A 45,428-nucleotide genomic window follows, 5' to 3' on the forward strand; every position below is an offset into this window, starting at 1 on the left:
GGTGGGGCGCGCTGACGCTGGTCGTCGCGGTCGTGCCGTTCCTGATCGTCGCCGAACAGGGTCAGAAGACGTGAAGGTCCAGCGTTCAGGTTCGGTCTTGGTCGCGCCGGCCCGCTGGACGCGTGTACGGCGGTCTGAGGGGCCGGGAGGGGCCTCGCTCAGTCTTCGGCGCCGATCGCGAAGGCCTGCTCGGTGTCGGCGCGGGAGTAGGACCGGAACGCGATGTGCGTGACGGTGTCCAGCACCCCCGGCACCTTCCCGATCCGGCCGGGGATCAGGTCGGCCAGCTCCTCGTGCGCGGACACCTGGACGGTGGCGATGAGGTCGACGTCCCCGGCGCACGAGTAGACCTCGCCGACGCCGTCGATGTCGGCGATCGCCTGCGCCGCGTCCGGGATCGCGTCCGCCTCAACCTGGATCAACACGATCGCGGTGATCACCTGGGTCCTCCAAGACTCGTCTGCGGGTGTCGACCGCGATCCTAGGCCGCGGTGTGCGCCAGCCAGTGGTCAGCCAGGGCACGGTCACCGGTGATGGTGACGTCCGCGGCGGGCCGTCGCCGGGTGAGGACGAGCAGCAGGTCCTGGAGGGGGCCGGTCAGCGTGACGTCGGCGGGGCTCGTGCCGCGGGTCCACCGGACGCCGCCGGGGTCGCGGGTGATCAGCCAGCCTTCGTCTTCTCCGGAGCGGAGCTGGAGGGTCTGGCCGGTGCCGCACAGCTCGGCGAAGCCCGGCCGGAGGCTCGCCGTGACCGGTTCGGACAGCACCTCCAGCCACTCGCTGATCGCGTCGGCCGCCAGGTCCGGGGCCACTTCGATGGCGGTTCCGGTCGTGAGCGCCGCGTCGGCGTGGTGGATCGTGGTGTCGTGGAGCATCCGGCGCAACCAGAACTTCGCCGGCTGCTCGCCGAAGAACGTCCAGACCGGCGTTTCGCCCGCGTCCAGGACCGTCTTGGCGAGGTCGTCGGCGCCTTGGCGGAGCCAGTCGGCCCAGGCATCCGGGGCGCCGGGGTCGGCGTCGAGCGGGTCGGGGACCGGCGACGGCCCGGACCGGACGATGTCCGCGGACCAGCGGTGGGCCTGGCCGATGTGGCCGACGAGCACCCGCAGCGGCCAGTCCGGGCAGGTCGGGACGCGGGCGTCCGGGTCGGCGCCGGTGACGGTCTCCGCGAACACGGCGGTCCGGGCGTGCAGTGCCTCGGCGAGTCTGGTGGTGTCCATGGCCGTACCGTAGGAATTCCACCCGGCTGGAGGTTCGACCGAAGGTGACCGAAGACACACTCGGGATCGGCGACCTCGCGCGGCGGACGGGGGTGCCGGTCCGCACGATCCGCTTCTACTGCGACGAGGGGCTGCTGGAGCCCGCGCGCAGCGTCGGCGGCCACCGCCGCTTCGACTTCGGGGCGGTCGACCGGCTGGTCCTGGTCCGGCGGCTGCGTGGCCTCGGGCTGGGCCTGCGCTCGATCACCGGCGTCCTGACCGGCGCCCGGTCCCTGTCCGACGCGGTGGCCTTCGAGCGCGCGGCGCTGGACCGTGAGATGGCGACGCTGGCTTGGCGGCGATCGGTGCTCCGCGCGGTCGAAGAGGCTTCGCCGGCCGACCGCGCGACCCGGCTCGAGCTGCTGTCCGCGGTGGAGGACGGGTTCTCCGCGCACGAGGCGCTGGTCCGCCTCTGGCACCCGATGGCCGCGGGCGGGGTCCCGGCCGACACGGTCCGGATGTTCCTCGACATCAGCGCGCCGCGGCCGCCGGAACAGCCGACGACGGCGCAGGTCGTGGCGTATGCGGAGCTGGTCCTGCTCGCGGCGGACCGGGACCTCGCGACGGGCCTGCGGGAGAGCACGCTGGTGGACCACGACAGCATCCCCGACCTGGCGGCCCTCCACGCGGAGGTAGCGGCGGCGTGCGAGCTGGCGTTCCCCCAGGTGGCGGCCGGGGCGAGGCCCGCGCCGGGGGCGGCGCTGGACCGGTTCGTGGCGGCTCACGCCGCTTCGCTGGGGACCGGGGACTCGCCGGAGTTCCGCCGGGCGTTGAACCACCGGACGGCGGCGGATCGGAACCCGCGGTTGCGGCGGTACTGGCACCTGGCGGGGGAGATCACCGGGGAAGCCGCGCCGATGGGGGTCACGCACACCTGGCTGCTGGACGCTTTGGACTGCTCGGTCGCTTGAGGCCCGCTGGTGGCGGCAGGTCCGGCGAGTGTGCGGTAGCGCCGGCTGCCCGGACCGGCGGTGGTGGGCCGAGCTCGCCGGTCGCGCCGGGTCCGGCGAGCGAGCGTGCCCCGCTTCACCTCAGCTCACGTGCTCCAGGGAATGCGCTGTCGAGACCAGGTCCAGCCATCCCAGCCACCCGGCCACCGCCGCCGGCTCTGCCCAGGGCCTCGTGGTCCTCACCAACCTCACCCCCGGCCGGGCCAGCCAGCGCAGCAGTACCCCCACCTCCTCCGGTGGCGCGCCGTTCAACGGGCCCGGGTCCGGCAGCACCGTCTCCGCCGACGCCACCAGTGCCTCCACCACCGGCATCGGCGGCACCCCGCGGCGGGCCACCCCCGCCGAGGCCAGTCGGCCGTAGCGGATCACCGACAGCTCCCAGCCGCCGTTGCCGTCCGGGGCTGCCGCGATCAGCTCCGCGATCGAGGCCAGCGCCGTCTGCCGGTGGGCGCGGCCCAGCGCGCGGATCAGCCCCGCCAGCTGGTCGCGGTGCCGGGCCGCTTGCTCGAAGTGCCGGCCCTCCGCCAGGCGCTCCACCTGGGCCGCCGCCACGTGCAGCGGGCGGCCGTCGAGGCCCGCGATCAGCCCCGACACCGACTCGACCGCCGGGACGTACGCCTCCACGCTCTGCCGCCCCGCGCACGGCGCTCCGCAGCGCCCCAGCTCCGCCAGCACGCACGGGGTCCCGTTGGCCGTCCGGGGCGAGATCCGCTGGGTGCACGTCCGCAGTCCCGACGCCCCGGCCAGCGTGTCCGCGGTCGCCCGGGCGTCCGCCTGGTTGCGGAACGGGCCCAGCACCCCCGGCCGCGGCAGCCGGACCACCGACAGCCGAGGGAACGCCTCCTCCGTCAGCCCGATCCACCAGCCCTGGTGCCGGTTCTTCGACCGCCGGTTGTAGGCGGGCCGGTGCGCCGCGATCAGCCGCAGCTCGCGCACCTCCGCCTCCAGCGCGTGCGCGCACACCACGTGGTCGACGCGCTCGGCCAGCGCCACCATCTCGCGGATCCGGCTCCGCCCCTCCGAACCGGTGAAGTACGTCCGCACGCGCCGCCGCAGGTCCTTCGCCGTGCCGACGTAGAGGACCTCCTCCTTCGGCCCCTTGAAGAGGTACACGCCCGGCGCCGACGGCAGGTCCGCCGCCAGGTGCCGCTTCGCCCGCTGGGCCACCGTGACCTCGGGCAGGTATCCCATCAGCTCCTCGAGCGAGTGGACGCCCAGGTTGCCGACGCGCTCCAGCAGCCCGTGCAGCACGTCGACCGTCGCGCGCGCGTCGTCGAGCGCCCGGTGCGTCGGGCGGGTCCGCGCCCCGAACAGCAACGCCAGCGCCGTCAGGTTGTACCGGCCCACCTCGTCGCGCGGCACCACCCGCCGCGCCAGCCGCACCGTGCAGACGACCGTCTGCTTCGGCCACACATAACCGTGTCCTTCGCACGCCGCCCGCATGTGGGACGTGTCGAACCCCGAGTTGTGCGCCACCAGCACCGTTCCGCCGATGAACTCCAGGAACGCCGGCAGCACCTCCTCGATCGGCGGTGCGTCGTAGACCATCGCCTGCGTGATGCCCGTCAGCGACACGATCTGCGGCGGGATCGCCATCCCCGGGTTCACCAGCGTCGCGAACTCGCCCAGCACCTCGCCCGCGCGCACCTTCACCGCGCCGATCTCCGTGATCCCCGACGGCCCCGGCGCGGCCCCGGTCGTCTCGAGGTCGAACACCACGAAAGTCGTGTCCCGCAAGGGAGTTCCGAGCTCGTCGAACGCGAGCTGTGCCTGGATCGAACGCATGTGCGGAGAGTAGGGGTGACCACCGACATTTTTCGGGGTCCGGGGTGGCGCCGCTGGTCGTAGCCGGTCCGTGTGGCGCGCGGCGCGCGATACGGGGGTGGGGCCTACCCTGGACCAATGCACCCGCAGCCGCTCGTGCCGGAGCCGCCAGGGGACCACAGTCCCTCGGGCGTGGCTTCGCGCGCCGAGCAGGCGGAAGAGCCCGAGGACGCCGAGGCCGGACGGCCCGAGCCCGCCACCTGGCCCGCGCTTCCCGAGCCCGTCCGCGACCGGATCGCCGAGCTCTCGGCGGCCGCCGTCGCCAAGCTGCCCGCCACGGACGTGCCCCGTCAGCTGCGGCCCGTCGCCAAGTTCGCCCCGGCCAAACGGGCCAAGCTCGGCGGCGCCGCCCTGCTCGCCGCGCTCGGCGAGTCGTCCCAGTTCCGGACGGCCGTCATCGAATGGCTGCGCGAGCACCGCACCGACGCGCTCGACCCCAACGCGGCCGACTCGGTCGCCGCGGCGGCCGCCGCCGTCCTGCTCGGCGAGTCCGGCGCGGCCGGGCGCGTCCGGCTCGTCGCCAAGAACGCCGAGGAAAACGCCCTGCGCGCCGAACGCGACGCCGCGCTGTCCCGCAGCCAGCGCCTCGAAGGCGAGCTCACGCAGCTGCGCGTCGAGCTCGCCGAGGCCAGGAACGCCGCGGAGAACGCGCGGGGCGAGCGCGAGGGCGAAGTCGAGAAGCTCTTGAAGCGCCTTCGCGAGCAAGGCGTCCAGCTCCGCCAGGCCAAGGACGCGGCCGAAGTGGCGTCCGCCGAGACCCGGCGCGGGTCCGCTGCCCGCGCCGAAGAGATCGCCGCGCTCACCGCCCAGCTCGAGCGCGAACGCCAGCGCGTCGCCAACGAGCGCGCCCGTGCCGAACGCGCGGTCTCCGACGCCGAGATCGCCCGCCAGTCCGCCCGTGAGGCCCGCGAGGCCGACGAAGTGCGGCTGGCGCTGCTCATCGACACCATCGACGGCGCGGTCACCGGGCTGCGCCGCGAGCTCGCCCTCGGCGCCCGTGGCGCGCGGCCCGCCGACATGGTCCGCGGCGCGAGCACCGGGAGCGGCCAGGGCGGCAAGATCGCCGACGTGTCCACGTTGGACCGCTACCTGGCGCTGCCGAACGTGCACCTGATCGTCGACGGCTACAACGTCACCAAGACCGGCTACCCCGAGCTGGCGCTGGCCGACCAGCGCGACCGGCTGATCCACCAGCTGTCCGCGCTGGCCGCGCGCACCTCGGCCGAGGTGACCGTCGTCTTCGACGGCGCGGGCGTGCTGTCGGTCCCGGCTTCGGTGCCCCGCGGGGTGCGGGTGCTGTTCTCCGACCGCGGGGTCCTGGCCGACGACGTGATCCGCAACCTCGTCGCGGCCGAGCCCGCGGGCCGGCCCATGGTCGTCGCGACGTCCGACCGCGCGGTGGCGGACTCCGTGCGGGGCGGCGGCGCCCACCCGACGCCGTCCGCGGTGCTGGTCAGTCGCCTCTCCAGGGTCTGACCGACGGAAATTGTCGGTGGTGGCGCCTACCGTCCTCCTCAGTCAGTCCCGGCGTGAGGAGGAGCACATGAACGACACCCCCGAGCTGTCCGAAGTGGACGTCTCGCACATTTCGGTTTCGGACATCGAAGAGGTCGTGGTCGACTGCGACCGCTGCGTCGTCCGCGGCATCTCCTGCCACGACTGCGTCGTGACCGTGCTCCTCGGCGCGCCACCCGCCGTCGTGTGGGACGCCGACGAGCGCCGCGCCCTGGACGCGTTCGCCGACGCGGGGATGGTGCCCCGGCTGCGATTGGTCGAAGGACCCGTCTCGCACACCGCCTGAGGCGCCCGTTTCGTGTCGGCGCGCCGAGTGGTCGATCGGATCCGATGAACGGTAGGTAGCCGAAATGGACCTCGAAGAAACCCCAGCGTGTAACGCCCATCACATGTTTTCTCCGACGCTGGTCCGATGGTGTTTCGCGGCGCTACGGAGAGTTTTTGCCCCCGGGGTGGTGGACGTGGTGGCGGACTTTTCGTAACCTGTCCGAGATCTCGTGGCCCCCGGCCGTCGATGTAGGCGGCGACGCGAGATCGCCGCCGGACGCAGCTTTGTCGGGAAGCTGGGAACCGGAACCACCATCGCGTGCTGAACCTGTTGCAGCAGAACACGGCTCGCACGCGGTGAGGGACAGCGGCGAAGAGGAACCCCCGACCTCTTCGTGGCCCGGTCCCCCTCGGCGGCCGAGACGCAAAGGAGACCCGCGCGACCGTGCAGTCGCATCCAGTAAGGCGCGTGGTTTCAGGTGCCCTCGCCGCGGCTTCGGTGATCACCCTCGTCACCGTCGCCCAGCCGTCGGCCATCGCCGCCCCCATCCCCGTACTCCAGGCTCCGCCCACCGGTTCGGACGCCCTCGCCAAGTACCGCGACCTCGCGGCCCAGGCCGAAAAGCTCAACGAAGACCTGCTCAAGGCCCAGGACGACCTGAAGGCCAAGCAGGGTGAGCTCGACAAGGCCACCGGCGACGTCAACGCGGCGAAGGACCAGGCCGCGTCGGCCTCCGAGAACCAGAAGAAGTACCAGTCCCAGGTCGACAAGTTCGCCGGCGCGTCGTTCACCAGCGGCGTCCAGCTGAACAAGCTGTCGGCGCTGCTGGCCGGGACGTCCACTCAGGACTTCCTCGACCGCTCCTCGGCCCTGGAAGTCATCGCGACCGAGAAGAACGGCGCGATGGGCAACCTCACCGGCGCCGTCCGGCAGGCCACCGATGCCGCGAACAAGGCTTCCGACGCGGCGAAGCGCGCCACTGACGCGCGCGACGCGGCAGCGAAGCTGACCGATGACATCAAGGGCAAGCAGAAGTCGCTGAACGACCAGATCGACCAGCTCAAGGCGGCCAACAAGAGCCTGAGCGCGATCGACAAGGCCGCTCAGAGCGATCGCGGCGGTTCGCCCACCGGTCTCAAGGCGCCCACCGCGGCCGCCCAGACCGCGCTGGACGCGGCGCTGAGCAAGCTCGGCCGGCCGTACGGCTGGGGTGACACCGGGCCGAGCTCGTTCGACTGCTCGGGCCTGATGCTGTGGGCCTACAAGCAGGCCGGCCTCACGCTGCCCCGGTCGAGCCGCGAGCAGTCCACCTTCGGCGCCGCGGTGCCGAGGGACCAGCTCCAGCCGGGCGACCTCGTGTTCTACTACTCGCCCGTTTCGCACGTCGGCATGTACATCGGCGACGGCAAGATGGTCCACGCGCCCGACACCGGTGACGTCGTGAAGATCTCGCCGCTGCAGAGCCAGTACGCGGGAGCGCGACGCCCGACGTCGTGACCCGAAGCAGTTCCTGAAGGGGCGGTACCGCAACGCGGTGCCGCCCCTTCGTTGTCGGTGGCGGCCGCTAGCCTCTGGGGCGTGCTCAAGACCCTGCTCGTGACCAACGACTTCCCGCCGCGGCCCGGGGGGATCCAGAACTACCTGAACTCCCTCGCGACGCGGCTGCCGGCGGACGACCTGGTCGTCTACGCGCCGTCGTGGGAGTCGCGGACGGGGTCGCACGAGGAGTTCGACGCCGAGGCATCGTTCGAGGTCGTCCGGCACCCGACGTCGCTGATGCTGCCGACGCCGGACGTCCTTCGCCGGGCGAAGCAGATCATGCGGGCGCGCGACTGCGAAGCCGTCTGGTTCGGCGCCGCCGCGCCGCTCGCGCTGCTGGGGCACTCGCTGCGCCAGGCCGGCGCGCGCCGGATCGTGGCGTCCACACACGGCCACGAAGTCGGCTGGTCGATGCTGCCGGGCTCGCGGCAGGCGCTGCGGCGCATCGGCGACACCGCCGACGTCGTGACCTACGTCAGCCGCTACACCCGCGGCCGGTTCGCCGCCGCCTTCGGCTCGATGGCCGGGCTGGAGCTGCTGCCGTCCGGAGTGGACACCGAGCTGTACAAACCGGACCCGGCGGGCCGCGCGGAAATCCGCGCCCGGCACGGCTTGTCCGACCGCCCGACGATCGTCTGCGTGTCCCGGCTCGTCCCGCGCAAGGGCCAGGACCAGCTGATCCGCGCGCTGCCGAAGATCCGTGAGCGCGTGCCGGACGCGGCGCTGCTCATCGTCGGCGGCGGCCCGTACCGCAAGCGGCTGACCGAGCTCGTCACCGAGCTGGACCTCGGTCGCGACGTCGTGCTCACCGGGTCCGTGCCGTGGGCCGAGCTGCCGGCGCACTACGCCGCGGGCGACGTCTTCGCCATGCCGGCCCGCACCCGCGGCAAGGGGCTCGACGTCGAAGGGCTCGGCATCGTCTACCTGGAGGCTTCGGCGACCGGCCTGCCGGTGGTCGCGGGCGACTCCGGCGGCGCGCCCGAAGCGGTGCTCGACGAGGTCACCGGGCACGTCGTCGAAGGCCGCGACACCGGCGAGCTCGCCGAGACCCTCGTGAGCCTGCTGGCGGACCCCGTGCGGGCCCGCAGGATGGGCGAGGCGGGCCGGGAGTGGGTCACCGCGAACTGGCGGTGGGACGTCATGGCGGACCGGCTGTCCGGGCTGCTGGACGGCGACCCGGTGGCCGCCGTCCGCTGAGCGTCACGGCGTGTAGAGCGCCGGGTGCCGCGGATCGTCGACGCGCACGACGACGTCGGCGAGCGAGCCGGGGTCGACCTCCTCCTCGTACCGCTCGTAGGCCGGGACCGCCCAGGCGTCCGGCACCCGGCGGCGCAGGGCGGCGGGGGAGAGCCACAGGTGCACGGCCAGGTCGAAGGCCAGGCCGGCGCCCAGCAGCAGCTCGCCGTCGAGGAGCACGACCCCGCCTTCGGGGAGCGGCACCCGCTCGGCGCGGGTCGCGCGGTCGCGCTCGGCGTCCCACAGCGACGGCAGGACCTCGCCGGACCCGTCTTCCCCCAGCGGGTCGAGCACTTCGCGGCGCAGCGCGCCGAGGTCGAGCCAGTCGGTGTAGCGGGCGTCGGGGTTGGTGCGGCCGTGCTCGAAGCGCAGGGACGCAGGCCGCAGGAAGTCGCGCGCCGACACGCGCAGGGCCGCGCGGCCACGCAGGCGCAGCGGATCGACCAGGGCGTCGGCGAGCTCGGTGGTTTCCGTCGCACCCGCCGCGCCGTCGACGGCGACCGCGATCCGGCGCCGCCCGGTGAGCGCGTCGACGCGTTCGGTCAGCTCGTCGGCCAGGACGGCCGGGGAAATGGGGCGGTAGCGCACGAAGAGAGATCCTGCACCCGGGCCGGGGCCGGGTTTCGTCGTACCCCGGTGGGAGGATGGGGACATGACTTCTTCAGTGGGGAAGACGGCCGATGTGGGGTGGAACATCGGGGTTTCGCGGACCTTGCCGTACGCGGCCGGCACGGTCTGGGACTTCCTGGTCAGCCGGGACGGCGTCGCGATCTGGCTGGGGCCGGGCGTCGAGCTGCCGAGGGAGCCGGGCGCGGAGTACGAGACCGAGAACGGCACGGTCGGGGAGATCCGCGGCTTCGTCGAGGGCGACCGGGTGCGGCTGACGTGGCGGCCGAGCGACTGGGACCACGACTCGACGGTCCAGGTGCGGCTGAGCGGCTCGGGCGCGAAGACCACGCTGCGCTTCCACCAGGAATGGCTTTCGGACGCGGAAGAACGCGAGGAACAGCGGGCATACTGGCAGGACGTGACCGAGCGCGTGGTGGCGGCACTCGCCGAGCGCTGAAGCTGACTGCATGGGGGCGGGCATGACGACGTTGGAAGTGGCCGAGGACTTCGCACAGGACGCGCACCTGTTCGCGGCGATGCTCCGCGCGGGCGGGCCGGTGCGGCGGATCCGGATGCCTCGCGGCCTGGACTGCTACGTCGTCACGGACTTCGCGCAGGCGCGGGCCCTGCTGGCGGATTCCCGGCTGCACAAGGACAACCGGCGCGCGTACGAGCTGTTCGAGGCGAAGCTCCCGGCCGGGGAGACGAACCAGGGCGGCTTCGGCGAAGCGCTCGGGCGGCACATGCTCAACACCGACCCGCCGGACCACTCGCGGCTGCGCAAGCTGGTGAACAAGGCGTTCACCGGGCGGACGGTGGCCCGGCTGCGGCCGCGGATCGAGGAGATCACCACCGAGCTGCTCGACGCGCTGGCCGGGCAGGAGCGGGCCGACCTGCTGCCGGCGTTCGCCGCGCCGCTGCCCATCACGGTGATCTGCGAGCTGCTGGGCGTCGCCCCGGAGGACCGGAACGAGTTCTCCGCCTGGTCGAAGACGCTGCTGAGCTCGTCGACGCCGGAGGACGCGCAGCACGCGGCGCAGAGCATGCTCACCTACCTCACCGCCCTGATCACGCAGAAGCGCGCCGAGCCGGCCGAGGACCTGCTGTCGGACCTGGTGCACGCGAGTGACGACGGCGACTCGCTGTCGCAGGACGAGCTGGTCTCGATGGCGTTCCTGCTGCTGGTGGCCGGGCACGAGACCACGGTCAACCTGATCGCCAACAGCGTCCTGGCGCTGCTGCGGGAGCCGGAGCAGCTGGCCCGGCTGCGCGCCGACCCGTCCCTGATGCCGGGTGCGGTGGAGGAGTTCCTCCGCTTCGACGGCCCGATCCACCTGGCCACGCTGCGGTTCACGGCGGAGGCGGTCGAGGCGGGCGAGGTGACGATCCCGGAGGGCGAGTTCGTGCTGATCTCGCTGCTGGGCGCGAACCGGGACGAGGAGCGGTTCCCGGAGCCGGACCGCCTCGACGTCACCCGGGCGGCGGGTGGGCACCTGGCCTTCGGTCACGGCATCCACTACTGCGTCGGCGCGCCCCTGGCCCGGCTGGAGGCCGAGATCGCGCTGGCCGGCCTGCTGGCCCGGTTCCCGGACCTCGCGCTGGACGCCAAGCCGGACGAGCTGGTCTACCGGTCCAGTTCGCTGGTGCACGGGTTGGAGACGCTACCCGTCCGGCTATGACGTGTGTCACTCGATAGCGGCCGAATGGCCCCTTCGCGCGTGAAAGCGACGAAGTTCGCACGGAGGGTGCGGGCTCCGGTGAGGGGGAGTCACCTTGAGAGTTCCACGCGTGTTGATGGTGCTGGCCGCCGTGCTGATGGCGGTCATGGGCTTCGCGGTGCCGGCGACGGCCGCGAGCTACGACTTCCGCGGCACCGCCGTGGTCGAAGGCGGGCCGTACCTGCCCGGTGAGCCGGTCACCGTCAAGTACACGGTCACGAATGCCGGTGCGAGCAGCGTCTACGTGCCCGCGGGCATCGCCGACGAGCGGAGCGGCACGCTCTTCTGGGTGGACTCGGGCTGGGGGGATCTCGGGCCGAACGGAGCCGGCACGACCTTCCAGGCCGGGGAGTCCCGCGAATTCCTGCTGGCCGGCCACCTCATCGGGCCGCTCGCCGGGGACGCCCGATTCCGGCTGTCGGTGTCGCTGCTGGACGCCGTGACCCCGCCGCTGGCCCCGGCCGACGTCGTCGTGCCTGTGGCTGCGGGCACCACCACGATCGGCGGCCTGGCGTACGCCGACGCGGACGAAGACGGCGTGGCCGACCCGGGCGAGGAGCTCGCCGGCGTGCAGGTGCAGCTGAACTGGACCGAAACCCGCACGACCGGCGCCGACGGCCGGTACTCCTTCGCCGACCTGCCCCCGGGGACCTATGACGTCTACCCGGCCGGCGCGCCCGGCGGCTGGATCGTGGGCGGCGGCAAGAGCGTGCGGGCCGACGGCACGGCGCCGGTCGTCGACGTGCCGCTGCGGGCGCTGCGCCCGCTGTCCGAGACGCTGCACGCGGAAGTCGCGCTGGACAAGGACACCTACCGCGTGGGCGACCCGGCGGTGCTGACGGTGCAGCTGGCCAACACGGGCTCACGCGTCATTTCGGGCGTGTACGGCGCTTGCGACCGCGGTGACATCGGCCGCTCCCTCGACATCACCTCGGCCGGCTGGGGCGAGCTGGACTACTTCGGTGCGGGCGCGACGATCCGGCCGGGGGAGACCCGGACGTTCCAGGTGCCGGGCACGGTCACCGAACGCGCCGGCCGCTGGGGTGTCCTCGAGCAGATCTGCGACTTCACCCGGGACGAGGCCTACCACGAGGGAACGCCCGAGGCTCGCGACACGGCGAAGATCCTCGGCACGGAGGGCACCAGCTGGGGCCGGATCGTCAGCGAGACCGGTGAAGGCGTGGCCGGGCAGCTGGTGACGGCCACCGACATCGACAACGGCCAGGTACTCACCGCGACGACCGACGCCGACGGGAACCTCACCATCGCCGGGCCCACCGGCCGCTACCGGCTGTCGGTCGCCGATCCGTGGGTGCTGGTGGGGGAGCAGCAGGTCTACGTCGCGTCGGAGGCCATGAACCAGAACGGCTGGGTGTTCACGAGGCAGCCCGTCTGAGCGAGCTAGGGTCGGCGGATGGACTCCGCCGACCTGCTCGCCCTCGACGCCCAGCACGTCTGGCACCCCTACGCGCCGATGCCGGCGAAGGTGCCTTCGCTGCTGGTGACCGAAGCAAGCGGAGTCCGGCTGAAGCTCGCCGACGGCCGGGAGCTCGTCGACGGGATGTCGTCGTGGTGGTCGGCCGTCCACGGCTACCGGCACCCCGTGCTCGACGCCGCGCTCGCCGAGCAGGCCGGGCGGATGAGCCACGTCATGTTCGGCGGTCTGACCCACGAGCCCGCGATCGCGCTCGCGAAGACCCTGGTCGACCTGACCCCGGAGGGGCTCGAGCACGTCTTCCTCTGCGACTCCGGCTCGGTGTCGGTCGAGGTCGCCGCGAAGATGTGCCTGCAGTACCAGCGTTCCCGTGGGCTGCCCGAGAAGCGCCGGCTGCTGACCTGGCGCGGCGGCTACCACGGCGACACGTTCACGCCGATGAGCGTGTGCGACCCCGACGGCGGCATGCACTCGCTGTGGCGCGGCGTGCTGCCCGAGCAGGTCTTCGTACCGGCCCCGCCGTCCGGCTTCGACACCCCGCCCGATCAGTCCTATGTGGACGTTCTCGCGGATGCGATCGGTTCCCACGCCGGGGAACTGGCCGCGGTGATCGTCGAACCGGTCGTGCAGGGCGCCGGCGGGATGCGGTTCCACCACCCCGCCTACCTGCGCGCGCTGCGCGAACTGACCGAGGCGAACGACGTCCTGCTGATCTTCGACGAGATCGCGACCGGCTTCGGCCGCACCGGCGCGTTCTTCGCCGCCGAGCACGCGGGTGTGACGCCGGACGTGCTGTGCCTCGGCAAGGCGCTGACCGGCGGCTACCTGAGCATGGCGGCGGCGCTGTGCACGCCGGAGGTCGCGGCGGGGATCTCCCGTGGCGCGCTGCCGGTCCTCGCGCACGGGCCGACGTTCATGGGCAACCCCCTGGCCTCGGCGGTGGCGAACGCCTCGCTGGGCCTGTTCGCCGGCGGTGCCTGGAAGCACGACGTCAGCCGGCTCGAAAAGGGCCTGCTGGACGGCCTGGCGCCGGCGCGCGACCTCGGCTCGGTGGCGGACGTCCGGGTGCTCGGCGGCATCGGCGTGCTGCAGCTCGACCACCCGGTGGACATGGCGGTGGCCACCGAAGCCGCCACCGGGCTCGGCGTCTGGCTGCGGCCGTTCCGGGACCTCGTCTACGCGATGCCGCCGTACGTTTCGACTGACGACGACCTGGCCGTGATCACCCGCGCGATGCTCGCGGTGGCCGAAAAGGCGTGAATTCAGCACATCGGGTGTGACCACGCGCACACCGAGACCCGAAGGTCTCTCACCGTCGCACTCCGTGCCGGTGCGCGGTCCACACCACGCGATCGGCGGAGGTTCCCGGGCGCTGTTCGCCTGAAAGATCCGGGAAACCGAACCGGTCCGTACCGGAACAAACGCGAGAAATGCTTGCGTAGCGGACTTTTCGCGCGGTTTCGGCGATCCTGCGTCCATGATCGAGATCGTTCGCGGAGAGCACGACACCGGACCCCCGGCAGCCCCCAAAAACCTGGAGAACCTCAAGCACGATGTCCTCGCTTCGACAGTCGTCTTCCTCGTCGCCGTCCCCCTGTCCCTCGGCGTGGCTTTCGCCGCCGGGGCACCGCTGCTCTCGGGCCTGATCTCCGCCGTCGTCGGCGGGCTGGTCGCGAGCGTCTTCGGGGGATCGCCGCTGCAGGTCAGCGGCCCGTCCGCCGCTCTCACCGTGGTGCTGGCCGACACGATCGCCACCCACGGCTGGCCCGTCACCTGCGCGATCACCGTCGCCGCGGGCCTGCTCCAGATCCTCTTCGGCTTGACCCGCCTCGCCCGCGCCGCGCTCGCCGTGTCGCCGGCCATCGTCCACGGCCTGCTCGCCGGCATCGGCGTCACGCTCGTGCTCGGTCAGCTGCACGTCGTGCTCGGCGGCTCGGCGCAGGGCTCCGCGCTCGCCAACGTCGTCGCGTTGCCGGCGCAGATCGCCGCGCACCACGACGAGGCCGTGCTGATCGGCGTCGTGACGCTCGCGGTGCTGCTGGCGTGGCCGCGGCTGCCGAAGCTCGTCCGCCGGGTGCCCGCGCCGCTGGCCGCGGTCGCGCTGGGCACCGGCCTGTCCCTCGCGACCGGCATGACCCTGCCGCGCGTCGACCTCCCGGCCGGGCTGCCCGCGCTGCACATCGTGCCGCGGCTGCCCGACAGCGGCTGGGGAGGGTTCGCGCTCGCCGCGCTGACCATCGCGCTGATCGCCGGCCTCGAGAGCCTGCTGTCCGCGGTCTCGGTGGACAAGCTCCGCGGCGGCCCGCGTACCGACCTCGACCGCGAGCTGATCGGGCAGGGCGCGGCGAACGTCGCCGCCGGCGCCCTCGGCGGGTTCCCGGTCACCGGCGTCATCGTGCGCAGCATGACCAATCACGAAGCGGGGGCGCGCACCCGGGCGTCGGCGATCCTGCACTGCGTCTGGATCCTCGCCGCGTGCCTGCTGTTCACCGGCGTCCTGCGGCTGATCCCCCTCGCGGCGCTCGCCGCGCTGCTGGTCTACGTCGGGGCGAAGCTCGTGAACCTCCACGGGCTCAAGGAAGTGCGGCGCCACGGCGACCTGCCGGTGTACGCCGTCACGCTCGCCGGCGCGGTCGCCGTCAACCTGCTGACCGGCGTCGCGGCCGGGATACTGCTGGCGCTCGCGATGATGCTGCGCCGGATGATCTTCTCGGGCATTCACGTGGAGAAGGACGGCGACCGCCACCGCGTCGTCATCGAAGGCGCGCTGACGTTCCTGTCCGTGCCGCGGCTGACCCGGGTGCTCGCCGAGGTGCCCCCGCACGCCGAAGTCCGGCTCGAGCTGCTCGTCGACTACCTCGACCACGCCGCGTTCGACTGCCTGCGCGGCTGGCAGCAGGCCCACGCCGGGCCGGTGACGGTCGACGAGATCGGGCACCCGTGGTTCGAACGCGGCAGCTCGGGCGCGCCGACCGTGCGGCGCAGCGTCGCCGCGCGGGTCGTGCCGCGGTGGCTCGCGCCGTGGTCGGAGTGGCAGGCCGAGCACGTCGTGCTGCCGGCCCAGCGCACGGCCAGTTCCCTGTTGTGCCGCGGTGCTTCGGAGTTCCACCGCCGCACGGCGCCGCTGCTGCGCGACACGTGGAGCGGGCTGGCGCACGGCCAGCAGCCGCACACGCTGTTCATCACCTGCGGCGACGCGCGGATCGTGCCGAACCTCATCACCACGAGCGGCCCGGGCGACCTGTTCACCGTGCGGAACATCGGCAACCTCGTGCCGCCGGCGGACGGCGACGACTCGTCGGTCGGCGCGGCGATCGAGTACGCCGTCGGGGTGCTGGGCGTCGCGGAGATCGTGGTGTGCGGGCATTCCGGCTGTGGGGCGATGAAGGCGCTGCTCGGCCGGGCACCGGACGGCCTGGTCCAGCTCGGCAGCTGGCTGCGCCACGGCGAAGCGACGCTGCGCCGCCGCGCCCGCGAAGCGCCGCTGCTGCTCGGCGGCGACCGGCCGGCCGCCGAGGCCGACCAGCTCGCGCTGCAGAACGTGGTGCAGCAGCTGGAAACCCTGCGCGGGTACCCGGTGGTCGCCGACTCGCTGGCGCGCGGCGGGCTCCGGCTGACCGGGATGTACTTCGACGTCGGTGCGGCGCAAGTGTCCCTTTTGGACGATGCGGCGCGCGGGTTCGTCCCGGCGGGCGCGCTGGAGCACTGACGCCGAGCGCCCCAATGTGGCCTTCGATGCGTTGAACGCACCCAAGGCGGCCTTCGGTGCGTCTGACGCACCCAAGGCCACATTGGGGCGCTGGTGCCGGTGAGCGGAAAGCCTTGTGTAGTACGGGATTCAACTGTCGCGTGACAGGTACTTGATCTTGTGAACGGCAGGTGAACAGTCCGCCTGATTTGTGACGTTCGGGCTAAATGTGGCCAGTTGTTCACTCGATCGGGTGGTGCATAGCGGACATTTCACACGATTTCCGGTTGCATGGTGATCATGAGACCCCTCGCCGTGCTCCGCCACGACCTGCCGGCCTCACTGGTCGTCTTCCTCGTCGCTGTCCCCCTGTCCCTCGGCATCGCCCTCGCTTCGGGCGCGCCGGTCGCCGCCGGGCTCGTCGCCGCCGTCGTCGGTGGCGTCGTCGCCGGTGCTCTCGGCGGCTCCGCGCTCCAGGTGAGCGGGCCCGCCGCCGGCCTGACCGTCGTCATGGCCGAAACCATCCAGACCTTCGGCTGGGCCGTCACCTGCGCGATCACCGTCGCCGCCGGCGCGTTGCAGATCCTGCTGGGGCTGAGCCGGATCGCCCGCGCCGCGCTCGCCATCTCGCCGGCCATCGTGCACGGCATGCTGGCCGGCATCGGTGTCACGATCGTGCTCGGCCAGCTGCACGTCATCCTCGGCGGCAAGGCCCAGAGCTCCGCGATCGAGAACATCGCCGAGCTGCCCGGCCAGATCGTCGCCCACCACGACTCCGCCACCCTGATCGGCCTGCTCACCATCGCGATCCTGCTGCTCTGGCCGAAGCTCCCGGCCGCCGTCCGCAAGGTGCCGGGGCCGCTGGCCGCGATCGCCACCGCGACGCTGGTCTCGGTGCTGGCCGGGATGACGCTGCCCCGCGTCGAACTGCCCGGTGACCTGCTCGACGTCCACCTCGTCCCGCGGCTGCCGGGCGGCGGCTGGGGCGGGTTCGCGCTCGCCGTCGTCACCATCGCCCTGATCGCCAGCGTGGAAAGCCTGCTCTCGGCGGTCGCGGTCGACCGCCTGCACACCGGCCCGCGCGCCAACCTGGACCGCGAGCTCATCGGGCAGGGCGCGGCCAACGTGGTTTCCGGGGCGCTGGGCGGGCTGCCGGTCACCGGCGTCATCGTCCGCAGCTCCACGAACGTCGCCGCCGGCGCGAAGACGCGGGCGTCGGCGGTGCTGCACGGCGTCTGGGTGCTCGTGTTCGTCGTCCTGCTCGCCGGGCTGATCCAGAACATCCCGCTGGCCGCGCTGGCCGGGCTGCTCGTCCACGTCGGCGCGAAACTGGTCAACCCCGAGCACCTGAAGACGGTGCTCGCGCACGGCGACCTGCCCATGTACCTGGTCACGCTCGGCGGTGTCGTCGTGTTCGACCTGCTCACCGGCGTCCTCGCCGGGATCGGGCTCGCGCTGGTGCTGATGTTGCGCCGCACGCTGTGGTCGGGCATCTACGTCGAAAGGGAAAGCACAGGGCGGGAAGGCGACACCTGGCGCGTGGTCGTCGAAGGTGTCCTGACGTTCCTGTCGGTGCCGCGGCTGTCGAAGGTGCTCGGCGCCGTCCCGGCCGGGGTGCCGGTGCGGCTGGAGCTGGTCGTCGACTACCTCGACCACGCGGCGTTCGAAAGCCTCACCACGTGGCAGCAGGCGCACGAGCGCGCCGGCGGCACGGTGGACGTCGACGAGGTCGGCCACCCGTGGTTCGGCGAGGGCAAGGCGGGCCGCCCGACGCGGTCCCGGCTGGCCGCGAGCCGGGCGGTGCCGCGCTGGCTCGCGCCGTGGTCGGAATGGCAGGCCGTGGAAGGCATCCCGGCCCAGCAGACCCGCCGCGGCGCGACCGAGTTCCACCGCCGCGCGGCCCCGCTGCTGCGCGACACGCTGTCCGGCCTCGCCGACGGCCAGCGCCCCCGCACGCTGTTCATCACCTGCGGCGACTCCCGGATCGTGCCGAACCTGATCACCACCAGCGGCCCGGGCGACCTGTTCACGATCCGCAACATCGGCAACCTCGTCCCGCCGGGACAGGCGGACCCGTCGATGAACGCGTCGATCGAGTACGCGGTCGGCGTCCTGGGAGTGGAGGAGATCGTGGTGTGCGGTCACTCGGGCTGCGGCGCGATGGCGGCCCTGGCCGACGGCCCACCGCCGGGCCCGCTGGCCGTCTGGCTCCGGCACGCGGAGCCGAGCGCGCACCGGACGGGCGCGGCGACGCTGGACGGAGCGGTCCCCGACCGCGACGGCGACCGGTTGGCGCTGCACAACGTGCTCCAGCAGCTGGAGCACCTGCGCGAGTACCCCTCGGTGGCCGCGGCCGAGACGGCGGGGAAGGTGCAGCTGACCGGGATGTACTTCGCGGTCGGGACCGCGCAGGTGTACTTGTTCGACGCGGCGGAGCGGACGTTCCGCCCGGCCGGGGCGCCGGTGGTGGTGCCGGGGGCCTGAGGTTCGCGCGGGCCGGCACAGCCGCGCCCGGCCCGCGCCCCGGCCCCGGGCCTGGCCCGCGGCCGGGGTCTGGCCCGCGCCTCGGGCTGGCCCCGCACTTCGCGCCCGGCCCGCGTCCCGGGCCTGCCCGCGCCCCAGGCCTGCCCGCGGCCGGCGCCTGGCCCGCGCCTCGGGCTGGCCCCGCGCTTCGCGCCCGGCCCGCGCCTCGCGCCCGGCCCGCGCCCCGGCCTGGCCCGCGTCCGGCCCGGCCCGGTCGGAGATTCGTCGCCCGGGGCCGCACCTGGGCCGCGGCCCACCAGCCCCGACCGCGAACCGGCCTCGACCAGGGAATCTTCCGTCGCCACCCCGCTCCATCCGGTGCCCGCGGTGCGCGCCCGCCGGTGGAGTCACTAAGTTGATGGCCCGTGACCATGCTGGTGATGACGGGGACCGGGACCGGGGTCGGCAAGACGATCACCACGGCGGCCATCGCCGCCTTGGCGGTGGCCGGTGGGCAGCGCGTCGCCGTCCTGAAACCCGCGCAGACCGGTGTCGGACCCGATGAGGCCGGCGATCTGCAGGACGTCGTCCGGCTCGCCGGGGACGGCGTCACCACGCTCGAGCTGCGGCGGTACCCCGACCCCCTGTCGCCCGAGGCCGCCGCGCGGCGCAGTGGCCTTCCCGCGCTCGATCCCGGGGAGATCGCGCGGGCCGCGTCCGACCTCGACAGCGGGCACGACCTCACCCTGATCGAAGGCGCCGGCGGGCTGCTGGTGCGCTTCGACCGCAGTGGCTCCAGCCTCGCCGACGTCGCCTGGTCGCTCGGCTCGCTCGTGATCATCGTCGCCGAGGCGGGCCTCGGCACGCTCAACGCGACCGCGCTCACCGCCGAGGTCGCCACGAAACGCGGGCTGACCGTCGCCGGCGTCATCATCGGCTCGTGGCCCGCCGAACCGGACCTCGCGGCGCTGTCCAACCTCGAAGACCTGCCGGTCGCGGCCGGTGCGCCGCTGCTCGGCGCGCTGCCGGCCGGGCTCGGGGAGGCGTCGCCCGACGAGTTCCTGTCCGCCGCGCGGGCCGGGCTCTCGCCGTGGTTCGGCGGCGAGTTCGACCCCGAGCTTTTCGCGGGATGCGCTTCCGCCGGGAAGTGACCTGCGTCGCTGTCGTCCCGGGGTGCCTTCGTGCACGATGAGGGACGCTTCCACCACGATCAAGGAGACGCCGTGACCGCAGTCCCGGACACCGATGTCCTCGCCTACGCGCGCGAGCACGTCCTCGAAAACGGCGTCGGCCTGGGGGAAGCCGAAGTCCTCGAGGTGCTGCGGCTGCCCGACGACCGGCTGCCCGACCTGCTCGCCCTGGCCCACGACGTCCGGATGCGCTGGTGCGGGCCCGAGGTCGAGGTCGAGGGCATCATCAGCCTCAAGACCGGCGGCTGCCCGGAGGACTGCCACTTCTGCTCGCAGTCCGGCCGCTTCCCGACGCCGGTGCGCTCGGCGTGGCTCGACATCCCGAACCTGGTCAAGGCCGCCCGGCAGACCGCCGAGACCGGCGCGACGGAGTTCTGCATCGTCGCCGCCGTCCGCGGCCCGGACAAGCGGTTGCTCGCGCAGGTCCGCGAGGGCGTGAAGGCGATCCGCGAGGACGGCAACGACATCCAGATCGCCTGCTCGCTCGGCATGCTCACGCAGGAGCAGGTCGACGAGCTCGTCGAGATGGGCGTGCACCGCTACAACCACAACCTCGAGACGGCGCGCTCGCACTTCCCGTCCGTCGTCACGTCGCACACCTGGGAAGAGCGCGCGGACACGCTGCGGATGGTCGCCGAGGCGGGCATGGAGGTCTGCTGCGGCGGCATCATCGGCATGGGGGAGACGGTCGAGCAGCGCGCGGAGTTCGCGGTGCAGCTGGCCGAGCTGAGCCCGCACGAGGTGCCGATGAACTTCCTCATCCCGCAGCCGGGCACGCCTTACGAGCACTACGAAATCGTCGAGGGCAAGGACGCCCTGCGGACGGTCGCGGCGTTCCGGCTCGCGATGCCGCGCACGATGCTGCGCTTCGCCGGCGGCCGTGAGCTGACGCTCGGCGACCTCGGCGCGGAGCAGGGCATGCTCGGCGGCATCAACGCGATCATCGTCGGCAACTACCTGACCAACCTGGGCCGGCCGGCTTCGGCGGACCTGGAGATGCTCGACGAGCTCAAGATGCCCATCAAGGCGCTCAGTGACAGCCTCTGACACTGCCTTTTGCGTCCACTGTGGACAGCCGGCGGACGGCGGCGCGGACCACCCGGCGTGCCACAACCCGAGGACGGCGCTGGAGCCGCCGCGCTACTGCACGTTCTGCGCGCGGCGGCTGGTGGTCCAGGTGAGCCCGCTCGGCTGGACGGCCAAGTGCAGCCGCCACGGCGAGACGGCGAGCGGCTGATGTCGGCCGCCGGAACGTCATGAACGACTCTTTCATGGCGTCCGGCGCGCTGAACGAGTCGTTCATGGCGTCCGGTGCAGTGGGTACGGCCGCGACCGCCCGCCGAACCCGGTTGCGACACGTCGTACGCCTCACCGCGCTCACGCACCGACCGGTTACCCTCGGTCGCAGCACGCTTGCCGGGGCTCCCGGCCCGGGGCAGAGCCCCGGTTGGCACAGTCGCAGGAGGGAGTCCGGGTGAGTGAGTCGTCGGGGCCCGCGCACCGGCCGTCGGCCGTGGCCGGCCCGTGGTCGGTGCCCGTGCTGTTCCGGGAGCGGCGGCCGCGGGTCGTCGTCAAGGCCGACCTGCTGCCCGCCGTGAGCGTGCTCGGCACCCTCAGCCTGCTGAGCTTCCCGCTCGCCTTCGCCTGGTCCCGCCTGGCCCCGCCGGAACGCGTGCGCATCATCGGCACCGACGGCACCCAAGGCGCTCTGGAGCTGGAGAGCTGGCACCGCTTCGACGACCTCGCGGTCTTCGGGCTGATGACCCTCGGGCTCGGGATCGTGGTCGGCATCGTCGTCTGGCTGCTGCGCGAGCGCCGCGGGCCCGTCGTGTTGCTCGCCGCGGTCCTCGGCGTCGCCTTGGCGAGCGCTCTCGCCATGATGCTCGGCGTCGGCTGGGCGAACAGCCACTACGCCATCAGCAGCGCGCCCGCGCTCGGCTCGGTGATCGAACTGGCGCCGCGGCTGGAGTCGTGGTGGGTGCTGCTCACCGGCCCGCTCGGCGTGACCGTGGCCTACAGCCTGCTCGCCACCTGGAACGGCCGCGACGACCTCGGCCGCCGTCTCGGCTGAAGCACGTCCCCGGTCGAGCACTGTCCCCTAAGCTGGTGCCTCGATCACAGGGGGTTCAGTGACTGAAGACATCGAGGTCTCGCGGCACAACGCCGTCCGTTTCCCGGGCATCAGCCCGCGCGCCTACGAGCACCCGGTGGACCGCGGCGCGCTCGCGACGCTGCGTGCGGTGCCCGGGTTCGCTCAGGTCGTCAAGGCCGTTTCAGGGTTCTACAACGAGCGCGGCGAGCGGCTGATGGCGCTCGCGTCGTCGATCCGCGTCGGGCCCAAGCAGTACCCGGAGCTCGACCGGCTGCGCCACGAGTGCGCCGAGACGCTGGACCTGCCCGCCGTGCCGAACGTGTTCGTCTACCAGGACCCGCGTGCCCAGGCGTCGGCGGTCGGGATGGACGAGCCGTTCATCCGGGTCAGCACCGGGCTCGTCGAACTGATGGGCCACGAGTCGCTGCGGTTCGCGATCGGGCACGAGATGGGTCACGTGCTGTCCGGGCACACCGTCTACCGCACGATCATGGTGCGCCTGATCGGCCTGCAGATGTCGCTGTCGTGGACGCCGGTGAGCGCGCTCGGCATCCGGGCGATCATCGCGGCGCTGCGCGAGTGGTACCGCAAGGCCGAGCTGTCGTGCGACCGCGCCGGGCTGCTGTGCGGCCAGGACCCGACGGCCGCGTTGCGCGCCCAGATCCAGATCGCGGGCGGCGTCGACCCTTCCCGCATCGACATCCCGTCGTTCCTGCAGCAGGCGAGCGAGTACGAGTCCGTCGACGACATCCGCGACAGCTTCCTCAAGCTGCGGTTCGTCGAGACCGAGACGCACCCGTTCGCGGTGGTCCGCGCGGCGCAGCTGCAGAAGTGGGCGGCGTCGGAGGAGTACCGCGCGATCCTGGCGGGCGACTACCCGCGCCGCGACGACGACGCGCCGACGTCGGACTGGAAGGACGACCTGAAGTCGGCGGCGAAGTCGTACAAGGACTCCTGGAGCTCGTCGGCCGACCCGCTGACGAAGGTGTTCAGCGACGTCGGCGAGGCGGTTTCCAGCACGGCGGGCAAGGTGTGGAGCAAGTTCGGCAACGGGAACGGCGACAGCGCCTAGTCAGTTGAGGCTGGCGGGCTTGCCGAGGTCCGTCAGCTCGCCGGGCGGCAGCGGCACCGCGCCCAGCGTGTCGAGGAACCCCGCCTCCCGCGTCAGCAGCCGGCACGCGATGCGGAGCCGGCGCAGGGGGTGGCGTTCCTCCAGCAGCCACTGGCGGTCCTCCAGCGGCAGCAGGCAGTCCACGGCCAGCTGGTAGGCCAGCTCGGCCAGTTCGGTGTCCGCGTCCGGGGCGTTCCAGTCGTCGCTGCGCCACGCCGTTTCGCAGTAGCGCCGGTGCGCCGTGCGGGCGACCGCGGCGAGGCGTTCGGCCATGTCGCCGGACGGCGCCACCGGGTCGTCGTCGACCCATTCGACGGAAGCGATCATGTACGGCGCCGACACGCAGTCGAGGTCGGTCAGCCGGAAGCGGCGCCGGGCCTGCGTCACGACGTCGAACCGGCCGTCCGGCAGGCGCTTCGCCTCGCGCAGCACCGTGCTGCAGCCGATCTCGTACACCTGGTCCAGACCACGCACCTCGCGGGTCAGGGACGACCGCAGGGCGACCACGCCGAACTCGCGCCCCGGCACCGTGCCGCCGACGAGGTCCGCCATCAGCTGCCGGTACCGCGGTTCGAAGATGTGCAGCGGCAGCTTGGTCCCCGGGAGCAGGACCGTCTGCAACGGGAACAACGGCAGCAAGGTCGTCGTCGCGTCGCTTTCCGATTCCGGCTCTGTCACGCGTCAACCGTAAGGGGAGAACGCCTCCGCCGCAGGATGGTCACCGGTTCGGCGGCTTGAACACGGCGAACGGGTCGGTGATCTGCATGCCCTTGCCGGTGAAGGAGAACAGTGCCGCGGGGCGCCCGCCCGCGCGGCCCGGCGCGGCGGTGTCCCCGGTGGGAACCAGCAGGCCGCGCCGGGAGAGCACCCGCTGCAGGTTGGTCGCCGAGACGCGGTAGCCCAGGGCCGCCGAGTACAGCCGGCGCAGCGCGGAAATCGTGAACCGGTCGGGCGCGAGCGCGAACCCGACGTTGGTGTAGGAGAGCTTCGAGCGCAGCCGGTCGCGGGCGCGCAGCACGATCGCCTCGTGGTCGAAGGCCGTCCGCGGCAGCTTCGCGACGTCGTGCCACTCGGTGTCCTCGGGCACCTCGGGGTCGACGTCGGAGGGGACCAGGGCGAGGAACGCCGTCGCGACCACGCGCGGGCCGGGGACCCGGTGCGGGTCGCTGAACACCGCGAGCTGCTCGACGTGCTCGATCTGGCGGACGTCGACCTTCTCGGCGAGCTGGCGCCGGATCGACGTTTCGACGTCCTCGTCGGGCCGCAGCCGCCCGCCCGGAAGCGACCAGCGGCCGAGGTGCGGGTCGAGCGCGCGGCGCCACAGCAGCACCCGCAGTGTGTCCGAGCGCACTTGAAGGACCGCTCCCAAAACCTCGTGGGCCAGGGGGGTCTGGGTGTTAAGATGACTTCGCACGGTTTTCGATTATAAGGCGAAAACCGGAGACAGGTCCAGGAGGGCCAGATGACCACCACGTTGGTTCCGGAAGGTCTCACCCCGTTCGGCGGGGTCGAGGCGAACGCGGCCTGGGCGGAGGAGGTGCGGCGCCTGGCGAAGCAGCGCGACGCGGTCCTGCTCGCGCACAACTACCAGGTCCCGGAGATCCAGGACATCGCCGACCACGCCGGCGACTCCCTCGCGCTCAGCCGCATCGCGGCGAGCAGCGACGCGTCCACCATCGTCTTCTGCGGCGTGCACTTCATGGCCGAGACCGCGAAGATCCTGGCCCCGGAGAAGACCGTCCTGATCCCCGACGCGCGGGCCGGCTGCTCGCTCGCGGACTCGATCACCGGCGCCGAGCTGCGGGCCTGGAAGGCCGAGCACCCGGGCGCCGTCGTCGTCTCCTACGTCAACACCACGGCCGAGGTGAAGGCCGAAACGGACATCTGCTGCACGTCCTCGAACGCCGTCGACGTCGTCGCGTCCATCCCCGCTGACCAGGAGGTTCTCTTCCTGCCGGACCAGTTCCTCGGCGCGCACGTCAAGCGCGTGACCGGCCGGGACAACATCCACATCTGGGCCGGGGAGTGCCACGTCCACGCCGGGATCAACGGCGCCGAGCTGGCCGAGCGCGCGGCCGCGAACCCGGACGCGGACCTGTTCATCCACCCCGAGTGCGGGTGCGCGACGTCGGCGCTCTACCTGGCCGGCGAGGGTGCCGTGGCGCCGGAGCGGGTCAAGATCCTCTCGACCGGCGACATGGTCCACGAGGCCCGCGACACCAAGGCCAAGACCGTTCTGGTGGCCACCGAGATCGGCATGATCCACCAGCTCCGCAAGGCCGCGCCGGGCATCGACTTCCGCGCGGTGAACGACCGCGCGTCCTGCCGGTACATGAAGATGATCACGCCCGCCGCCCTGCTGCGGTGCCTGCGTGACGGTCTCGACGAGGTCCACGTCGACCTCGAAACGGCGTCCCGGGCGCGCGCTTCGGTGCAGCGGATGATCGAGATCGGGCAGCCTGGCGGCGGAGAATGACCACGCCGGTTAATGACCCACGGGCGAAAACCCCGGTTTGGGAAGCTCGCGCGGATCTGGTCGTGATCGGCAGCGGCGTCGCGGGGCTGACCGCGGCGCTGCGCGCGCAGGCCCTCGGGCTGCACGTCCTGGTGGTCACCAAGGCGGCGGTCGAGGACGGCAACACGCGCTGGGCCCAGGGCGGCGTCGCGGTGGTCCTGGAAGACCAGCACGACCTCGAGGACTCGGTCGCGAAGCACGCGGAGGACACCTTCACCGCGGGCGCCGGGCTGGTCGACGAGGCCGCCGCCCGCTCGATCCTCGACGGCGGCCCGGCCGCGGTGGCCCGGCTCCGCGCGGACGGTGCGAGGTTCGACTCCACGGGTGACGGCCTGCTGGCCCGGGCCCGCGAGGGAGGGCACAGCGCGTTCCGCGTCATCCACGCGGGCGGCGACGCCACCGGCGCCGAGGTCGAGCGCGCCCTGGTCGCGCAGGCCGGGCAGGCGCGGGTGCCGGTGCTCGAACACCACATCGCCGTCGACGCGCTGCGCACGCCGGACGGGCGGGTCGCGGGCGTCACCGTGCTCGACCGGAACGGTGTTCCGGGTGTCGTCCGGGCGCCGGCCGTGCTGCTGGCCAGCGGCGGGATCGGGCAGCTCTACCAGGCGACGTCGAACCCGGAGATCGCCACCGGCGACGGGCTCGCGCTCGCGCTGCGGGCCGGGGCGACCGTGGCCGACATCGAGTTCGTCCAGTTCCACCCGACGGTGCTCTACACGCCGGGCGCGCGCGGCCGCTGCCCGCTCGTCACCGAGGCGGTGCGCGGCGAAGGGGCGACCCTGGTCGACGGCGCCGGCGCTTCGGTCATGGCGGGTGTGCACCCGCTGGGCGACCTGGCGCCTCGCGACGTCGTGTCGGCGGCCATCACCCGGCGGATGGCTTTGTCGCCCGGCGGGGTCGACGACCACGTCTTCCTCGACGCGACCGGGATCGCCGGGTTCGCCCAGCGGTTCCCGACGGTGTTCGCGGCGTGCGGGGCGCTGGGGCTCGACCCCGCGCACGACCCGATCCCGGTGACCCCGGCGGCGCACTTCTCGTGCGGCGGCGTGGTGACCACTGTGGACGGACGCTCTTCGGTGCCCGGCCTGTACGCCGCCGGTGAGGTGGCGCGGACCGGACTGCACGGCGCGAACCGGTTGGCGTCCAACAGCTTGCTCGAAGGTCTTGTCGTCGGGCAGCGCGTCGCGGAGGCCGTCGCGGCGGACCTGGCCGCGGGTCTCTTGGCGGACCCTTCGCGGGGGCGGCTGTCTTCCTGGACTGTCGCGCCGGCCGCGGACCGGGACGCGCTGCAGCGCGTGATGAGCCGGTACGCGGCGATCGGCCGGGACGCCGACGGGCTCGCCGCGGCGGGCTCGGTGCTCGACTTGTCGACACAGGACAGTCCGCTGTGGACACACGCGGCCGTCGAAGACGCGGCGCTCACCTTGGCGGCGCAGGCGTTGCTCGCCGCGGCCGTCCGGCGCACCGAGTCGCGCGGCTGCCACGTGCGGACCGATTTCCCGGCGCTGGACGACAACTGGCGCCGCAGCCAGCTCATCCGGCTCAGCCCGTCCGGCCAGCCGGTGCTGGCCGACCCGATCCCCCTGGAGGGCGTGGCATGACTTTCCCGATCTCCGAACCGGTCCGCCGCCTGATCGCGGCGTCCGGCCTCGACGTCGACGACGTCACGCGCGTCGTGACGACCGCGCTCGGCGAGGACCTGCGGTACGGCCCGGACGCGACGACGGCGTCGACGGTGCCTCTTGAAGCGACCGCGGTCGCCGAGCTGACCCCGCGCGTGGACGGCGTGGTCGCCGGGCTGCCGGTGGCTCTGGCCGTGTTCGACCTGGTGCTGGGTTCCGGGTACGAGGTGCTGGCCGGGCGTGAGGACGGCGAACGGCTGGTCGCGGGGGAGCCGGCGCTGGTGCTGCGCGGCCCGGTGCGCGGGCTGCTCACGGCCGAGCGCACGGCGCTGAACCTGCTGTGCCACCTCTCCGGCGTCGCGACCGCGACCGCCGCCTGGGTGTCCGAAGTGGACGGTACCGGGTGTGCGATCCGGGACTCCCGCAAGACGTTGCCGGGGCTGCGGCTGCTGCAGAAGTACGCCGTCCGGTGCGGCGGCGGGGTGAACCACCGGCTCGGGCTGGGCGACGCGGTGCTGATCAAGGACAACCACGTCGTCGCCGCGGGTTCGGTGACCGCGGCGCTGGAGGCGGCCCGGGCGCACGCGCCGGAACTGGCCTGCGAGGTGGAGGTCGACACGCTTGCGCAGCTCGAAGAAGCGCTGGCGGCGTCCGCCGATGAGGTGCTGCTGGACAACTTCACGCCGGAGCAGTGCCGTCAGGCGGTGGCGCGCCGCGACGAGGTTTCCCCGAAGACGCGGCTGGAATCCTCTGGTGGGCTCACCCTCGACCGTGGTAAGGCCTACGCCGAGTCCGGTGTGGACTATCTGTCCGTCGGCGGGCTGACCCATTCTTCACCCGCGTTGGATCTGGGCATGGACCTTCGCTGAACGGCTTTTCCCGGGTAAACTGGCGGTGGCGGAAGTTCTTGTCCGCCACCGTCTTTTCGTTCGGGGGTTCGGGTGCGGTTACCGGCGGTGCTCGCGGTCGCGGGTCTCGTGGCGGGCACGGCCGTGTCCGGCGCGCCGGCGGCGTTCGCCCAGGGCCAGTGCGCGAACCCGTCCGGCACCTACACCGGCGAGGTCCCGTGGGGGCAGCGGCTGGTCGACCCGGCGCGGCTCTGGCCGCTGACCCGGGGTGAGGGTCAGCTGGTCGCCGTGATCGGCACCGGCGTCGACGGGCAGAACACCCAGTTCGCGCCCGGGCAGCTCGAAGGCGGCGCCGGCACCGAACGGTCGGACTGCGACGGCCGCGGCACGATCGCGGCCGGGATCGTCGGGGCGCAACCGGACGCGTCGACGACGTTCGCCGGCGTCGCGCCCGGCGCGCACCTGCTGCCGATCCGGTACACGGAAGGCTCGGGCTCGTCGGCGTCCGACGGCGGCGGTGGCGACCCGGGCGCGCTGGCCGGCGCGATCGACACGGCGGTGGACCGGCACGCGAGCGTGATCTTGGTGGCGGTACCCGCGGCGTTCGACAACCCGGCGTTGTCCGGCGCGATCGCGCGGGCGCGTTCGGAAGGCGCGGTGGTGGTCTCGGCGGCGTCGGCGACCCAGCAGGGCGCGCGGTCGTACCCGACGGCGACGCCCGGGGTGCTGTCCGTCGGATCGGTGAACCCCGCGGGCGAGCCGGTGCAGACGGAGGCAGGTGACTACGTCGGCGTCGCCGCTCCGGGAGCGGAGCTGGTCAGCACGTCGGCGGGCGCGGGCGGCGCGGTGGCGCACCGCTGGCCGGTGACCGACCCGGGACTGGCGGCGGCGTACGTCGCCGGCGTCGCGGCGCTGGTCCGGGCGTACCACCCGGACCTGACCGGCGACCAGGTCGTCACGCGGCTCGAACTCACGGCGCACCGCCCGAGTTCGGGCAGCCACGACCCGCGTCTGGGCTGGGGAGTGCTGGACGCGTACGCGGCGGTGTCCTCGACGTTGCCGGCCGACGTCTCACCGCCGGGCGCGGTTCCGGCTTCGGGTTCGGCAGCCGCGGTGATCCCGGCGGCGGCCCCCGCGCGTCCGTCTTCCGACGTCGCGGCGGGCACGATCGCACTGGCCGGCGTGGCTCTCGCGGCCGCGGCGGGAGTGGCGGTGGCGGCGGTCCGCCGGGCCCGCCGACGTGGCTGGCGCCCGTCCCGCTTCACCCCGTAGGTCGTGTCGACTCCCCCATCACGCGAGTCGACCCTTCAATCACAAGTGATGCCCTCCAGACACGAGTGATGCCTGCTCAATCACGCGAGATGCCCCGCTGATCACGCGAGTTACGTGCCCAATCACGCGAGTCCCGGTTCTGAGCACGCGAGTTCGGTGTACCGGAACGGCGAACTCGCGTACCTGGACGGTCGGGTCGCGTACCTGGAGGGTCGGCTCGCGTGATCAGGCGCGGGATTCGTGTGATTGAAGCCGGAACTCGCGTGATTGGGGAGCGATCTCGCGTGATTGGGAGGGCATCTCGTGTGATTGGGGGGTCGACTCGCGTGATTGGGGGGTCGACACCTAAGCCGGGACTGGGCGGGTTGAGCCGATTATCGCCACCGCGTGGCTTGCCCTGGCCACGTGGATCGTGAAGTCCGCGCCTTCGCGGCTGAAGCGGGCGATCAGCTCGCGGGGGGTGCTGCGGTCGTGGGTCTGCCAGCCTCGCTGTTCCAAGGTGGGGATCACTTCGGTCAGGCGGCTTTCCGGGTCTCCCGGGTGTTCCAGGCGGACGCCGTACTGCCAGCAGAGCAGGTTTCCGGGGCGGGTGGGGTCGCAGTCCAGCTCGCCGTTCACCGTCGGGGCCGCCGCGTCGCCGAACACCGCCGCGACGCCGTCGATCACCTCGGTCAGCTCGCCTGCCAAGCGGTCCAGGTCCGAAGACGAAGAAGTCATCGCAGCACACCCCCGTTGTTCAGGAACTCGACGCCGTTCTCGAGGATGCCATTCGGGTCGAAGGTGCCGTTCGCCGTGGTCGGCCCACCGGTGATGACGCGGTACATGTTCGTCCACGACTCCGAACCCGGCTTCAGCACGTCACTGTGCGACGACAGCCCCCACAGCTGCGACCCGTCGGCGCCCCGCCCGGTCTCCAGCTCCGTGACGCCCGGGAACGTGTCCGGGTCCGCGCCGTGCCCGATGCCGGTCCACTCCAGGCCCCACGCGTTGCCCTGGGCGATCTCGATCGGGTCGAGCGGCGCGGTCATCGAGAACCGCTGGACGCCCGCCTGGCTCGCCGGCAGGTCCGACGGCGACCACACGCCGTGGCCCATGCCCGCCGACTCGACGTGCAGGACGCGGTCGACGTCGAGGCCCTGCGTCTCGGCCAGCCCGACCGTCGCGCCGCCGTAGCTGTGCCCGATCGCCGTCAGCGTGACGTCGGAGCCCGCGTGGCTCGCGATCTCGCCGCGCAGGTCGTCAGTGAAGTGCTTGAGGTCGGGCGCCATCGCCTGCGCGTAGCTCGCGTCCGGCCCCTGCACCACCGGGTTCTGCGGGAAGACGCCGTCGGCCCAGACGACCATCGCCGTGCGGCCGGTCGGGTCCGCGGCCACCAGGCTGCGCCCGAGGCCGGCGTAGGCGTCGAAGTTGGACATCTGCGTGTTGACGCCGGGGACGAACAGCCCGACGTCGCGCGTCCCCGGCTCGATGTACCCGACGAGCTCGGCGATCCGGCCGTTGCCGGACGGGTCGAACTTCAGGATCTGCCGGTTGTTCGCGAGGATGTCTTCGTACAGCTTGATCCGTGACTGCGACCGCGCGATCTCGTCGGCGTCGGTCAACGAAGCCAGCCGTGCGCGCTCCGCCGTCAAAGCGTCGGAGACCTTCGCCCGGTTCTGCTCGATCGCCTGCCCCCACGCGCCGGTGTCGGCCGAACCGCCGATCCCGGCGGGGTTTCCGGCGGACGGCAGGGGATCTTCGGGCATCAGCGCCCGGTACATCGCGGCGACCTGCGTGTCGGCCCGCCGGTACCCGGCCGCCGACTCGGTCAGTCCACTTTGGAGCTTCTTGGCGCGCGAGACGCCGTCGCCGAGCTTCTGGCCCAGCTCGGTCATGGTCTTCTCGAACGTCTTGGCGGCGGCCTTGGCCGCGTCGACCTGCCCGAACGCGGCGGCCGGCACCTTCTCGCCCGCGACAGCGGACTGCGCGGTGGAAAGCGTGTCCGCTCTCGTACCGAATTCGGCCGCCGAAGTGTCGAGGCGGGCCGGGGCGACGCGATAGCCGGCAGCCGTCACGGCCCGCCTCCGTTCTCAAAATGAGTGATTCAGTACGCTTCCGGCTCTTCGCCGATCACCGGAGGCGCGACCGGGGCCGACTGACCCCAGACGTTCTCCGTCTCCACCAGCCACGCCGGGATCCGGCGCCCGGACCCCATGTCGCCGCCACCGCCCATGCCCATCGGCATCATGGGCATCATCGGCATCGCGCCCTTGGCGGCCGCCGCACCCGCGGCTCCGGCCGCGCCGCCGGCGAGCCCGCTGAGCGCGTTGCCCGCGCCGCCGTCGCCGGCCAGGCCCGAGTGCGCCGCCGGGCCGTCGGCGCCGCCGCCGATCCCGGCGCCACCGGGCACTCCGCCGCCGATCGACGGCGCGTCACCCCCGCCGATCGGGATGCCGCCACCGGCACCACCCTCGACGCCGGCACCGCCGCCGCCGAGCTTCGTGCCGGACCCGTCTTCCTTGCCGTCCTTGGGATCCTTGCCGGTGGCCCACGACGGCACCTTCGGCATGATCGAGCCGAACCGGCCGAACGCGGCGGCCGAAGCCGCGGCGAGCCCGGCGGTGAACATGTCGCCGAACAGCGGGTTCGACGTCGGCACGGTGCCCGGCTGCTGCGGCGTGCCCGTCGACGGCAGCGGGTGCCCGTCGGTCGGGGTGACGACGACGCCGGGATCGGTGACGCCGTTGCCGACGAGCCCGGGCGAACCCGCGCTCCCGGCACCGCCGCCGGCCGGCGGGGCGGTGGGCGTCTGCACGGCGTTCGGCGACGCCGGGATCGCGTCCTCGGCGGTCGTGTACTCGCCGGCCAGCTGGGTCATCACGACGATCGCCCGGCCGTGCGCCGACCCGGCGGCGTTGGCGGCGGACTGCTGCGCCTCGACGTTCGTGATGGCCTGCTGGCGCTGCTGCGCCGCGGCCTGGACGACGGCGGGCGAAGAGTCCGGCGGCAGCAGCGGCGGGTTCACCGCGAGCGCGACGTCGGCGGGGGAGACGTCCGGCACCGAAACCGGCGGCGGCATCTCCTTCTTGGCCTTGACCAGCGCGTCGGCGGCGTCGTCGAGCATCACGTTCATCGCCTCGGCGGTCTGCGCCACCTTGGAGATGCCGTTCGCGAGGTCGACGATCATGTGCTGGTACTGGTCGGCGGCGCCACCGGTCCACTGGTCCTTGAACTCGGTGAGCTCGGAGTTCAGGTTGTGGGACTGCTCGTGCAGGTGCAGTGCGGCGGACTTCCACTTGTCGGCGGCGTGCCGCGCGCTGTTCGGGTCGCCGGCCTGAAGCATCGCGTACAGCTGCTGGTGGCTGTACGCGGCGAAGTTCGTGTGCGCGGTGTTCGTCATCCCTTGCGGCTCCCGTCCGAGTCGCCCAGGCCGAGCAGGCCGAGCACGGGGTCGAGCAGGCCGGTGACGGCGCCCGAGGTGTGGAGGTCCCCGGCGACCGCCTCATCGGCGTTCTGGTAGCCGTCGGCGACCGTGGTGGTGACGTCCTGCGCGAACCCGATCGCGCTGCGGACCTGGTCGAGCAGGCCCTGCATCTCCGAGACGGCCGCGCGGTGGGCGTCGGCCAGCGACCCGGCCTCGCCGAACTCGCCGAACAACAGCGGCTCTTCGCCGAGGGTGAGCAGGAAGTCGTTCGGTTTGGCCATCGCGTGGATCTGGGTCTCCAGCTCCCGCACGAAGTCCTTCAGCGATTCCAGGTGGACGTAGTACGACTGGTCGTGCATCGGGTCCCGGCTCTCTCGCACGTGGGATATGAGGGAAAGCCGGTCGGCCGGTGCGAGCGGGGGGTTTCCCGCACCGGCCGACCGACGTCTGGGCGCGGATCAGCCCGCGAACAGCCCCTGGTTGCGGTTCTCCAGCGACTGCTGGAGGTCGTGGGCCTCGCCGACCTTGCCGCCGAACTGCGCGATGATGGCGACGATGTCCGCGGTGGCCTGGCGCAGCCGGGTCTCCGACTGGCGGGCGGCGTCACCGGCGGAGCTGCCGGAGGCGTACCAGGTCGCCGTGATGGGCTGGAGGTTCTGGTGCAGCTGCTCCAGCTGCGAGGTGAGGGCCTTGGCCTTGGCGGCCAGGGACGCCGAGCTGTGCTGCAGCGCGGCGAAGTTGATTTCGACGACGTCGGCCATCGATCTGTCCTCTCAGGTCAGGGGTTGAGGCGGGGGATCACGCCCGAGCCCTCGAGGGAGTTCCCGACCCCCTGGAAGCTCTGGTGGACGTCGGCGTCGCCGCGGCCGTAGTTCTGGTGGCTGGTGTGGACGAGCTGCGACATGGTGTCGAGCTCCTTCACGGCCACCGTCATCTTCTCCTGGAGCCGGCGCTGCAGGTCCCAGAACGCCACGGCCTGGTCACCCTTGTAGTTGCGGAGCGCCTCGGTCAGCTCGGACTCCAAGCTGGCCATCGTGGACTTGGCGTTCGTCGCGGTTTCCTCGAAACCCTGGACGGCGCGCGTCATGGCAGCGGAATCTGCCTGGAATCCCGGACTGGACATGGACGGGCCACCTCCTTCCTGAAGCGAATACCCCTGGCGCGGTGGTCCGCGCGGTGTGAATGTCACGCTAGGAAAGAGGAAGGTGTGGTCAAACGGCACAACTGCCGGTCGTACTGACGGCACTTATACCCACAGGGCCACGGTAGGGGCCGCCCCACCCCCGGACGGGGGCGCGCTCCAGTGCCCGTGACCGCCGCTCCGGCCAGGCTGTATGCCATGGCAGACAAGGGAAATCCGCTGGTCACGCTCCGGTCGTGGCACCGCCCGCTGGTGGTGCTCGCCGGGGTGATGGGGGTGCTGTGCGCGGCGTCGGTGCTCGGGGTGCTGGTCGATGATCGCACACTGGTCAACGCCCCGATCTGGCTCAAGCCGTTCAAGTTTTCGGTCTCGATCGGTGCGTACGCCCTGACGCTGGCCTGGCTGCTGACGCACGTGCGCCGCGGCCGGCGGGCCGGCTGGTGGTTCGGCACGGTCTTCGCGGTGGGCATCGGCCTCGACGTCGGGCTGATCGTGGTGCAGATGATCTTCCGCGGCACCACGCTCCACTTCAACAAGGCGACGCCGGCCGACGTCGCGATCAACAACGTCGTCGCCGGGGGTGCGTACGCGGCCTGGCTGATGACGGCGGCCGTGGTTGTCCTGCTGCTGTTCCAGCGCCTCCCGGACAGCGCGCTGAATTCCGCGCTGCGCTGGGGGACGGGCCTGGCCCTGGCCGGGATGGGCGTCGCGATGCTGATGTTCTCGCCGAGCCCGGCCCAGCAGGCGGTGCTGGACGCGGGTGGCAAGCCGTCGACGTTCGGCGCGCATTCGGTCGGCGTCGAGGACGGCGGCCCCGGGCTGCCGGTGCTCGGCTGGAGCACCGTCGGCGGAGACATGCGGATCCCGCACTTCGTCGGCATCCACGGCCTGCAGGTGCTCCCGCTGGTCGCGTTCGGGCTCCTGCTGCTGGCCCGCCGGTACCCGCTGCTCGGCTCCGAGGTCGTCCGCCGCCGGCTGGTCCGGACCGCGGGCCTCGGGTACGCGGGGCTGCTCGTGCTGCTCACCTGGCAGGCCCAGCGCGGCCAGTCGATCGTCCACCCCGACTTCTGGACCCTCACCGCGGCGGGCGGGCTGATCGCCGTGGTCACGGTGTCCGCGGCCCTGTCGCTGCGGGTCCGGCCCGCGCGGGCGGACTTCTCTGCCGAAATTCTGAGATCCGCTCGGTAGACCGGGAGCCCCCGGACGTAAGGCGGTCGAGATGGTCCACCCGCAGGCACTGCTGGACGAGCTGGGGCGCGCCCCGGAGGTTCCCGCGTTCGAACACGGCTCGCGCGTCACGTCGCGTCGCGAGCTGCGGGAGCTGATCGGCCGGTTCACCGCGGGCCTGCGGGCGGCCGGGCTGGGGCCGGGTGACGGCGTCGGCATCGCCACCGCCGTCACCGCGGAGGGGTTCGCCGCGATCATCGCCGCCCAGGTGCTCGGCTGCCGGGTCGTCGGGGTGCGGCCCGGCCTGCCCGTGCCGCAGCTGCGGCACGTCGTCGGGGACGTCCGGGCGCTGGTCGTCGACGAGGCTTCGGAGTCGCCGGAGCTGCTCGGCACCGTCGCCGGGGCGCTGATCCTGCGGGTCGGGCCGGAGCTGCTGGGGACCTACGAAGAACCCGAGCCGTGCGGGCGGCCGGACGACATCGCGACGGTCGTGTTCACCAGCGGCAGCACCGGTGTCCCCAAGGGGGTCGCCTTCAGCTACCGCGCCCTGAGCGAAGCGCGGGTGTGGCGGGCCCCGGTGCCCGGCTCGGCGCACGAACGGCTCGGCGCGGGGTTCGGGCGGTTCCTGTTGTTCGGCACGCTCACCAGCGCGGTGATGCTCGAACAGCTCGCGTTGTGCCTGTTCGCCGGCGGGACGGCGGTGATCCCGGCGGAGCTCCCGGACTTCCCGTGGGTACTACCCCGGCTGAAGGTCACCGCGGCGCTGATGACCGTGCCGCGGCTGCACCAGGTCCTGGACGTGCTGCGCGCCGAGGACGTCGACCTGAGTGACCTGCGGACGCTGATCGTGGCCGGCTCGCCGGTGCCGCCGCACAAGCTGGCCGAGGCGGCCGAGCTGATCGGCCCGGCGATGCACCACGCCTACGGCCAGACCGAGACCGGCATGCTGACGGTCTGCCGGGCCGGTGATGGCCCCGGTTCCGTCGGGACGGCCTGCGACACGGTCGAGATCGAGGTCCGCGACCCCGAAGGCGCGCCGGTGCCGGCCGGGACGGAAGGCGAAATCCGGGTCCGGACGCCATCGGCGTTCGCGGGCTACTGGCGTGACGAGGCGACGACGGCCGAGGTGCTGGAGGACGGCTGGGTGCGCACCCAGGACCTCGGGCACCTCGACGCCGAGGGGTACCTGCACCTGTCCGGCCGCGCGCGGGACGTCGTGATCGTCAACGCCATCATCCACTACACCGGCCCGATCGAGCAGGCGATCGCCGCGCACCCGGACGTCGACCAGGCCTACGTCGTGGCGGTGCCGGACGCGGACACCGGCGAGGCCGCGGTCGCCTTCGTGGTGCCGGTCCCGGGGCGCTCGCCCGACCTGGACAAGGTCCGCAAGGGTGTGGCGGCCGAGCTGGGGGAGGCCGCGGTGCCGGCGCGGTTCAGCGTCGTTTCGTCGGTTCCGGTGGCGCCGTCGGGGAAGCCGGACAAGGCGGCGCTGCGGGCGTCCGTAGTGGACTAGAAGTGGGTAGTGGCCCCGAAGGCCTCGCGGAGGTGGCGCATGTCCGCGAGGTCGTGCGGTTGCGGGGCGTACCCCTGGTGGAAGAAGACCTGCTGGGCGACCGACACGCACGGCACCTCGACGCCGCCGACCTGCCCGGTGACGAAACAGTCGGCGGGGTAAGGAAAAGTGCCGTCGGGGGCGGCTTGGACGGCCGAGCCGTCTTCGGCGAAGACCAGCGGGTGCAGGTCCAGCTCGGTGCGGCCGTCGGAGAGCACGAACCGGACCGGGCGCAGGTCGAGCGTCTCGCGGTAGCCGAGCGCGGCCAGCGCCGTGAGCACGGTGGGTTCCTGCTCCCGGCGGTGCAGCAGGTCGAGGTCGCGGTGTTCGCGGGTCTGGCGGCCCAGGAGGGCATCGATGCCCCAGCCGCCCGCGAGCCAGACTTCGGCCGGGGCCAGGGTTTCGAGCACCCGCAGGACGGTGCGGGCGTCCATCACTTCCCGGCGCGCAGGTCCGTGATCACCTTGGCGACGCGCCGCTGCCGAGTCTCCTCGGCCTTGGCTTGGCCGATCGGCAGCACGAACCGCTGTTTCGCGCTGTAGGACAGGCTTTCGAACCTTTCCTTGGCGGCCGGGTCGGCGGCGAGCGCTTCCGCCAGGTCGGGCGGGATCTCCAGCTCGCGCGGCGCCGTGTCGAGGGTGATCTCGGCCTCGACGTCGTCCCCGGCGGCGACCCCGGCCCGCTCCCGGTTCTCGGCGCTCAGCGGCACGAGGAACCGGCCGCCGCGGCTGGCGACCGTGGTGCGGTAGGAGTGGCCGCCGAGCGTGACGGTGACCGCGGGCTTCTTGCCGGACCCGAGCGCCTCGACGACGTCGGCGGGCACCGGCAGGCCGGTCGCCGTCTTGCCGCCGAGCAGTACCTGCGTGCGGAACTTCATGGAGCGAGTATGCCGCGAGAAGGCCGCACCGGCCGGGTAACCGCGGGTCAGCGGCAGGACTGGGCGACGGCCGGGTCGTGGTCGTACCGCAGGCCGGTGCGGCCGACGGAGTGGACGAGGTTCTGCCAGAACCGGTCGAAGGTCAGCGGCGCCCGGACCGAGTCGAGCATCTCCTGGTTGTGCGGGCAGGCCAGGGTGCGCCGGATCGAGTCGAGGCGTTCCGGCGCGAAGTCGCCCTGCGCGCCCGGCTCGGTGGGCACCGTCCCCTGGCCGAACTGGGCCGCCTCCCAGTCGATGCCCGCGTACTTGTTGTGGCCGATCCGCCGGCCCGCGTACGGCGTGGTGTGCGCGGCGACCGGGTTGGACAGGCCGATCGGGTCGTGGACCCACATGTCCAGCGGGAGGAGCTGGCCGGGCCCGCCGATGTTGAAGAAGGTGACGATGCCGTGGCCGTTCGACGACGGGTAGCGGTGCCAGCTGCCGTCCTTGGCCGGCACGAAGACCGAGGGGCTCGGATCGGTCGCCAGGAGGGCGTCGATCGGGCGGGTGATCACCGTGAACTGGTCGAAGTCCTCGGCGAGGATCGGGTGGACGTGGTGGCTGCCGGCGACGTAGCTGGCCCGCTCGTCGGCGATGCCGAGCGTCTCGTTGATCGGCTCGGCCAGCTTGGTGTAGTCGGTGCGCAGCCAGCCCGCGGCGACCAGCGCCCAGGCGCCGAGCGCGAGGGCGGGCAGCGCGGTCGCCCGGGTGAGCTTGACGGCCATCACCGGCAGCACGAGGCTGAACAGCGCGGGCAGCAGCATCCGGCCGTGCATGAAGTCGCCGCCCACGCGGATCACGTAGAGCGCCAGGGCGATCGCGCCGAGCACGGGCACGGCCACGACGACCGCGACCCGCCGGTCGATCCGCTTCCGCACCAGGCCCAGGCCGCCGGCGAGCACGCACAGGACGAGCGGGACCCACAGGTAGTACGGGTCGGCGAAGTCGCGCAGGTACGCCCAGCCGCGGCTCCACAGCGTGTTGGAAGCCTCCTTGACCAGCGCGGTGTTCGGCGTGAGCAGGCCGTAGTAGCCCATCCGGAAGATCTGGTAGGCGACCGGCAGGGCCGCCGCAACGGCCACCCACGCCACGGCACGCAGCCACCCGCGCCACTCCAGCACCAGCAGGCCGAGGCCCGCGACCGCGCTGAACAGGGCCAGGTCGGGCCGGACGAGCACGCCCAGGCCGATCACCAGCGCGGTGACCCACACCGGGCCGGCCGGGGCGCTGCGCGCGTGCCGGACGAGCAGCCACCAGGTGGCACCCAGCCACAGCGTGATCAGGCCGGTCTCGAGGCCGGAGGTGGCGAAGTCGCGGAACGGCGGCAGGGCGATCAGCACGAGCGCGCCGGCGGGCACCACGAACGTGGGCCGCGCGGTCCCGATGAGCCGCCGGGCGCCGTCGAGGGCGAAGAGCAGGCCGCCGGTCGAGCACAGCAGCCCCAGGATCACCGCGAGCCACTCGAGCCGCAGCCCCGGGATCCAGGCGAACGCCAGCAGCAGGTACGTCCAGAGCGTGCTGGTGTTGGACTCGACGCGCTCGCCGATGTTGAAGACGGGGCCGTTGCCGTCGAGGATCTGGCGGACCGTGCGCAGGACGATCAGGCCGTCGTCGCTCATCCAGCGCCGGTTCCACGCGAGCACCGCGAACACCGCGACGGTGAGCCCCAGCGCGAGCCAGTTCCAGAGCCGTGCGCGCCCGCCGTTCTCGACCGGTTCGGCCGGCGGTGCGGGAGTCTCTTCGGCGACGACCGTACTCATCTGCGGGAAGCTCCTTGTGCCGAAAGGGGAGGCCCGGGTGACGCACGGGACTCGCGGCTCCGGTGATGATCGATCGGCCGCTCGGCGGCAGCTTACCAACCACGCGAAAGGCCCTGGCCGGTGCGTCCGGCCAGGGCCTTTCCCGGTCCCCTAGATGATCGTGATCGCCCGGGGGAGCGGAACCTCGCTGTTGTACGCGAAGTTGTCGTGCCACTTGACGCCGTTGCCGACGAACTTGGCGCCGTCGGAGACCGCGACGTACACATCGGCGGCGGTGCCGCGGGTGAAGACCGCGATGTCGTCCTTGCCGTCGCCGGTGAAGTCCCCGATCGCGGGGATTTCGCCGTCGTAGCCGAACGCGTCGTGCCACTTGACGCTGTTGCCCACGAACTTCGTGCCGTCGGAGAGCGAGACGAACACGTCGGACGTGGTGCCGCGGGTGAAGGTGGCGATGTCGTCCTTGCCGTCGCCGTCGAAGTCCCCGACCGCGGGCAGCTCGCTGTTCCAGGCGAAGCTGTCGTGCCACTTCACGGCATTGCCGACGAACCTCGACCCGTCGGACAGGGCCACGTAGACGTCGGCCGTGCTGCCGCGGGTGAAGACCGCGATGTCGTCCTTGCCGTCCCCGTTGAAGTCCCCGACCGCGGGGAGCTCGGTGCCGAAGCCGAAGTCGCCGTGCCACAGCGCGCTCGCGCCGAACTTGGTGCCGTCGGAGAGCGCGACGTAGACGTCACCGGCGGTGCCGAGGACGAAGGTGGCGATGTCGTCCTTGCCGTCGCCGTTGAAGTCGCCGACCATCGGCGTCTCGCTGTTGGCGGCGAAGTACTCCTGCCACATCACTCCGTTGCCGTCGAACTTCGTCCCGTCGGAAAGGGCGACGTAGACGTCACCGGTGCTGCCGCGGGCGAACGTCGCGACGTCGGCCTTGCCGTCCCCGTTGAAGTCGCCGGACAGCGGGATCTCGGCGCCGACCGCGAACCGGTCGTGCCACTGCACGCTGGTGCCGGTGAACTTCGCCCCGTCCGAGCCCGACACGAAGACGTCGCCGGCGGAACCGCGGGTGAAGGTGGCGATGTCGGCCTTGCCGTCACCGGTGAAGTCGGTCAGCGACCGCGCTCCGGTCTTCGCCGTGAACGGCGCGCTCATCCCGCCGGTGGAGGCGACGACGAGGTACGACCACGTCTTCCGGGACGTCGCCGAATGCAGGAGCGTCGTCCCCGACGTCGAGCCGATGAACAGCTCGGCGGCGGGGACCGGGGCCCCGTTGGGGCTGGCGTAGACCGAGTAGGTCGCGGTGCCGGCGACCGGGGTCCACGACAGCGTGACGCCGTGGCCGACGGCCTTCGCCGTGCCGACGATCGCCTCGTCGCGGATCCAGCCGCTCAGGTCGTCGGCCCGGGCGGCGGTCGTGCCCTGGCGGGTTTCGGTTTCGCCGAGGCAGCCGTGCTGCCAGGACTTGCCGGCCACCGCGGCGAGGGTGCCGTCGGCGCGGAACACCGGGGCGCCGGCGTCGCCCTTGCAGGCGTCGGCGGACCCGGTCAGCGACAGCGTCGTGACGCTGCTCGTCGCGACCGTGAACGTGCCGCTGTGGGCCTCGTTCGGCACCCAGTCGGTGGCCGTCCGGCCCCAGCCGGTGAGCGTCAGCTGCTCGGACGCGCCCGGCACGCCCTCGGCCGCGCTGAGCTTGAGCGGCGTGACGTCGGTGATCGTGGTGTCGAGCCGGACCAGCGCGACGTCGCGGTCGGTGCGGGGGAGCACCGTCGTGACCTTCGCGACGTGGCTCCCGACGGTGACGCTGACCGGCGTGGCCGGCGGGTTCGTGGGGAAGCAGCTCGCCGCCGTGAGGACGAGCCTGGGTTCGACGAGCGCGCCGCTGCAGGCGCGGCCGTCCGTGGTGATCTTGGCGGCGAAGCCGGCGTTCGTGGCCGCGGCGCCGGGGACGGCGGCCGCGGGGCCCGCGGCCAGCAGGCCGGCCACGATCACCGCCGCCGAGATCGTTGCGGTTCTTCGGGGGGTCGTGCGCATGTGTCTTCCGTTCTAGCCGGTGAGCTTGCAGGAGTCCGGTGCGGCGGTCACGTGGAGCTCGGTGTTCCAGCCCGAGCCGACCGTGACGCCCATGCCGTCCGGACCCGAGGGGGCCCAGGTGTCGGTGTTGTCGGAGTGGCGGTACCAGCGCAGGACCGGGCCGGGCTGGCCGGTGAACGGGCTGGTGCCGCTGCTGCCGCGGCCGTACAGGATGTCGGCCCCGGGGGAGAAGATCTCGCTGAACATCTGCCAGCCGACGCCGGCCGGCTTGCTCCGCTCGACCCACGCCGAGGTCGCGAAGTCGTACTGGAAGCGGAACAGCTCGCCGGTCGGCTTCCGCACGTACAGCACGCCGTCGCCGGCGGCGGTGATCGAGTCGAACCGGTCCCAGCCGGTGTCGAGGACGTCGCCGACGCCGTTGACCCACCAGCCGGTGGCGTCGTCCCAGAGGTAGACCTTCAGCCGGCCCTGGTCGTCGATCATGAAGATGCGGTTCTGCTGGTCGACGGTGACCCGGTTCGCGTACTCGGGGGTGAGGTAGCGCGACCAGCCGCTGCCCACGTCGTTCCCGCCGCTCCAGCCCGTGCTGGTCGAGTACACCCAGCGCTTGAGGGTGCCGCTCGGGTTCGGGTCGGCGGAACCGTTGTTGCGGTGGATGTCCCAGATCACGCCGCCCTTGCCGGCCAGCACCCGGCCGGTCCAGCCGGAGCCGATCGCGCCGGCCGGCGTCGTCCAGCTCAGCCCGCCGTCGGCGGCGGAGAAGTGGACGTAGCGCCAGAGGCTGCCGTCGGGACGGGCCGTCCAGATCGGCGCGCCGGAGGTGGCGCACGACACCGGCGTCGGCACGATGTGCTGGTGGATCCAGCCGCCGAGGTCGTCGACCCGGGTTTCGGTGCCGCCCTGGCGGGTTTCGGTGACGTCGAGGCAGCCGTGCTGCCACGAAGTGCTGCTGAGCGCGACGAGCTGGGCGGTCCCGCCGTTCAGGCGGAAGGCCGGGCCGCCCGCGTCGCCCTTGCAGGTGTCCACCCCGTCGGCCGACGAAACCGCCACCGCGGATCCGTTCACGCCGGACACGGTGAACGGCGCGACGCGCGGCCGGGCGGGCACCCAGTCCGTCGCGGTGCGGCCGAACCCGGCCACCTGCAGGGTTTCCCCGGCCTGCGGCGCGGTGGTGGCGACCGCCACCGGCGTGACGCCGGTCGCCGGGGCCGCCAGCTTCGCGAGGACGACGTCGCGCCCCGGGTTGCGGACGACCTTGGCCACCTTCGTCGTGAAGCCGGCGCCGGTGGTCAGGTTGACGTCGCCGACGGTGATGGTGGCGGCCTCGCTCGCCGCGCCGGAGTCGGTCGGCGTCAGGCAGGACGCCGAGGTGAGCAGCCACGACGGGTCGATCAGCGCGCCGGAGCACGCCTTCGTCGGCGTGGTGATCCGGGCGAGGAACGGGTGGGTGCCGGCCGGCACCGCCGCGCCGCCGGACACGGCGACGGCGGGGGTGGCGGCCAGCAGTCCGCCGGCGAGCACGCCGGCGGACAGGACGGTCAGTCTGGTTCTGCGCATCTGGTTTCCTCGCTCGCGGGTCAGGGCGCGGCGGTGAGCTGGAGGAGGGTGGTCGGCGCGTTGTTCGGGTTGGCGCCGATGCCGACCTGCGTGCTGCCGCTCGGGTTGACGTCCACGGTGGAGTGCTGGCCGGCGTCGGTGGTGACCTCGGCCTTGACCTTGTGCCCGGCGCCGCTGGTCCGGCCGTCGCCGCGGATCTCGTAGACGGCGGGGATGCGCAGCTCCAGGTGCCCGGTCGGGGAGAGCACCTTGAAGCAGACGAGGCCGTTGGTGCCGACGTTCTCGGTGGAGCGGACCTGCATCACGCTGACGTTCTCCACCGGCGGGGTCGAGCAGTCGGCGAAGATGATGTGGCCGTCGCCCGAGACGAGGGTGACGTTGTACTGCGCCAGGATCTGGGCAGCGCCGGGGTAGGCGTAGTCCTCGACGAGCGAGGGCTGGGTGTCGTCGGCCGCGGTGGTGTTCGACGCCGCGGAGGCCGTCCAGACGCCGGCGGTGGCGAGCCCGACCGCGACGGCGGCCGCGACGGCGAGCTTCTTGGTGAGCTGCATGGTGTTCGTCCTTCTCGTGCGTGCCGGCGGATCGGGTTCCGGCCGGCGGGTGCGGAGGGTTAGTTGAGGATCCAGCGCTGGTTGGCCGTGGCCGGGTCCCAGCACTGCCAGGCGTTGACGGCGGGGTGCGGCTGCTGGCCGGTGTAGTCCTGGTCGAGGCACTGGCCGCTGCGCTTGTTGACGAGCGAAACGGTGCCGTCCTCGTAGTGCGGCCGGACGGTCCAGGTCTGGTTGGCGCCCAGCGGGGTCCAGCACTGCCAGACGTTGACGGTCGGGTGGGGCTGCTGGCCGGTGTAGTCCTGGTCGAGGCATTCGCCCGAGCGGGCGTTGACGATCGAGACGGTGTCACCGGAGACCCAGGTGACCTTCCACTGCTGGTTGGTCTCGCTCGGGGTCCAGCACTGCCAGGCGTTCAGCGTCGGGTGTGCCTGGCCGTTGGACCAGTCCTGGTCGAGGCACTGCCCGCTGGCCTTGCCGACGATGCCGGCCGCCACCGGCGCGGTCACCTGGGCCACCCAGGCGCCGAGGTCGTCGACCCGGGTCTCCGTGGTGCCCTGGCGCGTTTCGGTGGAGGTGAAGCAGCCGTGCTGCCAGGAGCGGGTGTTGAGCGCGGCGAGCTCGACCTGCGGCCCGTTCTCCCGCAGCGCCGGGCCGCCGGCGTCGCCGAGGCAGGTGGTGGCGTCCCCGCTCGTCGCGGTCACGTCCAGGGCGGTGCCGTTGACGCCGTTGACGGTGAAAGTGGCGGTGCTCAGCCGGTCCGGCACCCAGGTGTCGGCGGTGCGGCCGTAGCCGCCGAGCCGCAGGACGTCCCCGGCGACGGGGGCGCGGGTGGCCAGCGGCACCGGCGCGACGTCGACGATCGGCAGCGCCAGCTTGGCCAGCACGACGTCCCGGTCGGCGGCGGGCACGAGGGTGGTGATCTTGACGGTGTGCCCGGCGGTCCCGGTCAGGTCCGCGCGCCCGACGGTCGCCGAGTAGGGCGTGGCGGGCGGCCCGGCCGGCAGCGGCGCCGGCCCGAAGCAGGCGGCGGCGGTGAGCACCCACTGCGGCGCGACCAGCGCACCGGTGCAGCCGTGGGCACCGCTGATCTGCGCGGTGAAGGCGTAGTCGCCCTGGGCGGCCGGAGTGCCACCGGTGAGGGCATGGGCGGGTGTCGCGGTGAGCAGGCCCGCGGCGGTCAGGACGGCGAAGACGGCGCCGGACTTCCGGAGTGCGCGTGGCATCGATTCCCCTCTGAAATGCGTTTGCGTGAAAACGTGAAGGGGCCGTTTTTGCCGACGCGTGACAAGCCGGTGAGCGATGTCTCGCTCACCGGAAAATGGCGCGTTCGGTCGAATGATGTGAAGACGAGCCCCGTGAGACAGCCGGTTTCCCCCCGACCGGTTTTCCCTCCCCTAGTCGATCCCACCTGACCTGTCCATACGCCGAACGTCGCAACCACCGTGACGGTGGTCGCAACCGCGCTGACCAGGTCCCCTCTCGGGCTTTTGTCCGGTTCCGGGATGGTGCTGGAATCGGCCGCTCGCCCGGTGATCCCATCGGGGAAGTGGGCTCGGTATTACCGAAAGGGGCAGTGATGTACCTCACATTCCGGATGGACGGTATGTTTGGTTAGTGTGTGAAAGCCTGTCGCATCTGCGGCGGCGAAGAGGGGTGAATTACTCGGTTCGCATACCGCTTTTTGGCGTATCCGCAATTCTTTTCGGCTCGGACGCTGAGTGGCTGAGGAGCGATCCCGGTGGATCATCCGCGTCCCGGTGAGTCAGCCCGGCCTCGTGGCGCGGGTGCGGATGGTCCAGGCCGGGGTCTGGAAGCGCTGCCCGTTTGCAGGCTCTGAATGAACTGGGTTTACGGCCGAGTGGCTGGTCGCTTGCGTGGGTTGCGGATGGGTGGCTGGCCGGTTGGGTGGTTGCGGGGCCTGAGGTGCGGAGCGGGGGCTTGCGACCCACCGATAGGCGCGGATTGCTTGGGGCGTGGGTGTAGGCCCGTAGCCGGTGGCTGCGGGCCTTTCCCATGCTCAGGCTGCGAAGGGCAACGGTTGGTGGAGGTTGTTGCGCCTGGGTTTTCGGCGCCTGTCCAGGAACACCGGCGGCAAGAACTCCGGTAGACCGTCGGCAGCGATGCGGACCTGCCAACCCGAACGATGCAACAGCCGATGGTGATGAGCGCACATCAGGACCAGATTGCCCAGCTCGGTCGG

The 45,428-nt window shown here is 72.4% G+C and carries 41 protein-coding genes and 1 pseudogene; 22 read left to right on the plus strand and 20 right to left on the minus strand.

What is annotated here, in order from left to right; genetic code table 11:
* Positions 1-158: 158 nt before the first annotated feature.
* Both AB0C38_RS46085 and AB0C38_RS46090 read right to left on the minus strand, forming a co-directional pair.
* The gene (locus tag AB0C38_RS46085) at positions 159-440 is read right to left on the minus strand and encodes an Lrp/AsnC ligand binding domain-containing protein (protein ID WP_155541919.1); all 282 of its coding nucleotides are present in this window, start codon (positions 438-440) and stop codon (positions 159-161) included.
* 41 nt (positions 441-481) lie between these two features.
* Positions 482-1,219 (minus strand): maleylpyruvate isomerase family mycothiol-dependent enzyme, encoded by a 738-nt coding sequence (locus AB0C38_RS46090; RefSeq protein WP_360686812.1) that lies wholly within the window; start codon positions 1,217-1,219, stop codon positions 482-484.
* Between the two features lie 44 nt (positions 1,220-1,263).
* Between AB0C38_RS46090 and AB0C38_RS46095 the strand changes: the two genes are divergently transcribed.
* Positions 1,264-2,169, plus strand: coding sequence for a MerR family transcriptional regulator (locus tag AB0C38_RS46095; protein ID WP_360686815.1), 906 nt, complete (start codon positions 1,264-1,266; stop codon positions 2,167-2,169).
* 120 nt (positions 2,170-2,289) lie between these two features.
* Here the strand turns inward: AB0C38_RS46095 and AB0C38_RS46100 are convergent, their stop codons facing one another.
* A complete protein-coding gene (locus tag AB0C38_RS46100) occupies positions 2,290-3,993 on the minus strand; it encodes a DEDD exonuclease domain-containing protein (RefSeq protein WP_360686818.1) in 1,704 nt (567 codons plus the stop codon).
* A gap of 117 nt (positions 3,994-4,110) precedes the next feature.
* Between AB0C38_RS46100 and AB0C38_RS46105 the strand changes: the two genes are divergently transcribed.
* From AB0C38_RS46105 to AB0C38_RS46120, 4 genes are all read left to right on the plus strand, one after another.
* Positions 4,111-5,508: an NYN domain-containing protein gene (locus AB0C38_RS46105; protein ID WP_360686821.1), complete on the plus strand. Its 1,398-nt coding sequence runs from the start codon at positions 4,111-4,113 to the stop codon at positions 5,506-5,508.
* Between the two features lie 67 nt (positions 5,509-5,575).
* Complete coding sequence (locus AB0C38_RS46110) at positions 5,576-5,833, plus strand: hypothetical protein (protein WP_360686824.1); 258 nt, start codon at positions 5,576-5,578, stop codon at positions 5,831-5,833.
* Between the two features lie 426 nt (positions 5,834-6,259).
* A complete protein-coding gene (locus AB0C38_RS46115) occupies positions 6,260-7,312 on the plus strand; it encodes an NlpC/P60 family protein (protein ID WP_360686827.1) in 1,053 nt (350 codons plus the stop codon).
* Positions 7,313-7,393: 81 nt separating this feature from the next.
* Positions 7,394-8,551 carry a glycosyltransferase family 4 protein gene (locus AB0C38_RS46120; RefSeq protein WP_360686830.1) on the plus strand — a complete coding sequence of 386 codons (1,158 nt, stop codon included), beginning with the start codon at positions 7,394-7,396 and terminating at the stop codon, positions 8,549-8,551.
* A gap of 3 nt (positions 8,552-8,554) precedes the next feature.
* On the opposite strand, the gene AB0C38_RS46125 is transcribed toward AB0C38_RS46120, so the two are convergent.
* Positions 8,555-9,178 (minus strand): uridine kinase, encoded by a 624-nt coding sequence (locus AB0C38_RS46125; RefSeq protein WP_360686833.1) that lies wholly within the window; start codon positions 9,176-9,178, stop codon positions 8,555-8,557.
* A gap of 64 nt (positions 9,179-9,242) precedes the next feature.
* Here AB0C38_RS46125 and AB0C38_RS46130 point away from each other — a divergent pair, with 64 nt between their 5' ends.
* From AB0C38_RS46130 to AB0C38_RS46180, 11 genes are all read left to right on the plus strand, one after another.
* On the plus strand, positions 9,243-9,656 hold the full coding sequence (locus AB0C38_RS46130; protein WP_360686836.1) for an SRPBCC domain-containing protein: 414 nt from the start codon (positions 9,243-9,245) through the stop codon (positions 9,654-9,656).
* A gap of 22 nt (positions 9,657-9,678) precedes the next feature.
* Complete coding sequence (locus AB0C38_RS46135) at positions 9,679-10,878, plus strand: cytochrome P450 (protein WP_360686839.1); 1,200 nt, start codon at positions 9,679-9,681, stop codon at positions 10,876-10,878.
* A 94-nt stretch (positions 10,879-10,972) separates the two neighbouring features.
* Positions 10,973-12,313 (plus strand): carboxypeptidase regulatory-like domain-containing protein, encoded by a 1,341-nt coding sequence (locus AB0C38_RS46140; protein ID WP_360686842.1) that lies wholly within the window; start codon positions 10,973-10,975, stop codon positions 12,311-12,313.
* An 18-nt stretch (positions 12,314-12,331) separates the two neighbouring features.
* Positions 12,332-13,612 (plus strand): adenosylmethionine--8-amino-7-oxononanoate transaminase, encoded by a 1,281-nt coding sequence (locus AB0C38_RS46145; protein ID WP_360686844.1) that lies wholly within the window; start codon positions 12,332-12,334, stop codon positions 13,610-13,612.
* 217 nt (positions 13,613-13,829) lie between these two features.
* A complete protein-coding gene (locus AB0C38_RS46150) occupies positions 13,830-16,061 on the plus strand; it encodes a bifunctional SulP family inorganic anion transporter/carbonic anhydrase (RefSeq protein ID WP_360686847.1) in 2,232 nt (743 codons plus the stop codon).
* 270 nt (positions 16,062-16,331) lie between these two features.
* A complete protein-coding gene (locus tag AB0C38_RS46155; RefSeq protein ID WP_360686850.1) occupies positions 16,332-18,524 on the plus strand; it encodes a bifunctional SulP family inorganic anion transporter/carbonic anhydrase in 2,193 nt (730 codons plus the stop codon).
* Between the two features lie 410 nt (positions 18,525-18,934).
* A complete protein-coding gene (gene bioD / locus AB0C38_RS46160; protein WP_360686917.1) occupies positions 18,935-19,654 on the plus strand; it encodes a dethiobiotin synthase in 720 nt (239 codons plus the stop codon).
* 72 nt (positions 19,655-19,726) lie between these two features.
* Complete coding sequence (gene bioB / locus AB0C38_RS46165; protein WP_360686853.1) at positions 19,727-20,740, plus strand: biotin synthase BioB; 1,014 nt, start codon at positions 19,727-19,729, stop codon at positions 20,738-20,740.
* Positions 20,727-20,930: a hypothetical protein gene (locus AB0C38_RS46170; RefSeq protein ID WP_360686856.1), complete on the plus strand. Its 204-nt coding sequence runs from the start codon at positions 20,727-20,729 to the stop codon at positions 20,928-20,930. Before bioB ends, AB0C38_RS46170 begins: the two co-directional genes overlap by 14 nt.
* 237 nt (positions 20,931-21,167) lie before the next feature.
* Positions 21,168-21,764: a DUF2567 domain-containing protein gene (locus AB0C38_RS46175; RefSeq protein ID WP_360686859.1), complete on the plus strand. Its 597-nt coding sequence runs from the start codon at positions 21,168-21,170 to the stop codon at positions 21,762-21,764.
* A gap of 58 nt (positions 21,765-21,822) precedes the next feature.
* On the plus strand, positions 21,823-22,857 hold the full coding sequence (locus tag AB0C38_RS46180) for a M48 family metallopeptidase (RefSeq protein ID WP_360686862.1): 1,035 nt from the start codon (positions 21,823-21,825) through the stop codon (positions 22,855-22,857).
* On the opposite strand, the gene AB0C38_RS46185 is transcribed toward AB0C38_RS46180, so the two are convergent.
* Positions 22,858-23,574 (minus strand): LON peptidase substrate-binding domain-containing protein, encoded by a 717-nt coding sequence (locus AB0C38_RS46185; RefSeq protein WP_360686865.1) that lies wholly within the window; start codon positions 23,572-23,574, stop codon positions 22,858-22,860. It lies immediately after the preceding gene.
* 40 nt (positions 23,575-23,614) lie between these two features.
* Complete coding sequence (locus AB0C38_RS46190; protein ID WP_360686868.1) at positions 23,615-24,247, minus strand: NUDIX domain-containing protein; 633 nt, start codon at positions 24,245-24,247, stop codon at positions 23,615-23,617.
* Positions 24,248-24,358: 111 nt separating this feature from the next.
* On the opposite strand from AB0C38_RS46190, the gene nadA reads away from it, so the two are divergent.
* From nadA to AB0C38_RS46210, 4 genes are all read left to right on the plus strand, one after another.
* Positions 24,359-25,372 (plus strand): quinolinate synthase NadA, encoded by a 1,014-nt coding sequence (gene nadA, locus AB0C38_RS46195; protein ID WP_360686871.1) that lies wholly within the window; start codon positions 24,359-24,361, stop codon positions 25,370-25,372.
* A complete protein-coding gene (locus tag AB0C38_RS46200) occupies positions 25,369-27,012 on the plus strand; it encodes an L-aspartate oxidase (RefSeq protein ID WP_360686874.1) in 1,644 nt (547 codons plus the stop codon). The genes nadA and AB0C38_RS46200 overlap by 4 nt, the downstream gene beginning before the upstream one ends.
* Positions 27,009-27,902, plus strand: coding sequence for a carboxylating nicotinate-nucleotide diphosphorylase (gene nadC / locus AB0C38_RS46205; protein WP_360686877.1), 894 nt, complete (start codon positions 27,009-27,011; stop codon positions 27,900-27,902). Before AB0C38_RS46200 ends, nadC begins: the two co-directional genes overlap by 4 nt.
* Positions 27,903-27,974: 72 nt before the next feature.
* Positions 27,975-29,153: a S8 family serine peptidase gene (locus AB0C38_RS46210; RefSeq protein WP_360686879.1), complete on the plus strand. Its 1,179-nt coding sequence runs from the start codon at positions 27,975-27,977 to the stop codon at positions 29,151-29,153.
* Between the two features lie 345 nt (positions 29,154-29,498).
* Here the strand turns inward: AB0C38_RS46210 and AB0C38_RS46215 are convergent, their stop codons facing one another.
* From AB0C38_RS46215 to AB0C38_RS46240, 6 genes are all read right to left on the minus strand, one after another.
* Complete coding sequence (locus tag AB0C38_RS46215) at positions 29,499-29,870, minus strand: hypothetical protein (RefSeq protein ID WP_360686882.1); 372 nt, start codon at positions 29,868-29,870, stop codon at positions 29,499-29,501.
* A complete protein-coding gene (locus AB0C38_RS46220) occupies positions 29,867-31,207 on the minus strand; it encodes an alpha/beta hydrolase (RefSeq protein ID WP_360686885.1) in 1,341 nt (446 codons plus the stop codon). The genes AB0C38_RS46215 and AB0C38_RS46220 overlap by 4 nt, the downstream gene beginning before the upstream one ends.
* Positions 31,208-31,236: 29 nt before the next feature.
* Positions 31,237-32,532 carry a WXG100 family type VII secretion target gene (locus AB0C38_RS46225; RefSeq protein WP_360686888.1) on the minus strand — a complete coding sequence of 432 codons (1,296 nt, stop codon included), beginning with the start codon at positions 32,530-32,532 and terminating at the stop codon, positions 31,237-31,239.
* Positions 32,529-32,915, minus strand: a complete 387-nt coding sequence (locus AB0C38_RS46230; protein WP_284750598.1) for a hypothetical protein — start codon at positions 32,913-32,915, stop codon at positions 32,529-32,531. Before AB0C38_RS46230 ends, AB0C38_RS46225 begins: the two co-directional genes overlap by 4 nt.
* 99 nt (positions 32,916-33,014) lie before the next feature.
* A complete protein-coding gene (locus tag AB0C38_RS46235) occupies positions 33,015-33,317 on the minus strand; it encodes a hypothetical protein (RefSeq protein WP_020644701.1) in 303 nt (100 codons plus the stop codon).
* Positions 33,318-33,334: 17 nt separating this feature from the next.
* Entirely contained in the window at positions 33,335-33,679 is a 345-nt protein-coding gene (locus AB0C38_RS46240) for a WXG100 family type VII secretion target (protein ID WP_086856673.1), read from the minus strand.
* 216 nt (positions 33,680-33,895) lie between these two features.
* Between AB0C38_RS46240 and AB0C38_RS46245 the strand changes: the two genes are divergently transcribed.
* Together AB0C38_RS46245 and AB0C38_RS46250 are read left to right on the plus strand one after the other, a co-directional pair.
* On the plus strand, positions 33,896-34,885 hold the full coding sequence (locus tag AB0C38_RS46245; protein WP_360686891.1) for a hypothetical protein: 990 nt from the start codon (positions 33,896-33,898) through the stop codon (positions 34,883-34,885).
* A 31-nt stretch (positions 34,886-34,916) separates the two neighbouring features.
* A complete protein-coding gene (locus AB0C38_RS46250) occupies positions 34,917-36,380 on the plus strand; it encodes a fatty acid--CoA ligase family protein (protein ID WP_360686894.1) in 1,464 nt (487 codons plus the stop codon).
* On the opposite strand, the gene AB0C38_RS46255 is transcribed toward AB0C38_RS46250, so the two are convergent.
* The 8 genes and pseudogenes from AB0C38_RS46255 to AB0C38_RS46290 form a co-directional block, all read right to left on the minus strand.
* On the minus strand, positions 36,377-36,853 hold the full coding sequence (locus AB0C38_RS46255) for an aminoglycoside adenylyltransferase (protein WP_360686897.1): 477 nt from the start codon (positions 36,851-36,853) through the stop codon (positions 36,377-36,379). The two genes, AB0C38_RS46250 and AB0C38_RS46255, sit on opposite strands and share 4 nt — an antisense overlap.
* Entirely contained in the window at positions 36,853-37,296 is a 444-nt protein-coding gene (locus AB0C38_RS46260) for a YdeI/OmpD-associated family protein (RefSeq protein ID WP_360686900.1), read from the minus strand. The genes AB0C38_RS46255 and AB0C38_RS46260 overlap by 1 nt, the downstream gene beginning before the upstream one ends.
* Positions 37,297-37,343: 47 nt before the next feature.
* Positions 37,344-39,095 (minus strand): arabinofuranosyltransferase, encoded by a 1,752-nt coding sequence (locus AB0C38_RS46265; protein WP_360686902.1) that lies wholly within the window; start codon positions 39,093-39,095, stop codon positions 37,344-37,346.
* 150 nt (positions 39,096-39,245) lie between these two features.
* Complete coding sequence (locus AB0C38_RS46270; protein WP_360686905.1) at positions 39,246-41,120, minus strand: FG-GAP-like repeat-containing protein; 1,875 nt, start codon at positions 41,118-41,120, stop codon at positions 39,246-39,248.
* A 12-nt stretch (positions 41,121-41,132) separates the two neighbouring features.
* Complete coding sequence (locus AB0C38_RS46275) at positions 41,133-42,677, minus strand: tachylectin-related carbohydrate-binding protein (RefSeq protein WP_360686908.1); 1,545 nt, start codon at positions 42,675-42,677, stop codon at positions 41,133-41,135.
* Between the two features lie 20 nt (positions 42,678-42,697).
* A complete protein-coding gene (locus AB0C38_RS46280; RefSeq protein WP_360686911.1) occupies positions 42,698-43,228 on the minus strand; it encodes a hypothetical protein in 531 nt (176 codons plus the stop codon).
* A gap of 59 nt (positions 43,229-43,287) precedes the next feature.
* A complete protein-coding gene (locus AB0C38_RS46285) occupies positions 43,288-44,451 on the minus strand; it encodes a trypsin-like serine protease (RefSeq protein WP_360686914.1) in 1,164 nt (387 codons plus the stop codon).
* A gap of 794 nt (positions 44,452-45,245) precedes the next feature.
* Positions 45,246-45,428: pseudogene (locus AB0C38_RS46290) on the minus strand (HNH endonuclease); the annotation flags it as partial.

This window comes from Amycolatopsis sp. NPDC048633, assembly GCF_040650695.1.
Lineage (GTDB): Bacteria > Actinomycetota > Actinomycetes > Mycobacteriales > Pseudonocardiaceae > Amycolatopsis.

Excerpts from the sequence above, each read along its gene's own strand:
- AB0C38_RS46265 (WP_360686902.1), bottom strand. The coding sequence starts at position 39,095 with ATGAGTACGGTCGTCGCCGAAGAGACTCCCGCACCGCCGGCCGAACCG.
- AB0C38_RS46155 (WP_360686850.1), top strand. The coding sequence starts at position 16,332 with ATGGTGATCATGAGACCCCTCGCCGTGCTCCGCCACGACCTGCCGGCC.
- AB0C38_RS46270 (WP_360686905.1), bottom strand. The coding sequence starts at position 41,120 with ATGCGCACGACCCCCCGAAGAACCGCAACGATCTCGGCGGCGGTGATC.
- AB0C38_RS46200 (WP_360686874.1), top strand. The coding sequence starts at position 25,369 with ATGACCACGCCGGTTAATGACCCACGGGCGAAAACCCCGGTTTGGGAA.
- AB0C38_RS46280 (WP_360686911.1), bottom strand. The coding sequence starts at position 43,228 with ATGCAGCTCACCAAGAAGCTCGCCGTCGCGGCCGCCGTCGCGGTCGGG.
- AB0C38_RS46110 (WP_360686824.1), top strand. The coding sequence starts at position 5,576 with ATGAACGACACCCCCGAGCTGTCCGAAGTGGACGTCTCGCACATTTCG.
- AB0C38_RS46250 (WP_360686894.1), top strand. The coding sequence starts at position 34,917 with ATGGTCCACCCGCAGGCACTGCTGGACGAGCTGGGGCGCGCCCCGGAG.
- AB0C38_RS46215 (WP_360686882.1), bottom strand. The coding sequence starts at position 29,870 with ATGACTTCTTCGTCTTCGGACCTGGACCGCTTGGCAGGCGAGCTGACC.
- nadA (WP_360686871.1), top strand. The coding sequence starts at position 24,359 with ATGACCACCACGTTGGTTCCGGAAGGTCTCACCCCGTTCGGCGGGGTC.
- AB0C38_RS46225 (WP_360686888.1), bottom strand. The coding sequence starts at position 32,532 with ATGACGAACACCGCGCACACGAACTTCGCCGCGTACAGCCACCAGCAG.
- AB0C38_RS46260 (WP_360686900.1), bottom strand. The coding sequence starts at position 37,296 with ATGAAGTTCCGCACGCAGGTACTGCTCGGCGGCAAGACGGCGACCGGC.
- AB0C38_RS46235 (WP_020644701.1), bottom strand. The coding sequence starts at position 33,317 with ATGGCCGACGTCGTCGAAATCAACTTCGCCGCGCTGCAGCACAGCTCG.
- AB0C38_RS46150 (WP_360686847.1), top strand. The coding sequence starts at position 13,830 with ATGATCGAGATCGTTCGCGGAGAGCACGACACCGGACCCCCGGCAGCC.
- bioD (WP_360686917.1), top strand. The coding sequence starts at position 18,935 with ATGCTGGTGATGACGGGGACCGGGACCGGGGTCGGCAAGACGATCACC.
- AB0C38_RS46100 (WP_360686818.1), bottom strand. The coding sequence starts at position 3,993 with ATGCGTTCGATCCAGGCACAGCTCGCGTTCGACGAGCTCGGAACTCCC.
- AB0C38_RS46130 (WP_360686836.1), top strand. The coding sequence starts at position 9,243 with ATGACTTCTTCAGTGGGGAAGACGGCCGATGTGGGGTGGAACATCGGG.
- nadC (WP_360686877.1), top strand. The coding sequence starts at position 27,009 with ATGACTTTCCCGATCTCCGAACCGGTCCGCCGCCTGATCGCGGCGTCC.
- AB0C38_RS46275 (WP_360686908.1), bottom strand. The coding sequence starts at position 42,677 with ATGCGCAGAACCAGACTGACCGTCCTGTCCGCCGGCGTGCTCGCCGGC.
- AB0C38_RS46135 (WP_360686839.1), top strand. The coding sequence starts at position 9,679 with ATGACGACGTTGGAAGTGGCCGAGGACTTCGCACAGGACGCGCACCTG.
- AB0C38_RS46245 (WP_360686891.1), top strand. The coding sequence starts at position 33,896 with ATGGCAGACAAGGGAAATCCGCTGGTCACGCTCCGGTCGTGGCACCGC.
- AB0C38_RS46090 (WP_360686812.1), bottom strand. The coding sequence starts at position 1,219 with ATGGACACCACCAGACTCGCCGAGGCACTGCACGCCCGGACCGCCGTG.
- AB0C38_RS46105 (WP_360686821.1), top strand. The coding sequence starts at position 4,111 with ATGCACCCGCAGCCGCTCGTGCCGGAGCCGCCAGGGGACCACAGTCCC.
- AB0C38_RS46240 (WP_086856673.1), bottom strand. The coding sequence starts at position 33,679 with ATGTCCAGTCCGGGATTCCAGGCAGATTCCGCTGCCATGACGCGCGCC.
- AB0C38_RS46230 (WP_284750598.1), bottom strand. The coding sequence starts at position 32,915 with ATGCACGACCAGTCGTACTACGTCCACCTGGAATCGCTGAAGGACTTC.
- AB0C38_RS46285 (WP_360686914.1), bottom strand. The coding sequence starts at position 44,451 with ATGCCACGCGCACTCCGGAAGTCCGGCGCCGTCTTCGCCGTCCTGACC.
- AB0C38_RS46145 (WP_360686844.1), top strand. The coding sequence starts at position 12,332 with ATGGACTCCGCCGACCTGCTCGCCCTCGACGCCCAGCACGTCTGGCAC.
- AB0C38_RS46255 (WP_360686897.1), bottom strand. The coding sequence starts at position 36,853 with ATGGACGCCCGCACCGTCCTGCGGGTGCTCGAAACCCTGGCCCCGGCC.